The 56,639-nt window shown below is 55.8% G+C and carries 54 protein-coding genes and 1 tRNA gene (2 of these 55 cut by a window edge); 27 read left to right on the forward strand and 28 right to left on the reverse strand.

Annotated elements, in window-relative coordinates; all coding sequences use genetic code 11:
- The 3 genes from gatB to H1D41_RS06780 form a co-directional block, all read left to right on the forward strand.
- Positions 1 to 1,163, forward strand: partial view of an Asp-tRNA(Asn)/Glu-tRNA(Gln) amidotransferase subunit GatB gene (gene gatB, locus H1D41_RS06770; RefSeq protein WP_228848181.1) — the 3' portion only. 349 nt of this gene lie to the left of the window's left edge; the window shows 1,163 of its 1,512 coding nt (coding positions 350-1,512); its start codon lies off the left edge, out of view; it ends in the stop codon at positions 1,161 to 1,163.
- Between the two features lie 211 nt (positions 1,164 to 1,374).
- The gene (locus H1D41_RS06775; RefSeq protein WP_228848182.1) at positions 1,375 to 3,150 is read left to right on the forward strand and encodes a LuxR C-terminal-related transcriptional regulator; all 1,776 of its coding nucleotides are present in this window, start codon (positions 1,375 to 1,377) and stop codon (positions 3,148 to 3,150) included.
- A gap of 643 nt (positions 3,151 to 3,793) precedes the next feature.
- Positions 3,794 to 4,228 carry a DUF4177 domain-containing protein gene (locus H1D41_RS06780; RefSeq protein WP_228848183.1) on the forward strand — a complete coding sequence of 145 codons (435 nt, stop codon included), beginning with the start codon at positions 3,794 to 3,796 and terminating at the stop codon, positions 4,226 to 4,228.
- A gap of 54 nt (positions 4,229 to 4,282) precedes the next feature.
- On the opposite strand, the gene H1D41_RS06785 is transcribed toward H1D41_RS06780, so the two are convergent.
- Positions 4,283 to 4,543: a BolA family protein gene (locus H1D41_RS06785; protein ID WP_228848184.1), complete on the reverse strand. Its 261-nt coding sequence runs from the start codon at positions 4,541 to 4,543 to the stop codon at positions 4,283 to 4,285.
- A gap of 110 nt (positions 4,544 to 4,653) precedes the next feature.
- Here H1D41_RS06785 and H1D41_RS06790 point away from each other — a divergent pair, with 110 nt between their 5' ends.
- Entirely contained in the window at positions 4,654 to 5,292 is a 639-nt protein-coding gene (locus H1D41_RS06790; RefSeq protein ID WP_107497682.1) for a J domain-containing protein, read from the forward strand.
- Positions 5,293 to 5,327: 35 nt separating this feature from the next.
- Here the strand turns inward: H1D41_RS06790 and H1D41_RS06795 are convergent, their stop codons facing one another.
- Complete coding sequence (locus tag H1D41_RS06795; protein ID WP_228848185.1) at positions 5,328 to 6,029, reverse strand: SIMPL domain-containing protein; 702 nt, start codon at positions 6,027 to 6,029, stop codon at positions 5,328 to 5,330.
- A gap of 147 nt (positions 6,030 to 6,176) precedes the next feature.
- On the opposite strand from H1D41_RS06795, the gene H1D41_RS06800 reads away from it, so the two are divergent.
- The 3 genes from H1D41_RS06800 to cobT all read left to right on the forward strand — a co-directional run bounded on the left by H1D41_RS06800 (position 6,177) and on the right by cobT (position 11,467).
- On the forward strand, positions 6,177 to 8,198 hold the full coding sequence (locus tag H1D41_RS06800; protein WP_228848186.1) for a hypothetical protein: 2,022 nt from the start codon (positions 6,177 to 6,179) through the stop codon (positions 8,196 to 8,198).
- Positions 8,199 to 8,459: 261 nt separating this feature from the next.
- Complete coding sequence (cobS, locus tag H1D41_RS06805) at positions 8,460 to 9,431, forward strand: cobaltochelatase subunit CobS (RefSeq protein WP_107497681.1); 972 nt, start codon at positions 8,460 to 8,462, stop codon at positions 9,429 to 9,431.
- Positions 9,432 to 9,592: 161 nt separating this feature from the next.
- Entirely contained in the window at positions 9,593 to 11,467 is a 1,875-nt protein-coding gene (gene cobT, locus H1D41_RS06810; RefSeq protein WP_228848187.1) for a cobaltochelatase subunit CobT, read from the forward strand.
- 39 nt (positions 11,468 to 11,506) lie between these two features.
- On the opposite strand, the gene H1D41_RS06815 is transcribed toward cobT, so the two are convergent.
- From H1D41_RS06815 to H1D41_RS06825, 3 genes are all read right to left on the reverse strand, one after another.
- Positions 11,507 to 12,517, reverse strand: coding sequence for a hypothetical protein (locus H1D41_RS06815; RefSeq protein WP_228848188.1), 1,011 nt, complete (start codon positions 12,515 to 12,517; stop codon positions 11,507 to 11,509).
- A gap of 175 nt (positions 12,518 to 12,692) precedes the next feature.
- Entirely contained in the window at positions 12,693 to 13,262 is a 570-nt protein-coding gene (locus H1D41_RS06820; protein WP_228848189.1) for a hypothetical protein, read from the reverse strand.
- Positions 13,263 to 13,608: 346 nt separating this feature from the next.
- A complete protein-coding gene (locus H1D41_RS06825) occupies positions 13,609 to 14,976 on the reverse strand; it encodes an FAD-binding oxidoreductase (protein ID WP_228848190.1) in 1,368 nt (455 codons plus the stop codon).
- Positions 14,977 to 15,097: 121 nt separating this feature from the next.
- On the opposite strand from H1D41_RS06825, the gene H1D41_RS06830 reads away from it, so the two are divergent.
- The 4 genes from H1D41_RS06830 (at position 15,098) to H1D41_RS06845 (ending at position 19,276) form a co-directional block, all read left to right on the forward strand.
- The gene (locus H1D41_RS06830; RefSeq protein ID WP_228848368.1) at positions 15,098 to 16,774 is read left to right on the forward strand and encodes a chloride channel protein; all 1,677 of its coding nucleotides are present in this window, start codon (positions 15,098 to 15,100) and stop codon (positions 16,772 to 16,774) included.
- A 232-nt stretch (positions 16,775 to 17,006) separates the two neighbouring features.
- Entirely contained in the window at positions 17,007 to 17,303 is a 297-nt protein-coding gene (locus H1D41_RS06835) for a hypothetical protein (RefSeq protein ID WP_228848191.1), read from the forward strand.
- 101 nt (positions 17,304 to 17,404) lie between these two features.
- Positions 17,405 to 18,742, forward strand: coding sequence for a proline--tRNA ligase (gene proS / locus H1D41_RS06840; protein ID WP_107497561.1), 1,338 nt, complete (start codon positions 17,405 to 17,407; stop codon positions 18,740 to 18,742).
- A 48-nt stretch (positions 18,743 to 18,790) separates the two neighbouring features.
- Complete coding sequence (locus H1D41_RS06845) at positions 18,791 to 19,276, forward strand: DUF2937 family protein (protein ID WP_228848192.1); 486 nt, start codon at positions 18,791 to 18,793, stop codon at positions 19,274 to 19,276.
- An 18-nt stretch (positions 19,277 to 19,294) separates the two neighbouring features.
- Here the strand turns inward: H1D41_RS06845 and H1D41_RS06850 are convergent, their stop codons facing one another.
- On the reverse strand, positions 19,295 to 19,717 hold the full coding sequence (locus H1D41_RS06850) for a hypothetical protein (protein ID WP_228848193.1): 423 nt from the start codon (positions 19,715 to 19,717) through the stop codon (positions 19,295 to 19,297).
- Between the two features lie 173 nt (positions 19,718 to 19,890).
- On the opposite strand from H1D41_RS06850, the gene H1D41_RS06855 reads away from it, so the two are divergent.
- The 5 genes from H1D41_RS06855 to H1D41_RS06875 all read left to right on the forward strand — a co-directional run bounded on the left by H1D41_RS06855 (position 19,891) and on the right by H1D41_RS06875 (position 25,511).
- On the forward strand, positions 19,891 to 21,180 hold the full coding sequence (locus tag H1D41_RS06855; protein WP_228848194.1) for a lipoprotein-releasing ABC transporter permease subunit: 1,290 nt from the start codon (positions 19,891 to 19,893) through the stop codon (positions 21,178 to 21,180).
- Positions 21,173 to 21,871, forward strand: coding sequence for an ABC transporter ATP-binding protein (locus H1D41_RS06860; RefSeq protein WP_228848195.1), 699 nt, complete (start codon positions 21,173 to 21,175; stop codon positions 21,869 to 21,871). The genes H1D41_RS06855 and H1D41_RS06860 overlap by 8 nt, the downstream gene beginning before the upstream one ends.
- A 167-nt stretch (positions 21,872 to 22,038) precedes the next feature.
- Positions 22,039 to 23,841: an aminopeptidase P family protein gene (locus H1D41_RS06865; protein ID WP_228848196.1), complete on the forward strand. Its 1,803-nt coding sequence runs from the start codon at positions 22,039 to 22,041 to the stop codon at positions 23,839 to 23,841.
- 72 nt (positions 23,842 to 23,913) lie between these two features.
- Positions 23,914 to 24,258 carry a DUF427 domain-containing protein gene (locus H1D41_RS06870; RefSeq protein ID WP_228848197.1) on the forward strand — a complete coding sequence of 115 codons (345 nt, stop codon included), beginning with the start codon at positions 23,914 to 23,916 and terminating at the stop codon, positions 24,256 to 24,258.
- A 176-nt stretch (positions 24,259 to 24,434) separates the two neighbouring features.
- The gene (locus H1D41_RS06875; RefSeq protein WP_228848198.1) at positions 24,435 to 25,511 is read left to right on the forward strand and encodes an NAD(P)/FAD-dependent oxidoreductase; all 1,077 of its coding nucleotides are present in this window, start codon (positions 24,435 to 24,437) and stop codon (positions 25,509 to 25,511) included.
- Here the strand turns inward: H1D41_RS06875 and H1D41_RS06880 are convergent.
- Positions 25,483 to 25,947 (reverse strand): NUDIX hydrolase, encoded by a 465-nt coding sequence (locus H1D41_RS06880; protein WP_228848199.1) that lies wholly within the window; start codon positions 25,945 to 25,947, stop codon positions 25,483 to 25,485. The genes H1D41_RS06875 and H1D41_RS06880 overlap by 29 nt on opposite strands.
- 129 nt (positions 25,948 to 26,076) lie before the next feature.
- Between H1D41_RS06880 and H1D41_RS06885 the strand changes: the two genes are divergently transcribed.
- The gene (locus H1D41_RS06885; protein ID WP_228848200.1) at positions 26,077 to 26,550 is read left to right on the forward strand and encodes a hypothetical protein; all 474 of its coding nucleotides are present in this window, start codon (positions 26,077 to 26,079) and stop codon (positions 26,548 to 26,550) included.
- Between the two features lie 62 nt (positions 26,551 to 26,612).
- Here the strand turns inward: H1D41_RS06885 and H1D41_RS06890 are convergent, their stop codons facing one another.
- The 3 genes from H1D41_RS06890 to H1D41_RS06900 all read right to left on the reverse strand — a co-directional run bounded on the left by H1D41_RS06890 (position 26,613) and on the right by H1D41_RS06900 (position 31,295).
- Positions 26,613 to 26,828, reverse strand: a complete 216-nt coding sequence (locus tag H1D41_RS06890; protein WP_228848201.1) for a hypothetical protein — start codon at positions 26,826 to 26,828, stop codon at positions 26,613 to 26,615.
- Between the two features lie 172 nt (positions 26,829 to 27,000).
- Positions 27,001 to 29,508, reverse strand: a complete 2,508-nt coding sequence (locus H1D41_RS06895) for a GcvT family protein (protein WP_228848202.1) — start codon at positions 29,506 to 29,508, stop codon at positions 27,001 to 27,003.
- Positions 29,509 to 30,380: 872 nt separating this feature from the next.
- Positions 30,381 to 31,295: a LysR family transcriptional regulator gene (locus tag H1D41_RS06900; protein ID WP_228848203.1), complete on the reverse strand. Its 915-nt coding sequence runs from the start codon at positions 31,293 to 31,295 to the stop codon at positions 30,381 to 30,383.
- Positions 31,296 to 31,391: 96 nt separating this feature from the next.
- Between H1D41_RS06900 and H1D41_RS06905 the strand changes: the two genes are divergently transcribed.
- A complete protein-coding gene (locus H1D41_RS06905) occupies positions 31,392 to 32,258 on the forward strand; it encodes a methylenetetrahydrofolate reductase (RefSeq protein ID WP_228848204.1) in 867 nt (288 codons plus the stop codon).
- A 37-nt stretch (positions 32,259 to 32,295) separates the two neighbouring features.
- Here H1D41_RS06905 and H1D41_RS06910 read toward each other — a convergent pair whose 3' ends face one another.
- Entirely contained in the window at positions 32,296 to 32,958 is a 663-nt protein-coding gene (locus H1D41_RS06910; RefSeq protein WP_228848205.1) for a phytanoyl-CoA dioxygenase family protein, read from the reverse strand.
- Between the two features lie 181 nt (positions 32,959 to 33,139).
- Here H1D41_RS06910 and H1D41_RS06915 point away from each other — a divergent pair, with 181 nt between their 5' ends.
- On the forward strand, positions 33,140 to 33,622 hold the full coding sequence (locus H1D41_RS06915) for a PaaI family thioesterase (RefSeq protein ID WP_228848206.1): 483 nt from the start codon (positions 33,140 to 33,142) through the stop codon (positions 33,620 to 33,622).
- Between the two features lie 2 nt (positions 33,623 to 33,624).
- On the opposite strand, the gene H1D41_RS06920 is transcribed toward H1D41_RS06915, so the two are convergent.
- Complete coding sequence (locus H1D41_RS06920; protein ID WP_394355394.1) at positions 33,625 to 34,812, reverse strand: DUF2235 domain-containing protein; 1,188 nt, start codon at positions 34,810 to 34,812, stop codon at positions 33,625 to 33,627.
- Between the two features lie 242 nt (positions 34,813 to 35,054).
- Here H1D41_RS06920 and H1D41_RS06925 point away from each other — a divergent pair, with 242 nt between their 5' ends.
- Positions 35,055 to 38,153: a valine--tRNA ligase gene (locus H1D41_RS06925; protein WP_228848207.1), complete on the forward strand. Its 3,099-nt coding sequence runs from the start codon at positions 35,055 to 35,057 to the stop codon at positions 38,151 to 38,153.
- 48 nt (positions 38,154 to 38,201) lie between these two features.
- Here H1D41_RS06925 and H1D41_RS06930 read toward each other — a convergent pair whose 3' ends face one another.
- Positions 38,202 to 38,363: a twin-arginine translocation signal domain-containing protein gene (locus tag H1D41_RS06930; RefSeq protein WP_228848208.1), complete on the reverse strand. Its 162-nt coding sequence runs from the start codon at positions 38,361 to 38,363 to the stop codon at positions 38,202 to 38,204.
- A 98-nt stretch (positions 38,364 to 38,461) separates the two neighbouring features.
- On the opposite strand from H1D41_RS06930, the gene H1D41_RS06935 reads away from it, so the two are divergent.
- A complete protein-coding gene (locus H1D41_RS06935) occupies positions 38,462 to 39,577 on the forward strand; it encodes a pyridoxal phosphate-dependent aminotransferase (protein WP_228848209.1) in 1,116 nt (371 codons plus the stop codon).
- On the opposite strand, the gene H1D41_RS06940 is transcribed toward H1D41_RS06935, so the two are convergent.
- Both H1D41_RS06940 and H1D41_RS06945 read right to left on the reverse strand, forming a co-directional pair.
- On the reverse strand, positions 39,574 to 40,557 hold the full coding sequence (locus H1D41_RS06940; protein ID WP_228848210.1) for an NADPH:quinone reductase: 984 nt from the start codon (positions 40,555 to 40,557) through the stop codon (positions 39,574 to 39,576). The two genes, H1D41_RS06935 and H1D41_RS06940, sit on opposite strands and share 4 nt — an antisense overlap.
- 54 nt (positions 40,558 to 40,611) lie before the next feature.
- Entirely contained in the window at positions 40,612 to 41,418 is an 807-nt protein-coding gene (locus H1D41_RS06945; RefSeq protein WP_228848211.1) for a ChaN family lipoprotein, read from the reverse strand.
- A 126-nt stretch (positions 41,419 to 41,544) separates the two neighbouring features.
- Here H1D41_RS06945 and H1D41_RS06950 point away from each other — a divergent pair, with 126 nt between their 5' ends.
- Positions 41,545 to 42,009, forward strand: a complete 465-nt coding sequence (locus H1D41_RS06950; RefSeq protein ID WP_228848212.1) for a DUF6188 family protein — start codon at positions 41,545 to 41,547, stop codon at positions 42,007 to 42,009.
- Positions 42,010 to 42,038: 29 nt separating this feature from the next.
- Here the strand turns inward: H1D41_RS06950 and H1D41_RS06955 are convergent, their stop codons facing one another.
- Positions 42,039 to 43,253, reverse strand: a complete 1,215-nt coding sequence (locus H1D41_RS06955; RefSeq protein WP_228848213.1) for a pyridoxal-phosphate-dependent aminotransferase family protein — start codon at positions 43,251 to 43,253, stop codon at positions 42,039 to 42,041.
- Between the two features lie 142 nt (positions 43,254 to 43,395).
- Between H1D41_RS06955 and H1D41_RS06960 the strand changes: the two genes are divergently transcribed.
- Positions 43,396 to 45,195, forward strand: coding sequence for an ABC transporter ATP-binding protein (locus tag H1D41_RS06960; protein ID WP_324250267.1), 1,800 nt, complete (start codon positions 43,396 to 43,398; stop codon positions 45,193 to 45,195).
- An 85-nt stretch (positions 45,196 to 45,280) separates the two neighbouring features.
- On the opposite strand, the gene H1D41_RS06965 is transcribed toward H1D41_RS06960, so the two are convergent.
- Positions 45,281 to 45,958 carry a TIGR04283 family arsenosugar biosynthesis glycosyltransferase gene (locus H1D41_RS06965; protein ID WP_228848214.1) on the reverse strand — a complete coding sequence of 226 codons (678 nt, stop codon included), beginning with the start codon at positions 45,956 to 45,958 and terminating at the stop codon, positions 45,281 to 45,283.
- 66 nt (positions 45,959 to 46,024) lie between these two features.
- Between H1D41_RS06965 and ygfZ the strand changes: the two genes are divergently transcribed.
- A complete protein-coding gene (gene ygfZ, locus H1D41_RS06970) occupies positions 46,025 to 46,756 on the forward strand; it encodes a CAF17-like 4Fe-4S cluster assembly/insertion protein YgfZ (protein WP_228848371.1) in 732 nt (243 codons plus the stop codon).
- Positions 46,757 to 46,781: 25 nt separating this feature from the next.
- On the opposite strand, the gene H1D41_RS06975 is transcribed toward ygfZ, so the two are convergent.
- The 3 genes from H1D41_RS06975 to efp form a co-directional block, all read right to left on the reverse strand.
- Positions 46,782 to 47,048: a DUF6161 domain-containing protein gene (locus tag H1D41_RS06975; protein ID WP_228848372.1), complete on the reverse strand. Its 267-nt coding sequence runs from the start codon at positions 47,046 to 47,048 to the stop codon at positions 46,782 to 46,784.
- A gap of 23 nt (positions 47,049 to 47,071) precedes the next feature.
- Positions 47,072 to 48,097: a hypothetical protein gene (locus H1D41_RS06980; RefSeq protein WP_228848215.1), complete on the reverse strand. Its 1,026-nt coding sequence runs from the start codon at positions 48,095 to 48,097 to the stop codon at positions 47,072 to 47,074.
- Positions 48,098 to 48,202: 105 nt separating this feature from the next.
- The gene (efp, locus tag H1D41_RS06985; RefSeq protein WP_107497539.1) at positions 48,203 to 48,766 is read right to left on the reverse strand and encodes an elongation factor P; all 564 of its coding nucleotides are present in this window, start codon (positions 48,764 to 48,766) and stop codon (positions 48,203 to 48,205) included.
- A gap of 232 nt (positions 48,767 to 48,998) precedes the next feature.
- Here efp and H1D41_RS06990 point away from each other — a divergent pair, with 232 nt between their 5' ends.
- Positions 48,999 to 49,313 carry a DUF6280 family protein gene (locus tag H1D41_RS06990; protein WP_107497538.1) on the forward strand — a complete coding sequence of 105 codons (315 nt, stop codon included), beginning with the start codon at positions 48,999 to 49,001 and terminating at the stop codon, positions 49,311 to 49,313.
- Between the two features lie 80 nt (positions 49,314 to 49,393).
- Here H1D41_RS06990 and H1D41_RS06995 read toward each other — a convergent pair whose 3' ends face one another.
- The 4 genes from H1D41_RS06995 to H1D41_RS07010 all read right to left on the reverse strand — a co-directional run bounded on the left by H1D41_RS06995 (position 49,394) and on the right by H1D41_RS07010 (position 53,895).
- On the reverse strand, positions 49,394 to 49,960 hold the full coding sequence (locus tag H1D41_RS06995) for a cobalamin biosynthesis protein CobQ (protein ID WP_228848216.1): 567 nt from the start codon (positions 49,958 to 49,960) through the stop codon (positions 49,394 to 49,396).
- A gap of 89 nt (positions 49,961 to 50,049) precedes the next feature.
- Positions 50,050 to 51,600: a hypothetical protein gene (locus H1D41_RS07000; RefSeq protein ID WP_228848217.1), complete on the reverse strand. Its 1,551-nt coding sequence runs from the start codon at positions 51,598 to 51,600 to the stop codon at positions 50,050 to 50,052.
- A 145-nt stretch (positions 51,601 to 51,745) separates the two neighbouring features.
- The gene (locus H1D41_RS07005; protein WP_228848218.1) at positions 51,746 to 53,134 is read right to left on the reverse strand and encodes a TolC family outer membrane protein; all 1,389 of its coding nucleotides are present in this window, start codon (positions 53,132 to 53,134) and stop codon (positions 51,746 to 51,748) included.
- A 107-nt stretch (positions 53,135 to 53,241) separates the two neighbouring features.
- Positions 53,242 to 53,895 carry a protein-L-isoaspartate O-methyltransferase family protein gene (locus H1D41_RS07010; protein ID WP_228848219.1) on the reverse strand — a complete coding sequence of 218 codons (654 nt, stop codon included), beginning with the start codon at positions 53,893 to 53,895 and terminating at the stop codon, positions 53,242 to 53,244.
- A gap of 111 nt (positions 53,896 to 54,006) precedes the next feature.
- On the opposite strand from H1D41_RS07010, the gene H1D41_RS07015 reads away from it, so the two are divergent.
- Positions 54,007 to 54,147: a hypothetical protein gene (locus H1D41_RS07015; protein ID WP_228848220.1), complete on the forward strand. Its 141-nt coding sequence runs from the start codon at positions 54,007 to 54,009 to the stop codon at positions 54,145 to 54,147.
- A gap of 10 nt (positions 54,148 to 54,157) precedes the next feature.
- Here the strand turns inward: H1D41_RS07015 and H1D41_RS07020 are convergent, their stop codons facing one another.
- Together H1D41_RS07020 and H1D41_RS07025 are read right to left on the reverse strand one after the other, a co-directional pair.
- Positions 54,158 to 54,658 carry a SecDF P1 head subdomain-containing protein gene (locus tag H1D41_RS07020; RefSeq protein ID WP_228848221.1) on the reverse strand — a complete coding sequence of 167 codons (501 nt, stop codon included), beginning with the start codon at positions 54,656 to 54,658 and terminating at the stop codon, positions 54,158 to 54,160.
- A gap of 207 nt (positions 54,659 to 54,865) precedes the next feature.
- Positions 54,866 to 54,942: transfer RNA gene (locus tag H1D41_RS07025), tRNA-His, on the reverse strand.
- 176 nt (positions 54,943 to 55,118) lie between these two features.
- On the opposite strand from H1D41_RS07025, the gene H1D41_RS07030 reads away from it, so the two are divergent.
- Positions 55,119 to 55,310: a DUF6324 family protein gene (locus H1D41_RS07030; RefSeq protein WP_107497532.1), complete on the forward strand. Its 192-nt coding sequence runs from the start codon at positions 55,119 to 55,121 to the stop codon at positions 55,308 to 55,310.
- Positions 55,311 to 55,313: 3 nt separating this feature from the next.
- Here H1D41_RS07030 and H1D41_RS07035 read toward each other — a convergent pair whose 3' ends face one another.
- Both H1D41_RS07035 and H1D41_RS07040 read right to left on the reverse strand, forming a co-directional pair.
- On the reverse strand, positions 55,314 to 55,766 hold the full coding sequence (locus H1D41_RS07035; protein ID WP_228848222.1) for an MmcB family DNA repair protein: 453 nt from the start codon (positions 55,764 to 55,766) through the stop codon (positions 55,314 to 55,316).
- A 37-nt stretch (positions 55,767 to 55,803) separates the two neighbouring features.
- On the reverse strand, positions 55,804 to 56,639 hold the 3' portion of the coding sequence (locus H1D41_RS07040) for a zinc ABC transporter substrate-binding protein (RefSeq protein ID WP_228848223.1). The gene runs 199 nt beyond the window's last position; the window shows 836 of its 1,035 coding nt (coding positions 200-1,035); its start codon lies off the right edge, out of view; it ends in the stop codon at positions 55,804 to 55,806.

Raw genomic sequence — 56,639 nt, forward strand, 5'->3', positions numbered from 1 at the left:
TTGTCGGTGAAGGCGAAGTCCTGGTGGAACTGGAAGAAGGTGTCGCGCGCAATGTCCGCATTGAACGTATCCACATGGAACAGGATGCCGGTAAATCCATCCACGACATGGATCCCACCATGTCATTTGTGGATTTGAACCGCACAGGCGTTGCCCTGATGGAAATCGTGTCCCGCCCGGATATCCGCAGCCCTGAAGAAGCCGCTGCATTTGTTGGCAAACTGCGCCAGATCCTGCGTTACCTTGACACCTGTGATGGCAACATGCAGAACGGCAACATGCGCGCAGACGTGAACGTGTCCGTCTGCAAACCCGGGCAGTACGAGAAGTTCGCAGAAACCGGTGATTTTGGCCATCTCGGCACCCGCTGTGAAATCAAGAACATGAACTCTATGCGGTTCATTCAGGCGGCGATCATGGTCGAAGCCAACCGTCAGATTGCGATTATCGAAGACGGTGGCAAGATCGATCAGGAAACCCGCCTGTATGATCCGGACAAGAACGAAACCCGTTCCATGCGCTCCAAAGAAGAAGCGCATGACTACCGGTATTTTCCTTGTCCAGACCTTCTGCCTTTGGAAATTGAACAGGGCTGGGTTGACGATATCGCGGCGACTTTGCCTGAGCTGCCAGACGCTAAAAAAACCCGTTTCATGGGTGATTTTGGCCTGTCTGACTATGACGCATCCGTTCTGACCGCTGAAGTTGAAAACGCGGACTTCTTTGAAGAAGTCGCCAAAGCCGGCGACGGCAAACTGGCGGCGAACTGGGTGATCAACGAACTGTTTGGCCGCCTGAAGAAAGACGACAAAACCATCCAGGACAGCCCGGTCAACCCGGGGCAGCTTGGCGGCATCATCGCGCTGATCAAAAAGGGCGATATTTCAGGCAAAATCGCAAAGGATCTGTTTGAAATCGTCTATACCGAAGGTGGCGATCCGGCAGAGATCGTTGAAGCCCGCGGCATGAAGCAGGTGACAGACACTGGCGCGATTGAAGCTGCTGTGGATGAAATCATCGCGGCCAACCCCGCCCAGGTTGAAAAAGCACAGGCGAACCCAAAACTCGCGGGCTGGTTTGTCGGTCAGGTGATGAAAGCAACCGGTGGCAAAGCGAATCCGGCGGTGGTGAACCAACTGGTCAGCAAAAAACTGGCGCTGTAAGCCTTCCAAAGAGTATCAACACCAAGAGCTGGCAATCACAGGTTGCCAGCTCTTCTTTTTTGCACAGACTCTTATGGTTCTCTGACAACAGTGAACCGCATTGTTCAGAGTTTAACTTTCGGCAAAATTATTTCCCTGATAAACACAAAAAATGCAGCGTGGCAGGACAGGCCCGCAGCAAATTTCGATGCTTATCGGAAGTGTGGACATAGTGAGTAAGACAAAAAACGGCACAGCCGCTCCGCCTGAAGGCGGTCGCGATGTGCTGATCGATCGATTGTATGAAGTGGCCATGGACCCCGGGCGCGCTTCTGAAATGCTTGAGCAATGGAATACATTGGTCAATCCATTGCGTGCGACTGCAGATCAGCAGAAAATCGTGCTGTTGAATGACAGTGCGATGGAAGAACATATTGCCCGTGCTGACCGGTTTCTCGAACGCTATGCCAATACTCTGGAACCTCCGAATGAACGCCAGACCCTGATCGAATATTTCGACATGGCAGCGGCTTTCCTGATCGAAAGCGATCTGACGGTCAGCACCGCAAATTCCGGGGCACAAGCGTCACTTGGCGTCACTGAAGGTGCACCGGCTGCCGCTTTACCAGTAGATCAGGATGACCTGCCCAACCTTCTGAAACAAATGCGGAATATGCTGGCCGGACGCGGTTCAAACATATCACTCTTCCGCGTGCGATCTTCAGATCTCGGGCATTTCATCGTGTTCCACATCCGGCGTCGCACACTACAGGATGGCGCCCAGTGCCTTGTTGTTGCGACCTCAGAACTGGCATGGCCCCCTGCGTTTGATGGCATCCTGACAGAAGCATTCAACTTCACCCAAACCGAAGTTGAAATCGTACGTATGCTGATTGAATGCTGTTCAATCAAAGATATTGCGGAACAGCGCGGGCGATCTGTCGATACCATTCGCGCCCAGATCAAATCCATCCTGGCAAAAACAGAAACGCGATCTCAGGTGGAACTGATCCGCCTTATTCTTTCCATGATGGATATGACCGGCTTTGCTGTGACGGGCCAGCAGACAACAGAGGCCTGGAGCCGGGGTTACACGGGTAATCCGGACGCTTCCGGTGCCGCAAAACTGCATACAATCAACACCCCGGACGGGAGACGGCTGGATTATCTGACCTGGGGCGACCCAAGTGGCACCCCTGTCATTCACCTTCATGTTGAAATTGGCATGTCCCGCTGGCCCAAATCCGGTGAACAGGCCGCCCGGAAGGCCGGGATTCGCATCATCACCCCCATTCGGGCGGGTTATGGCAACAGCAGCCCGCTGCCTGACAAAACCGATTTCACCCGCGGCGTTGTGGATGACATCGTGCATGTTCTGAAGGCCGAAAGCATCGAAAAATGCCATGTGGTCTCGCTGTGCGCTGATGTGCGTTTCGCCGCCCATATCGAAAAGTATTACCCGGGCGTCATGCAAAGCCTGATTGCGGTTGCAGGTACGCCGCCCCCTGATTCCCCAGGCGAATATGACCACATGGATCTCTGGCAGCGTTTCCTTCTGGTTTGCGCACGCTACACACCACATCTGCTGACCTTCACAGTCAAAACCGGCTTTCTCATGGCGCGCAAATACGGGCAACGTAAATTCCTGGAACATGTCTACCATCGTTCACCGGCGGATAAGGAACAGTTCAACGATCCGGAAATCTGGGAAGCTGTGACAACAGGCATTCAGATCTGCCTGTCGGACACACATTCCGCCCACAAGGCTTTCACACGGACAATTTCCGAGGAAATAAAGGGCTGGCATGCCGAATTCTGCGCCCTGGAAGGTAAGCTACCCGTACATTTCATCAATGGCACACTGGACGGCCAGGCCACGATGGAGATCATTGAACCCTTCTTCCGGGATCATCCCTGGGTCAGCTATGAACTTATTGAAGGTGCTGGACAGCTGCTGATTTACAGCCACTGGGACAAAGTGCTGAAAAAGATTGGCCAGTTCAGATAAAACCCGCACCTTTACCCCATATGGGGTACGCGCCGGAAAGCCGAGTCATGGCAATATCAAGGGGCAGTAGCGGTGAGTGTTAACAGTGCTGTGTTTATGAGTAATATCGTCTTTTCTGTGGCCGTGCCCGTTTTTCGGGCACGGCCACAATTACTTTGGCATGCTGCTCAGGCTGGAACAGTCCGGGATCAAAACAGACCTGTTCTCTGTCGTCGGACAAACGCCCCTTCCGGATGGCGACCATAATTAGCGAATTATAAACCTTTTACCCAATCTGGGGTATGCGCCGGCACATAGCGCTATGGCATAAAGATTCTACAGTAGCGGTGAGTGTTATCAGTACTGTGTTTACGAGTTAAGTCATCACATTCGTGGTTGCGCCTTTTTGTTTGGGCGCAACCACATTCGTATGGTTTGACGCTGAAGGCCCTGTCCTGGCCGAAGCAACTTCAGAAATCCGGATTTCCCACACATCTTGATTCTGAAGTTGCGTCAGCGCTCCCGGATTGTTTCCCTTTCCCTGCCTCAGGATGCGTTCTCACCGCAACAAATCAGATTTCGCAAACATTTTGCTGTCGTTTCCTTAGACAGTTCCCTTTGTCATGTGATAGCCCGGCGAAGCTGCACACTGCCGGAGAAATCAATGTCTGCTTTTGAATATAAAGTCGTCCCAGCCCCAACCAAAGGAATCAAGGCCAAAGGTGTCCGCGGCACCGATGCGCGATTCGCCTCTGCCCTGATGGACGTGATGAACGAACTGGGTGCTGAAGGCTGGCAATATCAGCGCAGCGATACCCTGCCCTGCGACAGCCGCAGTGCGATGGGTAAGAAATCCACCCAATATATGAATATGCTGGTCTTTGCCCGCGAGATCGCGGACGAATCTGCACCCGCCGCTGCGGAAAGCGAAGCCGACCTGCCAGACACACCGGTCCTGCGCCGTGTTCAGGCCCCGGTTCCGGCGGAAACCACGACAAAAGAGGACGCGCCCTCAGCAGAAGCCCTGGCTGACGAAGCCATGGAATTGGCCAAAAGCGACGAAAGCCCTGTTGAGAATAAGAAGACAGACGCAGAATAGTCACTGCGCAGATCACATTCGAAAGCCACCTGACATCGCCAGGTGGCTTTTTGTTTATGGCGCAGAAATATCCAACGCCAATGCATGAATACGCCCGATCAGGTCTGGCCCCATCGCAGCATGAACAGCCCGGTGACGCGCGATACGTGTCTTCCCGGCAAAATCGGCTGCAACGATCACCACGCGGAAGTGGCTTTCGCCCGATCCGTCATCCCCCGCATGTCCTGCATGCAAATGGCTTTCGTTCACAACCTCAAGCTTTTCAGGTGTAAACGTCTCTGAAAGACGTTGATGAATTTCACTGGCAACAGTCATTTTTTTCGCGCGCCCCCTTCTATCCGGCTGAGTTTGGTCTAAACTCTTGCGTCTGAGTCGGAAAGGTGCCGTCTGCAACAGGACCGATGGCGCAAGAAGGAATACGGATCATGAAGAAAGATGACCCATTCGGGTTCGATATGTCGGTGAGCTCGGCAAAAAAGAAAAACCCGCGCGGCAAGCGCGGCATGTCCGGCGCGTTCGAAACCTCCAAACGGGTATGTGAACATCCGGGTTGTGAAGAAGCAGGCCAGTATCGCGCGCCCCGCTCGCCAGATCATCTGGATGAATACCTCTGGTTCTGTAAGGACCATGTGAAAGAATTTAACCTGAAGTGGAACTTCTTTGACGGGGCCACTGAAGAAGAAATCGACGAACAGATTCAATCTGATCGCGTCGGCGGCCGTCCGACCAAACCTATTCGCAAATCCGATGAACAGCGCGCCTGGGAACGGCTTGGCGTTGATGACCCGCATCAGGTTCTGGGTGAAAACGCGACCCGCAACCCGGGCAAATCCATAACCGGCAGCACCCGTAAATTGCCACCATCGGAACGCAAAGCGATTGAGGTTCTGGAAGCAAAAGATCACTGGGCCAAAGCTGAGATCCGCAAGGCTTATAAGAAACTGATCAAGATTCTGCACCCGGATCTGAACGGCGGCGATCGTTCTGATGAAGAACGCCTGCAGGAAGTTGTCTGGGCCTGGGATACAATCAAGGCCAGCCGGAATTTCAAAGACAAAGCATAAATGAAAGGGCGCCCCAGAGGCGCCCTTTTCTTTTGTCAGTCAGCGATTTCAATCACAAGGTTGATACTGGCTGCGATATTCTGTTCACCCGCAGCCATCGGAACCCCGGCAGACGCCGCCATTTCCATGCGAGCCATCGGGTAGACACCGCCGCCACCACTTTGTGGTTCTTCAATGCGCAGCACATTCCCAGTTTCCGCACCGGCCGCCTGGGCATACAGCGCGGCCTTGGCCAGGGCATCTGCTACCGCCAGCTGGCGCGCCTCATCCAGATGAGGTTTTGGATCCTGCACAGTGAACTGCACCCCATGCAGCTGGTTCGCCCCGGCAGAGACAAGCTGATCCAGGATCTGCGGCGCGCTGTCCAGATCCCGCAGGCGGATGGTCAGCATATTGGTTGCGATATAGCCCATCACCTGTGGCGGCTGACCATTGTTCGTATGGCGCAGATCGGTGCGCAGGTTCAGGTTGCTGGTCTGTTGATCGCGCGCCTCGACCCCAGCTTCTGTGGCCACGGCCATCAGCGCTGCCATTTTGTCTGATGTGCCTGCCATAGCCTCTGCCGCATTGGCGGCGCGGGTTTCAACCCCGATGCTCACCTGCGCCATGTCCGGTACAACAGAAACCTGCCCCTGCCCCTGCACAGTGATCACCCGGGGTGCGGCATTTTCGGCCACCGCCATTACTGTGCTGCCCGCCAGGCAAATTGCCGCCGTCATCATCGTCAGAAAACGCATCTTAATTCCTTTCGTCATAGCTTTCATGTTCTTATGACGCATGCCGGGGGCAGTTTCCTGGCATTTTTTTCCGGCTGTCTTTTACCTGGCGGTTTTCTGCGGTAGGACAGTCGCAACATTATAGACGACCACAGGACGGGACGTTCCATGAAACCCGGATTTGCGCTGAACCTGACCCATAGCGGCATTCTTATGCTGCACCGCGTTTCCGGGGGCTGGCAGGTCATCGCGGAAGCACAACCAGAAAGCTCTGAGTTCGCGCAGCAGCTTTCAGACATGCGTGACAAAGCCGCCGCACTTGAACCCGGGGCCGTGATCTGCAAGCTGATCATTCCTGACACACAGATACTCTATACCTCTGCGACCAGCCCGGACCCGCTGAACAGCCGCAGCGAAGAACGCAGATTTGTTGAAACCTCCCTTGAAGGTCTGACGCCTTATGACATTCAGGATCTCGCGCTGGACTGGCAGCGGGATGGCGACACGCTGCATATTGCCGCGATTGCCCGGGAAACCCTGACAGAAGCCGAATCTTTCGCCACGGAACACCGTTTTAACCCGGTGTCTTTTGCTGCTGTGCCAGAAAACGGATCCGGCTTTACACGCGAACTTTTCTTTGGCGAAACCTCCTGTGCTGCGGGCTTTATGCTGGATGAAGATTATATTGAGCGTGAAGACCAGCCCCTTGTTATTGTCACACCAGAAATGGACGCGGCATCAACGCCTGTGAAAACACCTGCCCCCATTCCGGCAGAAGTAATCGTATCGGACGCCCCCCCCGCCACTGAGACTGAGACTGAGACTGAGACTGAGACTGAGACTGAGACTGAGACTGAGACTGAGACTGAGAAACCAGATCATGCGCATGAGGAAAAACAAGAGGCCATCGCGCTTGCCGGTGTGCAATCTTTGCAGCCAGAACCAGAAAAATCCAGGCCAGGCATGGGTAAAATTGCCCTGCTGGGCGGTGGTGCCATCGCAGCCGGTGTATTGGCGGCCCTGTGGCTCAGTCAATCTGTGCCACCAACGCCCACACCTGTAGCTGTAGAAGTCGCCACAACTGACGCAGAGACCGAAACGGCAACGGAAACGCCGGTTCAGGCCGCTGAAACAGAACAACCTGCCCCGGTTATCCCGACACAGGAAGATGCAGAAGATTTCTACGCAGAGAATGAAATCTGGATTCTGCCGCCGGATGTAGGGCAAACTGAAAACGCCAGAGGCCGCGTGGATGTTTCAACCGCAGCAGCAGGCACCCGAGGGGTTGGAAATCTTTACATCCCCTCCCATGACCCGGCCACGCCGTCCTTTGATGCTCTGGCTCTGCCCATCCTGAATACGGGCACCGCCGGCGGGCCGATGCCACAGATTAACAACCCTGCCACCCCCGGCACGGTTTTTGCTGTAAATGAACTGGGGCTGGTCGTTCCAACCCCGGAAGGGACAGAAAACGCCGAAGGTATCCGGATCTTTGCCGGACGGCCGGATTATCTGATCCCCCCACGTCCAACGGATGAGCCAACGACAACGGAAACCGATGCAGAAGCTGCAACGGAAGAAGCCGAAGAACAGCCCGACTTTGCTGGCTTTAAGCCACGTCTGCGTCCAACTGATCTGATCCAGAACCATGAACGCAACATCTACGGCGGGCTGACCCGCGCGGAACTGGCGCAGCGCAAACCTGAACTGCGCCCCGAATCCGCCCAGAGTGCACCGGATGTGGATCTGGCCCCAACTGAATTTGCTGTGGCGACGTCCATCATCCCTTCCACACGCCCGAATGATTTTGCCGCTGTCGTTGCAGCGGCACAAGCGGCCCGCGATGCGGCCCAAACCCAAAGCAGTAACAGCGGCGGCAGCACGTCCACCGCCTCTGCCAGCAGTTCCTCTTCCGGTGCGCGTTCTTCCAGCCCCAGCATCCCAAGCAGCGCATCCGTCGCCCGCCAGGCCACGATCCGCAACGCGATCCGGCTGAACCGTCTTTCCCTTGTCGGCATCTACAACACCGGCGGTACAAGACGTGCATTGATGCGCACCCGCAATGGCCGCTATCGCCGTGTGGAAGTGGGGGATCGCATTGATGGCGGACGTATTCAGGCCATCGGACAGAACAGTCTGCAATATGTCAAAGGCAGCCGGAACACCACGATGGAACTGCCTGGGAACTGACCCGCACTAACCTGACGTAAACGACCCGGCGCAAAGACGCATTCAGACGCGCGCACCGTGAAAATACGGCTATGAGAAATAAGCTGCTCTGCTCCCCTTGCGAAAGCCCGGAAATTCGGGCACCAAAGCGGGAAAGCGCCCCTGTTACAGGTGTGCAAGCCAACAAAACAGGCCCTTATGGCCAGAATTCACCCCCGGGCGCGTCAATCTGGCCGCACGGAGACAGCCACAGACCAGACCCTTCTGGAGACGGATACGATTATGACGACTGATGTAAAACCAACCGAAGAAATTTCCGTACGCGACGTTTTTGGCATCGACACGGATATGGTCGTTAAAGGCTTTGCTGAGCGTTCCGATCGTGTGCCTGAAATCGACCCGACTTATAAGTTTGATCCGGACACCACCCTCGCGATTCTTGCCGGTTTTGCTTATAACCGCCGCGTTATGATCCAGGGCTACCACGGCACCGGTAAATCCACCCACATCGAACAGGTTGCAGCCCGCCTGAACTGGCCCGCTGTGCGTGTGAACCTTGACAGCCACATTTCCCGGATTGATCTGATCGGTAAAGACGCGATCAAACTGGTGGATGGCAAGCAGGTCACTGAATTCCACGAAGGCATCCTGCCATGGGCGCTGCGCAACAATGTCGCGATCATCTTTGATGAATATGATGCGGGCCGTGCAGATGTGATGTTCGTGATTCAGCGAGTTCTGGAAACTGATGGCAAGCTGACCCTCCTGGATCAGAACGAAATCATCACACCAAACCCGAATTTCCGCCTGTTTGCGACTGCGAACACTGTGGGTCTGGGTGACACAACTGGTCTTTACCACGGCACACAGCAGATCAACCAGGCGCAGATGGACCGCTGGTCCCTTGTTGCGACCCTGAACTATCTGTCACACGACGCCGAAGCCAATATCGTTGTAGCGAAGAACCCAGTCTACAACACCGAAAGCGGTCGCAAGACCGTGTCACAAATGGTGACTGTGGCTGACCTGACCCGCACGGCCTTCATGAACGGCGATCTGTCCACCGTGATGAGCCCGCGTACCGTGATCAACTGGGCCCAGAACGCTCAGATTTTCCGCAACGTCGGCTATGCGTTCCGCCTGTCCTTCCTCAACAAATGTGATGAACTGGAACGTCAGACTGTGGCTGAATTCTATCAGCGTTGCTTTGACGAGGAACTGCCCGAAAGCGCAGCTTCCGCTGCGATGGGCTAAGCGCCCAGGTGATTTGTCCTGCCCGGCTTGCCCGGGCAGTGCCCGACCCTCCCGTTTTGCGATAAGCAAACTTTCAGTTTGACGGGAGAGCGCTTCGCACCCACCCGGGGTCAGGCGCCGCCCTATTGCAGGGGCACTTTGAAAACCGTTAGGCTGGCACTATGAGCAAACCGAACAACAACCCCGCTGATCCGTTCAAAAAGGCCCTGGCTGAGGCCACCAAAACTATGGCCAATGACACGGACCTGAACGTGACCTACACGGTTGATCCGGCGGGTAAGACGGCAGATACCATCCGCCTGCCCCAGGTCACCCGCCGTATGACACGGGATGAGGTTCTGATGGCGCGGGGCACGGCTGATGCCCTGGCCATGCGCCACCGTCACCATAATGCCACAACCCACAACCGCTATCTGCCCCAGGGCCAGATGGCGCGTGATCTGTACACCGCCATGGAAGACGCCCGCTGCGAAGCCATGGGCGCACGCGAAATGCCCGGTGCTCTCTCCAACATCGACGTAAAGCTGGAAGCAGAGGCCAAATCAAAAGGCTACGGCGAAATCACCGACCGCGCCCAGGCGCCTCTGGCCACGGCTGCGGGGTATCTGGTGCGTGAACTTGCCACCGGGCGGGACCTGCCTGAATCGGCGGCAAATGTGAAAACTCTCTGGCAGGATTACATTGAAGGTATGACCGGCGGCACGCTGGAAAGCCTGCAGGACGCGCTGAAAGATCAGGCCAGCTTTGCCAAATTCGCCCGCCAGATGATCGAAGACCTGGGCTATGGTGATCAGTTGGGCGATGACCCGGATTCGGAAGATGACGAGTCTGATGACGAAGCCCAGGAAGACGGCGAAGAAGAACAGGAGCAGGACAGTCAGGGCGACCAGGAGAACCAGGAAGAAGCCGAAGCCCAGCCGGAACAAAGCCAGGACGATAGCATGGACGCAACTGAGGCCCAGGTCTCGATTGATGACATGGCCGATCAGGAAGAAGGCGATGAAGCTGAGCTGCCCGAAGGCGACGCCCCGATGGAACCGCCAGCCCCTGCCCCGGCCTCTGAAGCTGATCCGGATTACAATGTTTTTGAGACAGAGTTTGACGAAGAAGTCCGCGCCGAAGATCTGGCCGAACAACAGGAACTTGAACGTCTGCGCGCCTATCTGGATCAGCAGCTTGAACCGCTGAAAGGGGCTGTCTCCCGGCTGGCCAACAAATTGCTGCGCCGCCTGCAGGCGCAACAGAACCGGTCCTGGGAATTTGACCTGGAAGAAGGTGTTCTCGATGCTGGTCGTCTGGCCCGTGTGGTGGTTTCGCCAACCACGCCCCTGTCGTTTAAGATGGAACAGGACACCGAATTTAAAGACACGGTTGTGACCCTTCTGCTCGATAACTCCGGCTCTATGCGCGGGCGTCCGATTTCCATTGCGGCGATCTGTGCAGATGTGCTTGCTCGTACGCTGGAACGTTGCCAGGTGAAGGTGGAAATCCTTGGTTTCACCACCCGCGCCTGGAAAGGCGGGCAATCGCGCGAAAAATGGCTGGCAGAGGGCCGCCCGGAACAGCCCGGCCGTCTGAATGATCTGCGCCATATCATCTATAAATCAGCCGACGCGCCGATGCGCCGGTCCCGCCCGAACCTGGGCCTGATGATGAAAGAAGGCCTGCTGAAAGAGAACATCGACGGTGAGGCACTGGAATGGGCCCACCGCCGTATGGTGGCCCGTCCTGAGGCGCGCAAGATCCTGATGGTGATTTCTGATGGCGCACCGGTGGATGACAGTACCCTGTCCGTGAACCCGGCGAACTATCTGGAAAAACACCTGCGCGATGTGATCGCCATGGTTGAGAAACGCCGTGCTGTCGAACTTCTGGCGATTGGTATCGGCCATGATGTGACCCGCTATTATGACCGCGCGGTAACAATCACCGATGTGGAACAGCTGGCCGGGGCCATGACCGAACAGCTTGCCGCCCTGTTTGACGCCGATCCACGCGCCCGCGCGCGTATCATGGGCATCAAAAAAGCAAGGTGATCTCAGGGGCCATACGGCCCCTGACTGCTTTTTCAGGTCTCACGTCAGAATATCCCGGCAGCGTTTCAACGCCTCAGCAATGGCCGGTTCGCTCCAGGGCAATTCTCTGTAAAATTGTGGATTTCGAACAAACAGGCGTACCATACACCGGATCAATCTGCGCTGATTGTCATTCGGCGCCGTTCTTACGTGATCCAGCCAGCGCGCAAAAGCCTCCTGCCCGTCGGCATATTCATACCAGCCATCATTCAGCGCAGGTTCCACAAAAGCCCGAAAGATCTCCGTCGCCCCGTCAATCAGCGCCTGGTCCGGCTCAGGATTCCGTAGTTCCGACAACAAATCCCCCATTCGTGCGGCCTGCAACGCCAATAGCTCGTTACCGACAGTGTTTCGGAACCCCTCCCGCAACAACCATGCTTTTATCTCGGGATTATCAGGCCATCTGATCTTGCGCACAATCGCAACACGCCCCTGCCCCTGATGTTTCTGAGCCAGGATCCACAACGCCATGTCGGGATCATTCGCGTGTTCTTTCAGAAGTGACCCCGCCGCTTTTGCAAAAATCTCATGCTGCCCCAGAAAACCGGCGATTTCTTCGATCTCCGGATCACGACAAAGACTTAGCCAGGAAAGAGCCCATTTCACCGGATATCTGTCAGGGGCATTGAAAACAAGGAACTTTGCGAGTGCCGTCAAAGGTCCCGGCGCGATCCCGGGGTGGTCGCTAATTTCAAAAGCGGCGATTTCTTTTTCATACATGAACCCAGGCTGCAACAGGAGCTCGTATAGGCGATACATCTGCGGTCGTGCCGGCGTTCTGAGCACGTTTGCAATGGCACGGGTAAGGGCGGCATAAGATATCATCCCCGGATCAGGCTGCCCTGAGCAATCAAGGGCGTTACCAGCCTCCTCATCAATATCCGGCAAAGGCAGGTTTTCAAGCGGTCCCCGCGCATAGCGCAGCGTGGACCAGACAGATGGGCGGGACAGATCCCAGACGCGCGGAAAATCTGCGCGCTTACGGGGCTTACGGTGATTTTTGGAAGACATAGAATGCGCAGGCAGACCTGCGTAAGTTTCATGATGCGTATTTATAACAATAGTGTCGAAGCTTTAACAAATGCTTTTGACGCACAAAGGCAATCTGGTCTGCTGAAATGGAAAACGCCGCAGAACTGCCGCGTTTTGCCTGTGTGGAAGCCAACTACATGATTGTTGATTACCGCTACAGAAGAACAACATCATCTACAGTGATCCCGGTCTGGCCCTCAATTGCCAGTGCCCCACTTACAATCGCGTTTGTCTCCACGTTGAGAAAGGAAAAGTTCACTTTGAAATAATACATCGTCTCTCCGTCACGCTCATAATCATGCTCTGTCACAGAAACGTCATCAAGGTACATGCGGCACCCATTTCCTTCGCCTCCTGCCAGTTTTACATTCAGAGTGTCTTCTCCAGGCACGAATTCTGAAATAATTGCAAAGACACCCTCATCGCTGTCGTCTTCTCCTGCATAGGCGTAGAGATTCATATTGCACTCATCCTTGCCCTCGCCGCCCGTCAATGTGGGGTCAGGCATATCTGTCGAATAATCCGCCAGTAACTGGTTCAGAACAATGCGGTCGTCGCCGTCGCCCCCATCAACAACGCTGAGGCCGCCGTCATAGGGTTGAAGATTATCGAGTGTGAGCTGATCGTCACCCGTCCCGCCATATAAGCTGCCAGGCATTTTTGTAGACAACACATCATCACCCGCATTACCATATACGTCCCAGGATCCGGTGCCGCCAATCACATCATCTCCATCACCACCATGGATGGCGCCGCCAAATGTGTCGAAGTCAGCTACATCATCCCCGCCAAGCAGATTGAAGTTGTCGGTACAGAAACATCCGGGTCCTGACCGTCAGTCGTGAGAGTGTCAGCCCCTTCTGTCCCAGTCAGCGTATCACTGCCATCATATTGCAGTCATTCACCTTCCGGCAGCTTATCATTGTCATTTGAAAATAGATCCATCAGCCCGGCAAAACCGACACCGATCAGAAGAGACATAAAAACTGGTCCCATAATTAACCGTTTACCCGTAAAAACAATCTAATGCTCTGTCAGCTTAAACCAGGTCATTGCAGCAACACGAAGGATTAGCTGAACATTTTGCCCGGGTTCATGATCCTTTTTGGGTCCAGCGCTTGTTTCATTGCCCGCATCACATCAACGCCTGCGCCATGTTCCTGCACCAGAAGATCCATCTTCCCCATGCCAATCCCATGTTCGCCGGTCGCCGTGCCGCCCATAGACAGGGCCTGTTCCACCATCTGATGCGACACAGCTTTGGCACGGGTCAGTTCTTCCGCATTCTCCGGATCAATCAACAGGATCGCGTGGAAATTCCCATCCCCCACATGCCCCAGGATCGGGGCGGTCAGGCCGGCCGCGTCAATTGCTTCGCGCGTATAAGTCACGGCTTCGGCCAGCCGCGACACGGGTACACAGACATCTGTGACCACCGCCGTCTTCCCCGGACGCAACCCCAGACAGGCGTAATAGGCCCGGTGACGCATCGCCCAGAGACGCGAGCGATCTTCAGGTTTTGCCGACCAGTCAAACCCGCTGGCCCCGAAATCTTCGATCACCTCACCAAAGCGTTCTGCCTGTTCCGCAACCCCCGCCTCTGATCCGTGAAATTCCACCAGCAGATGCGGCTGCACCGGCAGCCCCATGTCAGCATCTTTGTTCACGGCTTCCACGGCGAGGCTGTCGAGAAATTCGATCCGCGCCATGGGGATTGCGCATTGCACCGTCATGATCACCGCATTCACCGCCGCGTCCATATCGGGGAAAGCGCATACGGCAGCGGCTGTTGCCTCTGGCTGACCATGCAGGCGTAGGGTCAGCTCAGTGATCAGGCCCAGCGTCCCTTCAGCCCCGCAAAACAGGGCCGTCAGATCATAGCCAGACGCGGATTTACGCGCGCCTGTGCCCGTGCGGATGACACGCCCGTCGGCCAGGACAACCTCCATCGCCAGAACATTGTCCCGCATGGTGCCATAGCGCACCGCTGTTGTGCCACTGGCACGCGTCGAAGCCATCCCCCCGAGTGACGCATTTGCCCCCGGATCAACAGGAAACATCAGCCCGGTTGCGCGTAGTTCCCGGTTCAGGTCTTCGCGTGTAATGCCCGGCTGTACGCGCACAGAGAGATCCTGATCACTCACCTGCAACACGTTGTTCATGCGTGAGAAATCCACACAGACCCCACCCTTCACCGCAGATGTATGCCCCTCAAGCGATGTCCCTGCGCCGTAACCAATCACCGGCAGACCATGGGCGGCACAGATTTTCACAATCTCAGCCACTTCATCCGTTGTTTCCGGATAAACCACCGCGTCAGGCGGCGCAGGCGCAAACCAGGTTTCACTGCCGCCGTGGTTGCTGCGATCCGCTTCAGATGTGCTGATGCGTTCAGATAACACGGATTTCAACGCGGAAATGGCGGTTTTGGCTTTCATTTTACACCTCAGACATGGCAGGCAGGGAAGGACAGGAAGAAATGGTTAAGACCTCTGCGCTATGGTTTTACGCCCATGGGCGCGAGAACCCCAGAGGCAAAAGGGCGCAATACGGCAGATGATGTCAGCTTATGTGAAATCACTGATCCGCAAAAATATGCAGGATCTGGACAAGGCCTGGAATGTTCTGAAGGAAAAGGGCCCGGGCGAAGTCCAGTTCTGGTTTATCGCGCTGGCCGTCGGGATCGGGGCCGGTTTTGCCGCCCTTGGCTTTCGCAACGCAATTGAATGGCTGCAAACCGCTGTTTACGGCGCGGATGACAGCCGGACCCTGCATTCCTACCTCAGCGCATTGGCCTGGTATTGGATCGTCACAATTCCGGTGGTCGGAGGTCTGATCACCGGTTGTATCCTGCATTGGTTGACGCCAGACGGACGGGCACGGTCTGTTGCCGATGTGATCGAAGGCTCTGCGCTTCACAAAGGCCGTGTGGAACAACGCGCCGGGATCGGATCGGCGCTGGCATCCATCGTGACGCTTTCTACAGGTGGATCCTCCGGGCGCGAAGGCCCTGTTGTGCATCTTGCCGGTGTGATTTCAACCTGGGTTTCAAACCGCATCAATGCCTCTGGCATCACCGGGCGCGATCTGTTGGGCTGTGCCGTGGCTGGGGCCGTTTCTGCCAGTTTCAACGCCCCGATTGCCGGCGCGCTGTTCGCGCTTGAAGTCGTGCTGCGCCATTTCGCCGTGCATGCTTTTGCGCCGATTGTAATTGCCTCTGTCGCAGGCACGGTGGTCAGCCGCCTCCAATTTGGCAATGTGACCGAATTCGTTCTGAAACAGAACAATGAGATGCAGTTTTATATTGAGCTGCCCGCATTCCTGATCCTTGGGATCATCTCCGGCCTTGTCGCCGCGATCTTCATGCGTTCGGTTTTCTTCGCCGAGAAAGCAGGCAATCAGCTGCAGGCCCGCTGGAACATACCCGGCTGGTTGCGCCCAGGTATTTCCGGGTTGCTGCTGGGCATTCTCGCTGTCTGGTTCCCGCATATCATCGGGGTTGGCTATGAAACCACATCCGCCGCACTGACGGGACAGCTGCTGTTTCTGCAGGCGATCCTCTTTGTCGTCCTGAAATGTATTGCGGTTGCGATTACCTTTGGCGGGCGCATGGGCGGCGGGATTTTCTCACCTTCGCTGATGATCGGCGCAATGACGGGCCTTGCGTTCGGCATGGTTGCGACCAGCATCTTTCCTTCCGTGTCCGGTGAAGAAACCCTTTATGCGCTTGCGGGGATGGGCGCTGTTGCCGCCGCCGTTCTGGGCGCACCGATTTCCACCACGCTGATCGTGTTTGAACTGACCGGTGACTGGCAGACCGGCCTTGCCGTGATGGTGGCTGTGTCCCTGTCCACAGCACTTGCCAGCCGCCTGGTTGATCGCAGCTTCTTCCTCACACAGCTGGAACACCGCAATATCCACCTGGCCGCAGGTCCCCAGGCCTGGCTGCTTGCGACCTTTTCAGTGGCCGATGTGATGCGCACAGATAAACATCCACATGCCGCACGCGAGGAAGCCTGCTGGGAGCTTGTGGAACAAGGCATTTATGTCGACGGCAATGCAACCCTTGAAGCTGCCATGCCGATCTTTGACAATTCCGGCGCGGATTTCATCCCGGTTGTGACCCTTGGTGGCGAAGATCAGCCCCCGGAACTTTGGGGTGCGCTCTTTGAGGTCGACGCCCTGCATGCCTTCAACGATGCCCTGGCAGAAACCGCAGCGGAAGAGCATAGCTGACATCGTCAGCCATCAGGATATGGCTGATAATATACCCGGGCTTTCTGGTCCGGGTTCCTCAACTGGCCCTTGCACCTGATGCATGGCGGTTATGCAGTCAACGCAGGCACACGTGTTTGTGCATTCCCGCAGGGTGGAAACTGTGATGATGAAGCCCAGATAGAATGTAACAGAATTGAGACGACTCAAAGGGATCGGGTAAATTGTCCCTTCAGGTGAATGAGGTGTGCAGATGAAGATGGTTATGCGAAAAGTTGCGATGATGGCGGTCCTGACCCTGGGCGTATCCGGGGCGAATGCGTCGGCTGATCCTTCTGTCGACGGGCAGCGGGCATTCCCCCCTGTTCGCACTGATGTGCATGAAGACATGCCATCCGCCCCCCTCAATGTTCCCGGCCACAGCCCCCGCGCCCAGGAAATCTTTGACCAGCTTGCTGCCGAAGAAAAAGGCGCTTCCCCCCGCCCATCCCTACAGGGGGTTGTGATCTTTTCGTCAAAACCAGCGGTGGATTATCCCGAAGGGCGGTGAAACGCCGGATGAAGGAAATCCTGCGCGTGTCAGTCCTCTCTCTTGCCCGCATCACCGCAATGCCATAAAGCAGGGGAAACCTTACAAGACAGAGAGAGACCATGCGCCTCAGCCGTTATTTCCTGCCCGTTCTCAAAGAAAACCCGGCTGAAGCCGCGATTGTCAGCCACCGCTATATGCTGCGTGCCGGCATGATCAAACAGGCAAGCGCCGGAATCTATTCCTGGCTGCCGCTGGGCTTTAAGATTCTGCGCAAGCTTGAAAACATTGTGCATGAGGAACAGCAGAAGGCAGGTCACATGCCGATGCTGATGCCAACCGTTCAGTCCGCTGACCTCTGGCGTGAATCCGGTCGTTATGATGATTACGGCGATGAAATGCTGCGTCTGACCGATCGTCATGGCCGCGATATGCTGTATGGCCCGACCAATGAAGAGCAGATCACAGATACATTCCGGTCCCATGTGAACAGCTATAAAGATCTGCCGCTGACCATGTATCAGATCCAATGGAAGTTCCGCGATGAACGTCGTCCGCGCTTTGGTGTGATGCGGGGTCGTGAATTCCTGATGAAGGACGGCTATAACTTCGACCTGACCAAAGAAGATGCGCTGCACGCTTATAACCGCCATCTGGTGACATATCTGCGCACCTATGAACGTATGGGCCTCCAGGCGATCCCGATGCGTGCGGACGGTGGCCCGATTGGTGGCGATTACACCCATGAATTCCTGGTGCTGGCCGAAACCGGCGAATCCGAAGTGTTTTACGATTCTGAAGTGACCGACATCAAACTGGGTCAGCGCGACGTTGATTTTGACGACAAAGCGCAGTGCCAGGCGATTTTGGAAGAATTCACCACCCGTTATGCCCGCACCGACGAAACCCATGATGAGGCGATCTTTAACGAGGTGCCTGAGGAACGTCGTCGGTCCGCGCGTGGTATCGAGGTTGGCCAGATCTTCTATTTCGGCACCAAATATTCTGAAAGCATGGGCGCGAAAGTGGTCGACGAGAACCAGAACCAGGTGCCTGTGCATATGGGTTCCCACGGCATCGGTGTGTCCCGCCTGCTGGGCGCGATCATCGAAGCGTCCCATGACGATAAAGGCATCATCTGGCCCGAAGGTGTGACCCCATTCCACTGTGGCATCGTCAACCTGAAGCAAGGCGATGACGAAGCAGACGCGGCCTGTGAAGATCTGTATGCGGCATTGACCAAAGCCGGTCTTGAGCCGCTTTATGATGATCGCAAGGAACGCGCCGGTGGCAAATTCGCGACCATGGATCTGATCGGTCTGCCATGGCGCATCACGGTTGGCCCGCGCGGGTTGAAAAACGGTGTGGTCGAAGTAACCAGCCGCAAAACTGGCGAAAGCGAAGAAATGACGCCGGAAGCCGCGATCAACAAGATCATCGCGATCTACGCCAACCTGTAAATTCTGAAATGCGGTGCTTTGGCGCCGCATTTTTCTTTGGGGTTTAAGATGTTCTTACGTGTCATTGCATTTGCAGGTGGGCTGACAGGCGCGGCGGGATTTTCGCAGTTTCCCGAGTTTTCCCAACAATATCTGCAGCGCCTGGGGGGCGCTGTTGAGGCACTGGAACAAGTGGTTGCGGATTTTGATGCCTCTGCCGTGGCCGAAGGGTTAAGCCGTGAGGCAGCCCTGGATCAAATGCAAGGTACAGCGTTTCTGGAACGCCGCCGCGAAGACATGCAGGCGACCATCACACGCTTCACCGGCCTGCGTGGCGACCTGGAAGCCCTGGAAACACAATCCTCCTGGGGCCGCGCCGCAGCCGGCTGGCGTTTTGGCGATGTGGAACTGATCACCGCCACATCTAAGGCCTTTCGCCCGGGTTTACCCCTGACCATGGAAGGGGCAGGATTTGCCGGGGCTGGCTTCCTTACGGGCTGGGCTTTGCTGCTCTCACTATTCGCTTTGATCCGCTGGCCGTTCCGACGCCGCTGAACGGTCTGCTCTTCTGCGTCAGCTCAGGCAGCTGTTGATCCCGTTTTCTACAAGCTTTTCCCATTCCGGGCCAAGTTGTTGCCGCGCATCCAGAGCCTGGTGATATCCCGCATCTCCGGCATTAAACATCCGGACACGCAAGGACGCATCGTAGCTGCCGAAATCCAGGACATCTCCTGCGAAAATACTATCATCGTTACTGGGAATATAAATCATGTTGGGATCACTGTTCCGAGAACTGCCCAGAATTTCATATCTTTCAAAACCATGGCGGATTGTTTCAACGGCAGCCATTTTTGAAGCGACTGCAAATGCGCCCGCTGTCATGCAATCGGAATCAGCACTTGTTGTGATTAGGAGTTCGTTCTGGTTCAGGCGTGTTGTGCTTGTTGATGTGCAGGCGGCAAGGAGAATGGGTAAGATAATAACAAGGTGTTTCATTTGGCTTTTTGCACCTTAAGGTTGTGAGGTGGAAAAATCAATAAAGCGTCATGCCTCATGCGTCCAGAGAAAGCTGATACAAGCGGTACGCGCCTATCCGCCATGGGAGGACATAGCGCTTGATCTTTCAGGGGTTGCGGCCCATGTTCCACCCAACAAAGACAGGAGCAGTCATGGCCGGATCAACCCGCCCGTTTTCACGTTTTGAATGGATGATCGCATGGCGTTACCTGCGGGCGCGCAAGGCGGAAGGCGGGGTCAGCACCATGACCTGGATTTCCCTCATTGGCATTATGCTGGCGGTGGCTGCGCTGATTATCACGCTGGCTGTACGCACGGGTTTTCGCAACGAATTTGTCGATACAATCCTTGGCGCAAATGCCCATGTGACCGTGTATAAACAAAGCGAGGTCAATGAAAACGGACTGCTGACCAATGCTATGCCGGATTATGAGACCCGCGCAGAAGACATTCGTCAGGTGCCTGGCGTCACCCGCGTAGCCCCTCTGGTGCGCAATCAGGTTATGGCGAACAACGGCGACAATAACGCAGGTGTTGAAGTGTACGGCATCCGTGCAGAAGACATCCTGACGATCCCACGCATTGCGAATACGGAAACCTCGCGCGGGGATCTGGCACGTTTTGATGAAGGTGTGTCGGTTGGCATTCAGGTAGCCCGCGAGTTGGGGCTTCTGGTGGGGGATCGTATCAAGCTGATTTCCCCCAATGGCGTTAAAAGCCCTTTTGGCGGTACAAGCCCGCGCATCAACACTTATGAGGTCGTGCATATCTTTCAGTCAGGCCGCTATCTGATTGATAAAACACGAATTTATATGCCCTTCGCAGAAGCACAGAGCTTCTTTAACAGCGAAGGCGTGGCCGATGAGATTGAGGTTTTCGTGGAAGACCCCGAAGGCATTGACGCGCTGACCCTGCCTTTGCTGGCGGCGGGTGGCGAGGGTACGTTGCTCTGGACCTGGCGGGATTCATCTTCCGGCTTCCTCAATGCGCTGGCGATTGAAGACACGGTGATGTTTGTCCTGATGAGCGTTCTTGTTCTGATTGCCTCGCTCAACATTATTTCAGGTCTTGTGATGCTGGTGAAAAACAAGACCCGCGACATTGGTATTCTGCGCACCATGGGCCTGTCGGAAGGATCCGTCATGCGGGTGTTCTTTATCTGCGGATCGCTGGTTGGCGTGATTGGCACGGCGTTTGGGGTGATCCTGGGCTGTCTCTTTGCGACATATTTCGACAGTATCCTTGCCTTTATCAACGGCGCATCCGGCGGTCAGACCTGGGACGCATCTGTGCGTGGGATCTATCGCCTCCCTGCGGAACTGGAATGGCAGGATGTGCTGAAAGCGGTTGGTCTGTCGCTGTTCCTGTCCTTTGGCATCACTATTTTCCCGGCCCGCCGTGCGGCGCGTATGAACCCGGTGGAGGCTCTGAACAATGACTGATCCGGTACTGGAACTGCGCGGGGTTGAGAAAACCTATAACCCGGGCAAAGCGATTGAGGTTTCTGTGCTGAAAGGCGCGGATCTTACGATTGAACGTGGTGAAATTGTTGCCCTGATTGCACCTTCGGGTGCGGGGAAATCGACGCTTTTACATGTGGCGGGGCTGTTGGATCAGGCCACAACGGGCGAAGTCTGCCTGAACGGTCAGTCCCTCTCTGCCGCTTCTGACAACAAACGCACCCGCGCACGTCGCAACCAGATCGGGTTTATCTATCAGTCACACCATCTGCTGCCGGAATTTTCCGCGCTGGAAAATGTGGTTTTGCCACAACTGGCGAATGGCGCTTCTGAGAAAGCTGCAAAACAACGTGCTGAGGATCTGCTGACACAGGTTGGCATCGGTGAACGCATGCACCACCGCCCGGCGGAATTGTCTGGCGGTCAGCAACAGCGCGTGGCATTTTGCCGGGCCATGGCCAATGCACCGCAGCTTCTGCTGGCAGATGAACCGACAGGCAGCCTGGACCCTGTGACTGCGGATCAAATGTTTGACACGTTGCTGGGCATCACACGCGATACCGGTATGGCGGCGCTGATTGCGACCCACAACCATGAGCTTGCAGCAAAAATGGATCGGGTGGTGAAGCTTGAGAATGGCCTGCTGATTGAGCTGGAAAAACAAACCGTATAGGTTTTTGGACTTGCAGCGTGCTGCCTTAGGGGAAGTGTCACCAGAAATCAGAAAACCGGAAACAGACATCTGGGCATTCTGTTTAGTCGCAGGCGCAACATTTCCCCATAGACAAACCCCTTCAACTATATGAACCTCCGCACCAGATTAACCTAAATGAGGCGCGCATGTTCCAGAGCTACGAAACCCGTTCAGAACCACAAAAAGGCCCGGCCCGTCTTAAGGCGTTGCGTGCGCAGATGGTGGCGGAAGATTTGCAGGGGTTCATGGTGCCGCGGGCGGACGTCCACCAGGGCGAGTATGTGGCAGAGCGTGATGCGCGATTGGGCTGGTTAACCGGGTTTCAGGGCTCTGCCGGGTTCTGTGTGGCTTTGGAAAACAGCGCAGGCGTTTTTATTGACGGTCGCTACACAGTTCAGGTGAAAAGCCAGGTTGATCTTGCGCATTTCACCCCCGTTGCCTGGCCGAAAAACCAGGCCGGGGACTGGTTGAATGAACATGCGCCCTCAGGCGCTGTGATCGGATTTGATCCCTGGCTGCACACGGTTGCGGATGTTGAAAGAACCGATGCCCTGCTTTCGAAAACCGGGCGGTCTCTGCGCCCCTGTCAGAACCTTGTGGATGCGATCTGGGAGGATCAGCCAGAAGCGCCGCGCGTGCCTGCCTTCGTCCATCCAGTTGAATTTGCAGGTGAAAGCCATGCCGAGAAACGCGCGCGCATGGCACAGGTCCTGCGGGATGCGGGTGAAGATCATGCTGTGATTACTCTGCCGGATTCAATCTGCTGGCTGCTGAACATCCGGGGGCATGATGTCGCCCATAACCCTGTGGTCCAAAGCCTGTTGATCCTGCATGCGGATGGGCGTGTTGATCTGTTCATTGACCCGGCAAAAACCGCAGACATTTCTGACCATCTGGGTGCAGACATCACCTGCCATCCGCAAGATGACTTTGCCCGGGCCCTGACACAACTTACAGGCACTGTGCGCGTAGATCCTGTGACGGCACCTTTTGCAGTGGCCTCCATCCTTCAGGCCGCAGGCTGTGAGATCTCCCGCAATCCAGATCCCTGCATCCTGCCCAAAGCTATCAAGAATGACACGGAACTTGCAGGCATGCGCGCCGCCCATCTGCGGGATGGCGCTGCCATGGCAGAGTTCCTGTGTTGGCTGCACGAAGCGGCCCCGAAGGGTGGGTTGAGCGAAGTTGCCGCCGCCCAGAAACTTGAAGGTTTCCGCCGGGCGACCAATGCGCTGTTTGACATCAGCTTTGAAACGATTTCCGCAACCGGCCCCCATGCGCCGATTTGTCATTACCGGGTGACCGAGGATACGAACCTGCCGATTGAGCAGGGCCAGCTTTTCCTGATCGACAGTGGCGGGCAATATAAAGATGGCACCACCGACATCACCCGTACAATTGCCGTGGGTGAAGTTGGCATGGATGAAAAACAATGTTTCACCCGTGTCCTTCAGGGGATGATTGCCCTGTCGCGTGCCCGCTGGCCGCGTGGTCTGTCTGGCCGCGACCTTGACCCGATTGCGCGTTATCCGATCTGGCTGGCCGGGCATGATTTTGATCATGGCACCGGGCATGGTGTTGGCGCGTTTCTGTCGGTCCATGAAGGGCCTGCACGGATCTCAAAGGTTTCCGACATCCCGCTTGAACCCGGTATGATCCTGTCAAATGAACCGGGCTATTACCGCGAAGGTGCGTTTGGCATTCGCATTGAAAACCTCGTCGCGGTTCAGACCGCAGGTGATCTGCCTGGTGCAGACGCGCGTGATATGCTCGATTTCGAAACTCTGGCTTACACACCAATTGATCGCAATCTGATTGTCACAGAGATGCTGTCAGGGGAGGAAAAGGCATGGCTGGACGCCTACCATGCGAAAACATTCGAACTTCTGGCGGATGCAGTCTCTGAAGCGACGCAAAACTGGCTACGTCAGGCTTGCGCGCCGCTGTAACGTCACACTGGCGTGAGCAGAAACATTTCTGTTACAAGCGCCACCTATATACGCCGCAGGATGGAGACACTTATGACCACAGAAATTACGATCTCTCCCGCAGGCAGCCTCTGCACTGTGCGGGCTGGCGGGGCAATTCTCGGGGAAAGCCGCGCGGCTCTGATCCTGCAGGAAGGTAATATGGACCCGGTGATCTATTTCCCGGCCGCCGACATCGCCACAGCATTCCTTGATGACAGTGACACCACCAGCCACTGCCCACATAAGGGCGATGCGCGTTACTATTCAATCCAGACCAAAAGCACTGTGATTGAAGATGCAGCCTGGAGCTATGAAACCCCGCATGAAAATGTGGCGGAGATTGCAGGACATATCGCCTTTTTCAGCAGCGAAAAAGTAACCGTAGAGAAACTGTAAACCTGTCAGAAGACAGCAGATCACACCGCATCCGGAACATACCGGGTGCGTTTTTTGTGTATTTTGCGCCGGAGAAAACCACGGCACCTGAATTTGCAATTCTCTGCCCGTACGGAAGATAGCCACAGTCAGGAATTCCACTTGAAATCTTATCCTTGCATGTCACTCTGACACTCATGAAACAGGATATTCTCATCGTTGGTGGCGGGGTCGCCGGACTGTCTGCCGCGGCCCACCTCGCGCCCTATGCTTCAGTCACTGTACTCGAGGCCGAAAGCGCCACAGGCTATCACACCTCTGGCCGGTCTGCGGCACTGTTTGAAGAGAAATACGGGCAGGAAACCACCATCGCCCTGAACAAGGCCAGCAAGGCGTTCCTGGAAAATCACGACGGCGGCTTTCTGTCGCCGCGCGGGTTTATGTTGCTTGGGTCACGCGATGATAATGTGGCTTTTGAAAACGACCTTAAGACCATGCAGTTGTCTGAAATCAGCGCTGAAGACGCCCTCGCCCGTGTTCCCATCCTGAACACAGATCACCTGACACGCTTCGCCCATGCGGATGACGCACAAGATATCGACACCGATCTGCTGATGCAGAGTTACACAAGGTTGATGCGCGATCATGGCGGGCAGATCGTCACCAATGCGCGGGTGGAAAGCATGTCGCACGTGGATGGCCGCTGGCAGGTGATTGCCGGTGGCAAAAGTTACGCTGCCGATGTGGTGGTGAATGCCGCCGGGGCCTGGGCCAGCCAGATCGCGCAAATGGCCGGGGCGCAGGATATTCTGATACAGCCCTACCGCCGCTCTGTCGCCCGCATTCCCGCGCCGGGTGGCCTGGATGTGTCATCCTGGCCCATGCTCTTTGGTCCTGGTGAAACCTGGTATGCGAAACCCGATGCAGGCGCGCTGATTATCTCGCCCGCGGATGAAGACCCGGTTGATCCCCATGACGCCTGGGCCGATGACATGACACTTGCGGAAGGCATCGCCAGCTATCAGGAAGTCGTCACCGAAGACGTCACCCGTGTGATTTCAAACTGGGCAGGCCTGCGCAGCTTTGCCCCGGATCGCAATCTGGTTCTTGGGTTTGACCGGCAGGCGCCCGGTTTCTTCTGGTGCGCTGGCCAGGGCGGCTATGGCATGCAAAGCTCACCCGCGACAGGGCAGCTGGTGGCCGATCTGATCACCGGACGGGCACCTGAAATCGACAACACCGTCATCACCCGGATTGCCCCCACCCGCTTCTGAGATAGCCAGACAGCCCGTCAGGGAATAACGCAATTCCCCGGCTTTTCAGATCTTCCGGCGCAAACCAGCGCGCGGTGCAGATCTGACCATTATCTTCGGAAAATTCGATCACGTCCTGATCCACAAAAGCGCCAGAGGGGAACTTTACATCTGAAATGAAAAGGATTTCATGCCCGGTTTGCCCTTCGTGTTCATAGATGTTTTCCAGAACCAAAGGCCCGCTTTGGATCACAACATCCACGTCAAGCTCTTCGCGGAACTCGCGGTGCAATGTCTCTTGCCAGGTTTCGCCGAATTCAACTGTGCCACCCAGGGGCCGCACGCCTTTCAAAGCACCTGAATCATCATGCACTTCTGCTGCCAAAAGCCCGCCTGCGCGCCAATGCAGCCCAAGCGCCTTCACCCTGATGTTCTGATGTGGTCGCCAGATGGCCATGGTGGGTCTCCGTTTTTTGCTTTCCGAACCGACGTTTAACCGATGTCATTCATTCCTTACAATTCTCCATTTGCCAAACCACTCAACACTACCTAAGGTTGTTTTGAGTGGTGTAAAAAGGTGACCGTTATGAAATTTAGTATCCCTACAGCTGGCGTCATCATCGCGATGATAATGTCACCGGTTTCCGCGCAGGCCGATACGCGGCTTGAGCAGTTCGAAGCCATTTCCGAAGCTTTAGGCACAATGATCCTTCAATCCATTTCCGATCAGATGCGCGCTGACCTGCCCCTGCCCGATCTGTCCTGGGATGACGATTTTCGCCTGGCAGGTGCCTGTATTCTGGATCAATGGCAAAACATTGGCGGGCCGGAACTTGTGGATGTGATGTTGCTGGAAACCGCAGCAGTCGCAAAGGCCGGGTTCACCAGCCGTACTGATCTGATGCATGCCCAACGCCGCATCGCAGAACTGACCCTGCCTGCGAAGATGCAATATCAGATTTCGGAAGATTGCGGCATGAATGCCCTGACGGAACAACGTGTGCGTGAAAGTGGTTTCCAGGACGCCATCACCGCCGCCGCCCGGGCGCAGGATATCTGACCACTGCCCGCGCGTCACTTGCCGGTTTCATCCCCCCCGCAATCAGGCAGAGCTTCCGGGGCCTACCATTTTGCTTCAAAAATCAGGCAGGTCACGCCATCCGTCTCGTCGTCCTGGTGCCAGCTTTGCGGGTAACACAGAATATTGCCACTGAGAGAGGTAAAGCCAGGCTGATGATAAAGAGACTGCTGCGCATGCACCGCTGTGGGCAGAACCACCACTGAAAAACAAATAGCAACAATGCAGTTGCGGGAAAGGTTTGAAAAATATTCTGTCATAAGAAATCTCAGAAAAGCCTGTTCTGCACAGAATACTGTAACGAAGCAGCCTGAATAACCGATGCAATCTCTCATGCTGTGACACAAATAAAGCCCCCGCATTTCTGCAGGGGCTTTGTTATTTTGTCTTCCGAAATATCCCGGTGGTGTGGGGGCTGCCCCCCACGCCAGCTTAGCCGGTCACACGGATGGTTTCATTCTTCGGATCATATGGGCTGTCCACAGTCACCTCTGCATCCCAGAGCTGATCGAACATTTTCACCTTCAGCTTTGTACCAGGCACGGCCTGTTCCGGTTTCACGTAGCCCATGCCGATGCTCTTTTCAAAGGCCACGGAATACCCGCCGGATGTCAGGCGACCCACACGTTCGCCATCAGGTGTATACAGAACCTCACGGCCCCATGGATCCGCATCAGACGGGCCATCAATCAGCAGGGTGCAGCATTTGAAACGCACACCGGTTTCCACCATCTTATCTTTCCCGTGGAAGTCTTTTTCCAGATCAATAAAGCGCGGCAGATCTGCTTCTGCAGGGGTTGCATCCCGGCCAAGTTCGGTCCCGAACGCGCGGTAAGATTTCTCCTGACGCAGCCAGTTCTGGGCGCGGGAACCAACCAGTTTCATGCCGTGTTTCTCACCCGCTTCCACCAGCAGATCCCAGAGATAGTTCTGCATCTCGATCGGGTGGTGCAGTTCCCAGCCAAGTTCACCGGTATATGCCACACGGATCGCATTCACCGGACACATGCCCAGTTCGATCTGACGGGCAGACAGCCATGGGAAACGCTTGTTGGACAGTGCAGTTTCCGGATCGGCATCTTTGATGACTTCCTTCAGCACATCGCGGGATTTTGGCCCGGCAATCGCCAGAACACCCCATTGTGTGGTGACGTCCTGAATTTCGATGTATCCGAATTCTTCCATCTTATCTTCCGCAGCTTTGCGCAGGAAGTCGGCGTCATATTCCGTCCAGGCACCGGCAGATACGAGGTAATAGTTATCCTCGCCATTGCGCACGATGGTGTATTCGGTGCGTGTGGTGCCTGCGGATGTCAGCGCATACGTCAGGTTGATGCGGCCGATTTTTGGCAGTTTGTTACAGGTGAACCAGTCAAGGAATTGGGTCGCACCCGGGCCCTTTACAACATGCTTGGTGAAGGCCGTTGCGTCGATCAGGCCAACGCCTTCACGGATCGCTTTGGCTTCATCTACAGCATGCTGCCACCAGCCGCCACGGCGGAAAGAACGTGCTTCTTCATCAAAGTTGGAAGGTGCATCAAGTGGGCCGTAATAGTTCGGACGTTCCCAGCCGTTGACCCAACCAAATTGCGCACCTTTTGCCGCCTGGCGATCAAACGCAGGGGAGGTCCGCAGCGGGCGACAGGCCGGGCGTTCTTCATCGGGGTGGTGCAGAATGTAAACATGCTCGTAGCATTCTTCGTTCTTACGCGCCGCAAATTCGGTGGTCATCCAGTTGGAGGAATACCGCTTCGGATCAAGGCTTGCCATGTCGATTTCAGCTTCGCCATCGACCATCATCTGGGCCAGGTAATAACCCGTGCCGCCAGCAGCGGTAATACCGAAGGAGAAACCTTCCGCCAGCCACATGTTGCGCAGACCAGGCGCCGGACCCACCAGCGGGTTGCCATCAGGGGTGTAGCAGATTGGGCCGTTGAAATCGTCTTTCAGGCCGCTTTCCGCACAGGATGGCACGCGTTCCGTCATCGCCATATATTGTTCTGCGATACGGTCCAGATCCAGCGGGAACAGATCCGCGCGGAAGCTGTCAGGCACGCCATATTCAAAACGCGCCGGTGCGCCGTGCTCGTAAATCCCCAGGATCCAGCCGCCGCGTTCTTCACGGGCATAGGATTCTTTATCCGCGTCACGCACAACAGGGTGTTCAGGGTTGCCGGCCTCACGCCATTTCACCAGCTCTGGATCTTTGTCCATCACGATGAATGTGTGTTCCACAGGGATCGCCGGCATTTTGATGCCCAACTGTTTCGCGGTGCGCTGTGCATGGTTTCCGGACGCCGTCACAACATGTTCTGCAGTGATCACGACCTTCTCGTCGCTTGGCACAAGGTTACCGCCCTGTTCCACCATCTTGGTGCAGGTCACTTCCCAGTGGGTGCCGTTCCAGTGGAACTCATCCGCCTGCATCTTACGCACGATATCAACACCGCGCTGACGGGCACCTTTGGCCATCGCCTGGGTCACGTCAGCCGGGTTAATGTAACCATCCTCGGTGTGATAAATCGCACCTTTCAGGTCTTCGGTTTCGATCAGCGGCCAGCGTTCTTTGATCTGATCAGGTGTCAGCCATTCATAATCCACATCGCAGGTTTCCGCGGTGGAGGCATAGAGCATATATTCATCCATACGCTCCTGGGTCTGCGCCATACGCAGGTTGCCTACCACAGCAAAACCCGCATTCAGGCCGGTTTCTTCTTCCAGCTGCTTGTAGAAATCCACGGAATATTTGTGGATGTGTGTTGTCGCATAGGACATGTTGAACAGCGGCAGCAGGCCAGCGGCGTGCCAGGTCGAGCCGGAAGTCAGCTCATCGCGTTCAATCAGCATCACATCATCCCAGCCCGCTTTGGCAAGGTGATAGGCAATGGAAGTCCCGATGGCACCGCCACCGACAACAAGGGCTTTGACCTGTGTTTTCATGGGTACGACTCTCTCTGTCAGAATGTTAGGCTTAATCTGCCCCGAAACGAAAGATCAGGGAAAGAGCCGCGCGACCCGATATCGCGCAAATGCGACGCTGTGGTGTCGGATATGATGGGTTCGGGGGAAGACGAGCCAATCCCTCCGTCATTTTTCACAACATCGGCAGACGTGACGACCGCGGGTGGTGCGGAACGCGCCGCACGTCAAACCGCAGGTTTGCCTCCGGCAAAACGGGGCGGTCGGCGCTTGGAGGTTTTGCAAACCTCCGCAAATTCGCAAACACACTCAAGAGTTGAGTATCCCAGCTAAGAGAGTTTATAAACCACTATGTATTCCAACTATTGAGTCACCAATGAAACAAAAGCTATTATCCATCATTTTGCTCTTCACAACATCCGCATGTATTATTTCTGAGCCTATTCACTATGCCTACCGCCCAGAAACAACAAATACTCAAAAGTCGCGAGACAGTCTTATGTGTGAAACAGAGGCGACACGCGCAGTTCCCAGCAATCAACAAATCGGAACCACACCTGTGTATCGTGCACCAGTCTACACTTCTCCGGTCACTACTACCTGCTCCGGCTATACATGCACATCGACCGGAGGACAAACTACGGGAGGTCAGATCTACGGGGGACAAGTCTACAGTTACGACGCGAATGCAGGCCTTCGACACGAATACTATCAGCAATGCATGATACAAAAAGGATATAGATTTGCATTGATCAATGAATGCACGGCAAATCAAACGCCTTCCGATCTTGATGTGTCAATGACCGATCTTGTCCGAGCGCCAGGCCAAAAATCCTGCATTGTCGGTATTTCCAACCGGATCGGTGTGCCAGTTCAAATAGATTGAAACTATCTCACCCCTCCATTCCTCGTTGCAGTTTCACCGGTTCCTGACGGGCAAGGCGGATGAGGTGGGCCATGAAGGGCTGGCTGGCGTCCTCGGATCTCACAGCCGCATACAGTCGCTTTGTCACGCCGTCCTGCGTCAGGGAACGGGTGATGTAATCAGGATTATAGCGCACTTCACGCAGGACCCAGTCAGGCAGCACCGCAACACCGCGCCCAGACGCCACCAGCAGAAGCATCATCGCAGTCAGTTCCACCTGACGCACACTTCGAGGTTCGACCTTCGCGGGCGTCAAAAGCCCGGTGAAGACGTCCAGCCGCGTGCGATCAACCGGATAGGTCAGCAGTGTTTCAGAACGGAAATCCTCAGCCTCGACAAATTCCTTTGCAGCCAGCGTGTGTGTGGCCGAGGCCACCATCAGAGGTTCATAATCAAAAAGCGGTTTGAATTCGACACCGGGCAGGTTCTCTGGATCAGATGAAATCACCAGATCCACATCCTCGCGGCCCAGCGCGGGCAGCGCGTCAAAAGCCAACCCTGGGCGGATATCCACATCCACATCAGGCCAGGCTTTGCGGAATTCTTCCAGCACCGGCAGCAGCCATTCAAAACAGGCGTGGCATTCAATCGCGATATGCAGCCGCCCGTGACGCCCCGCGTGCAGCCCCATGAATTCCTCTTCCGTTGCGGCAATTTCGGGCAGGATCTTTTCCGCCAGACGCAACAGCCGGAACCCGGCAGAAGACAGGCGTAACGGTTTCGTGCGGCGAACGAAAAGCTCCACCCCGACCTGATCTTCAAGCCCTTTGATCTGATGCGACAGCGCGCTTTGGGTGATGTTCATCACGCCAGCCGCACGGGCTAGGCCCCCGGCCTCATGGATGGCTTTGATCGTGCGCAGATGGCGAAGCTCGATATGCAATTCAAGTGATCCTCATATTGATCTTTAGAATTATGAAATTGATTCACCGTAACCCGGCTGCGATGCAGGGAACAAGCCGCAACAAGGACAGATGTGATGACACGCCCGAATATTTCTTTTGAATTCTTTCCACCCAAATCCCTCGCAGCCTCTTTCCGGCTCTGGGACACGGTGCAGGCACTGGCCCCCCTCGCCCCGGGTTTTGTGTCTGTCACTTACGGCGCCGGCGGCACCACACGCCAGCTGACCCATGAAGCGGTGACAACCATCGGCAAATCAACAGGGTTGAATGTGGCGGCACATCTGACCTGCGTTGATGCCAGCCGGGACGAGACCCTGGAGATTGCGCAGACCTATGCTGCAGCCGGAGTGAAAGAAATCGTCGCACTGCGCGGGGATACGCCCGGTGCTGGTGTCTTTGAAGCGCGCCCGGACGGGTTTGGCAGTTCCGTTGAGCTGATTGAAGGCCTGACACAGGCCGGTGATTTCAACATCCGCGTCGGGGCCTATCCCGAAGCCCACCCGGAAAGCACAGACATGGCGCAGAACATCGCCTGGCTGAAACGCAAATTTGAAGCTGGTGCGACAAGCGCGATCACACAGTTTTTCTTTGAGCCTGAAACATTCTTCCGCTTCCGCGATGCCTGTCAGGCCGCAGGGATCGACGGAGATCGTATCATCCCCGGCGTTCTGCCGATTGAAAACTGGAAAGGCACACGGAAATTTGCAGAGCGGTGCGGCACCTCAATCCCCGCGGATATAGCCCAGGCTTATGACAATGCCGCACGCGACGATTGCCACGATCTTCTGGCGCTCGCACAGTGTAGCGAACTGTGTTCCGACCTGCTGGATGGTGGCGTGAATGATCTGCATTTCTACACGCTCAACACCCCGGATCTGACCCGCGATTGCTGCCGCGCCCTGGGGATTGAACCGGAACTGAAGCTGGAAAAAGTCGCCTGACCTGACCGCGCGCGCAAAAATTCTGCGACGTTTCAATTCACGCCCAGGCAAGCGGTTCCGGCAGATCAAAAGGTGCGAAATCCAGGCGCAACACCCGGCGCCGCGCCGGAATCTCTGCGGGGGATGATCCATGCAGGGTCAACATCTTCAGAACCAACACATCCCCGGCCCGCGCCTCCATCACCTGCGGTTTATGTTGCGGTGCAACAGCCTCTGCCTCCCCCGCCGGAATTTTCCCAAGGTGATGTGTGCCCGGTGCAATCTGCATCGCACCATTTTCCGCCAGATTGTCATCCAGATGCAGACGCACGAATAACATCTGCTGCAAAAGATCCTCCGGCGGCTCCACATGCCAGGTGCCGCCCTTGCGCGACCAGTTCGTATATCCCGCCATATCCGCGCGCCCCGCAACAGAAATCACCCGGTCCTGATGCCAGGGCACACCCCAGTTGGCGGCGGGTGATTTGTCAAAAGACACAAGCCGCACCAGTTGCATCCCGGGCCAGATCTGCTGCAGGTTTTCCATGACCCCGCAGGCCTGCACAGCCCGTGCCAGATCGCCATCCAGCACCTCACGCGCACCGGGCTTCCCCGCAAGCTTCGCAGCTTTGCACAGCCGCGCCACATCATCTGGCGCAACCATGCCACGCAGCATAAGCCAGCCCCTGCGATCAAACTCTGCCCTGCCCTGATCTGTCATCTCAACTTTCCTGTGACCTCGGCCACACCATGCCAGCCGCGCGCGCAGCGCGCCACCCCCAACGCTTTTATGACAGCTTTGCTGTTGTCAAAGCGTTGGGAACCACCCCTTGCGCCGCAGCGTCACACTTGCTTGCTATGTTCGCGCATGGCCTCTTCCAGACAAACAGACAGGACAGACCATGCCCCCATTCATCGCCCCATCCCCCGCTGAAATGCCAACACCTGACGATCTGATGACGCGATCCGGGCTGGCGTTCATGCAGGATATTCTCGCAGGGAAACTCTCTGGCCCACCCATCGGGCAGACCATGGGGTTTCATCTGCATGCGGTGGAAAACGGGCGAGTGGTCTTCCGTGGCACTCCGGAATTCAACGTCACCAATCCGATGTCCACAGTGCATGGCGGCTGGTATGGGACGATCCTTGACAGCTGCATGGCTTGTGCGGTGATGACGAAGGTTCCGAAAGGGTCCATCTACACCACCCTGGAATATAAGATAAATATCAACCGGGGCATCCCGCCGGGCACCGAAGTCGAAGCCATTGGCGAAGTCCAGCACGCCGGCCGTTCCACCGGAATTTCACGTGGAGAATTGCGCGGTGTTAAAGACGGCAAACTCTATGCCACGGGCTCCACCACCTGCATCATCATGAAAGCCTGAATTTATTCGCCCGGGGTCAGGGTCTTGCCATGCTCCGGCGGCAAGACATCCCGGATGCGTGGCCCGTCAGAGGTGCGCACCTCTGATGTTTCCCCCAGAATCTGCTCCGCCAGATCCGCCCTCAGAATGCGTGCGGCAGGCTTATGGCCTACAACTGTGTCATGCAGAACCTCTGACACATCCCGCCCGACCAGACGGCGACGACGGTTCAGAAACAGCATCCCCCAGCCCCGGCAAGACCCCACCGCAGGCGCATCTGCGTCACGCGGAAATCGACTACGCCAGCCCTCAGGAAACTGCAGGCCCAGCGCCTCTGCCCGGTCCAGCACCCAGATCAGCGGAATATTGGACAAGCCCCGGCTGTCTTCACGCCCGCCAAGCTGCCCGCCAATATCGCCATGCGCGCCCTTAAACCACATCTGTTCCACATTGCCCTGCCAGTCCCCCGGCGTATCCCAAAGCACCGGCGCAAAGGCCTGCCGCGTTTCATCCAGCGCCAGCGCCTGATAGCCATGCCGCACCGATGCCCCCAGCGTGTGGTTGTGGAACTCATAAGCATCCGGCACAAAACGCCAGATCAGCGGCGCCCGAAAGCCCAGCGCTTTCACTGTATCCCAGACACCAATCATCTCAATTTCAGCGGGCTTCTCATGGCAATGCAGCCGGGCAAATGTCTTTGCCATCTCAGACCCGGGCGAACATTCGTAGTGGCGATAGGCCTGGCGGATATTACGCTCTGTCGCTTCTGACGCACGCAAAAGACCAATCCGGTCAATCACGCCCGCAAGCGAACGCACAGCAAAAGCCCCGCGCGAATAGCCAAACAGAAAGATCTTGTCGCCAGGCCGGTATTTTGATGCAAGATGCCCGTAAGCCGCCCGGATCTGTCGGTTAATCCCCCGGCCCCGGATCACATCCGGCGTATCACGCCAGGATTTCCACTGCACACCCGCGCCGTAAAACAGGGTCATGTCACTGGCAGGTGCCCGTTCCTGCATCAGTTTATAAGTGATCGCAGCATTGGTATGACATTCAGGGTGCAGCGATGACATCGTGCCATCAAGGATCACCACGTGATTGACCGCGCCCCGCCTTGCAACCGCAGGCGCTTCACTGCGCCAGGCGGAAGGGCGGAACCAATCTGATATGTGGCGCAACAGGCGCATCTGCGATCCAATCATCCTTTTCATCTCAGGCCAGCATACCTTTATTATATCAGTATTGCACAGGTCATAATCCATAAACGATCCCGTGATCACGCCTGCCCCGATCTCTGGCAGCCTGCCACAACAGAGTTAACAAAAGCCACTCTCGTCTGACGCGCCGACAGGCGCGCTACAGGCCCGGCAAGGCCACCGCACCCCATTGCCCTTTGCGCGCCCCTGCTTTAGACCGGGCAAAACGGAATTCAGTGACAGCGGGATGGCCTGATATGGCGATGGAAAAGAACTTTGACGCGGGCAAACGCGAAGCAGAAATCTACGCGAAATGGGAAGCGGACGGCGCTTTCAAAGCGGGCGCAAACAAACGCGACGGTGCCGATCCTTACACCATCATGATCCCGCCACCCAATGTGACCGGTGCGCTGCACATGGGTCACGCTTTCAACAACACCTTGCAGGATATCCTGATCCGCTGGAAACGTATGCAGGGCTTTGATGTTCTCTGGCAACCCGGCACCGACCACGCGGGTATCGCAACCCAGATGGTGACAGAACGTGAAATGGCCGAGAACGGCGAACCTTCCCGCCGCGAAATGGGCCGCGAGAAGTTCCTTGATCGCGTCTGGCAGCAGAAAGTCAAATCCCGCGGAAATATCATTGGTCAGCTGAAACGCCTTGGTGCATCCGCCGACTGGTCCCGCGAAGCCTTCACCATGGGCGGCGCTAAAGGCGATCCCGACCTTGGCAAGGGCGCGCCGAATTTCCATGACGCCGTGATCAAAGTCTTTGTTGAGATGTATAACAAGGGTCTGATCTATCGTGGCAAACGTCTGGTCAACTGGGACCCGCACTTTGAGACCGCGATTTCTGACCTTGAGGTCGAGAACATCGAGACCCCCGGTCACATGTGGCACTTTAAGTACCCGCTGGCTGACGGTGTCACTTATACCTACATCGAGAAAGACGAAGACGGGAATATCACGCTGCAAGAAGAGCGCGATTACATCTCCATCGCCACCACCCGCCCGGAAACCATGCTGGGTGACGGCGCGGTTGCGGTGCATCCAAGCGATGAACGTTACGCGCCGCTGATCGGCAAACTTTGCGAAATTCCAGTTGGCCCGAAAGAACACCGCCGCCTGATCCCGATCATCACCGATGAATACCCGGATAAGGATTTTGGATCAGGTGCGGTGAAAATCACCGGCGCGCATGACTTTAACGATTTTCAGGTTGCCAAACGCGGCGGTATTCCGATGTATCGCCTGATGGACACCAAAGGTGCGATGCGCGCGGATGGTGCCCCTTACGGAGAAGAAAGCGCAAAGGCCCAGGCTTTCGCAAAGGGTGCCGAATTCACCGAAAATTCCGTGGACGCCATCAACCTTGTGCCGGAAGAGCTGCGCGGCATGGATCGTTTTGACGCGCGTAAGGCTGTGGTTGATCAGATCACGTCTGAGGGCCTTGCCGTGATGCATGAGGTCACCCGTGAAGAAAAGAATGAAGACGGTGAAAAGGTTCAGATCACTGAAACCGTCGCCTATGTCGAAAACAAACCCATCATGCAACCCTTTGGCGATCGTTCGAAAGTGGTGATTGAACCGATGTTCACCGATCAGTGGTTTGTGGACGCAAAAGAAATCGTTGGCCCGGCGCTGGATTCCGTGCGCAATGGTGACGTGAAGATCATCCCCGAAAGCGGTGAAAAAGTCTTCTACCACTGGCTGGACAATATCGAGCCATGGTGCATCTCCCGCCAACTCTGGTGGGGCCACCAAATCCCGGTTTGGTTCGGCCCCAAAGTGGATGATCATGGCAAACTTTCGCCACAAGATCGCAAAGAATTCTGTGCTTCTAACGAAAATGAAGCAATTGCTCTTGCCCAAGAATACTATCGCGGTCACTTTGGAGAGCAGGTAAAGATTTTTGCAGCTGCAGATCCCGATGACGCGATTTCGCGCCTGCAGGCAAAAGCAGGCCGGAACCCAGCGGCTTCAGGCTCTTCATGGGGCTTTGGAGATGACGGAACCATACTCGACGTCGATATCGTACGCGACCCCGACGTGCTCGACACCTGGTTCTCCTCTGGCCTCTGGCCCATTGGCACCCTTGGCTGGCCCGAAGACACCCCGGAATATAACACATATTTCCCGACCTCCACGCTGATCACCGGGCAGGATATCCTGTTCTTTTGGGTGGCGCGCATGATGATGATGCAGCAGGCTGTTGTCGGCCAGAACCCGTTTGATACGGTCTATCTGCACGGGCTTGTCCGCGATTCCAAAGGCAAGAAGATGTCGAAATCTGTCGGCAATGTCATTGATCCGCTGGAACTGATCGATGAATACGGCGCGGATGCCTTGCGCTTTGCCTCCGCTGCGATGGCCTCCCTTGGCGGCACGTTGAAGCTGGATACCGCCCGCATCCAGGGCTATCGCAACTTCGGCACGAAACTGTGGAACTCGGTCTCATTCGCGCTGACCCACGTGGAAGCCTACGCCGATTACACCCCATCTGCGACCCCGCCCAAAGCCACCGCTGCCCTGAACAAATGGATCATCGGTGAAGTCGCGAAAGTCCAGGCCGAGGTGAATGAAGCCTTTGACAGCTTCCGCTTCAACGACGCCGCCCAGGCGCTGTATGCTTTCACACGCGGGAAACTGTGCGACTGGTATATCGAATTCTCAAAGCCCCTGCTTGGCGGCGATGACGCAGCCCTGATCGCGGAAACCAAAGCAACACTGGCCTGGACCATTGATCAGGCGCTGATCATGCTGCACCCGATCATGCCGTTCATCACGGAAGAGCTGTGGGGGCTGACTGCGGAACGCGCGAAACCCGTGATCCACGCCGACTGGCCGGAACTTTCCGCAGACCTCGTGGATGCGGACGCTGACCGCGAAATGAACTGGGTGATTGCCCTGATCGACGGTATCCGTTCTGCCCGTGCGCAGATGCGTGTGCCGGCGGGCCTGAAGATCCCTGTGATCCTGCAAAGCCTTGACGATAAAGGCCGCACGGCGCTGGCGAACAATGAGGTGATGATCAAAAAGCTCGCGCGCATCGACAGCATCACTGAAATGGCTGATCTGCCGAAAGGCGCAAGCCCTGTGCCTGTAGAAGGCGGCACATTTGCCCTGCCGCTGGCGGATGTCATTGATGTGGACGCAGAAATTGCGCGCCTTGAAAAAGGTATGCAGAAACTTGCGAAGGAACTGGGCGGTCTGCGTGGCCGCCTGAAGAACCCGAAATTCGCGGACAGCGCCCCTGCCGAAGTTGTGGCCGAAACCCGCGAAAACCTGGCCCTGCGGGAAGAAGAAGAAGCGACCATCAACGCCGCCCTCACCCGCCTCAGAGAAATCGGTTAACACCCTTAAAAACGCCCGACCTCACCGCCGGGCGTTTTCATTTCTGCATCAATACACAAGACGTTCAACCGCGCGCATAGATCCCATGGCTTTGTCATAGACCAGCGTCAGAATGCGTTTACCACCTGTGCGCGCGGCGATCTGAGGCACGACTCGCGCGGTACCTGCCGCCGCTGCGGTCACCAAAAATCCACGTCTCGTTAATTTCATGCCTCACCCATTGCGTTGTTGAGAATGATTCTCATCTAATCACGATTTGCACATTTTCAACCCTTGCCCCAAATGCGCCCACAGGGTTATCTGACGATATGACTGACACAACCGATCCCCGCCTCACCCCGCTTGCCGCCACCCTGCCCGCCTCTGTGCCTTTTGTCGGCCCCGAAGCGCAGGAACGCATACGAGGCGTAGCCTTTGACGCCCGGCTGGGTGCGAATGAGCTGGGCTTTGGCCCCTCGCCCAAAGCGATTGCCGCGATGCAGGCTGAGACCGCAGAGATCTGGAAATACGCTGATCCCGAAAGCCACGATCTGCGCCAGGCCCTAGCCACACATCACGGGATCTCCCCGGACAACATCATGATCGGTGAAGGCATTGACGGGCTTTTGGGCTATCTGGTCCGGCTGTTCATAAATGCAGGTGATGCGGTCGTGACGTCAGAGGGCGCATATCCCACCTTCAACTATCATGTCGCAGGCTTTGGCGGTGTGTTGCACAAAGTGCCCTATAAGGGTGATAATGAAGACCCGCTGGCGCTGATCGAAAAGGCCCGTGAAGTCGGCGCCAAGCTGATTTACATCGCCAACCCGGACAACCCGATGGGCACATGGCATTCCGCCGCGACCATTCAGCAGATGATCGGCAATGTGCCCGAAGGCGCGCTGCTTGTACTGGACGAAGCCTATGTGGAGTTTGCACCGGAAGGCACAGCCCCTGCCATTGACACTACAGATGCGCGTGTCATCCGCTTCCGCACCTTTTCAAAAGCTTACGGTATGGCAGGCGCGCGCGTGGGCTATGGGATTTCCACCCCGGAAGTCATTTCCGCCTTCAACAAAATCCGCAATCATTTCGGTATGAACCGCGCTGCTCAGGCCGGGGCGCTGGCAGCTCTAAACGACCAGCCCCACCTGGCGCAGACCCTGAAACAGGTTGCAGAGGCCCGCACCCGTATCGGTGAAATCGCGGCAGAGAACGGGCTGACCGCCCTGCCTTCTGCCACAAATTTCGTCGCGATTGATTGTGGGCGTGACGGGGCTTTTGCCGCCCGTATTGTGTCCGAACTTGGCAAAGCAGGCATCTTCATTCGCATGCCCTTTTCCGATCCTCAGAACCGCTGCATCCGGGTTTCTGCCGGGCCTGAAACCGAACTGGATCTATTTGCCAAAGCTCTGCCCGCAGCCCTGAAAGCCGCCAGGGTTTAAATCGTCAGAACCACGGATCCCGCGCGCGCGCCACTTGTAATCAGATCATGGGCGCGGGCACAGTCTTCCAGCGGCATGACCTCTGCAATCCGCAGATCCAGCACCTTGCGATCAAGCAGATCCGTCAGGTTCGCAATCGCCGCCTGACGTTCCGTCGCGGCCAGCAGATAGACCAGCACCAGATCAATGTTCACCGCCTTGAACATTAAGGGATAAAAGGGCATCACCGGGGCCATATCAAGGGCCGACCCAAAGGCCGCGATTGTACCGCGTTCCGCGATGATCTGTGCATTGGTATCCGCGTTTTTGCCGAACTCGACCTCAACAATCCGGTCAATCAGCGCACCATTTGTCGCAGCCAGAATCTGTTCTGCCAGATCAGGCACGCTGTAATCAAACACCTCTGCCCCAAGGGCTTTCAGATCTGCATGGGCCGCCGGGCGGGCCGTGGTCAGCACCCGCGCACCGGATGCTTTTGCCGCCTGCACCGCAATCCGCCCGACTGTGCCCGCGCCACCGCTGATCAACACGGTCTTGCCCGCAACTGATCCTCCGCCCAGTACCGCATGCACCGCTGTCAGGCCCGGGATGCCCAGAATTGCGCCTTCCTCAAAGCTGACATGGTCCGGCAGTTCCACCGCCTGTTCTGCGGGCAGGGTGATATAATCCGCCGCCGTGCCAAAAGCGCGCTGCCACTGACCATTCCAGACCCAGACACGCTGACCGATACGCGCCGCATCCACACCTTCGCCCACAGCCTCAACCACGCCTGCCCCGTCGCTGTGCGGGATAATCTGTGGAAACGGCGGCTTTGTCACACCGGGGCGTCCACCGGCACGGGCACGAATGTCTGATGGGTTCACGCCAGAGGTTTTCAGACGCACCAGAACCTCGCCCGGAGCCACAGTCGGCACAGGCAGATCAGTCAGGGTCAGAACCTCAGATGCCGGTCCGAAACGATCATAAGTGATGGCGCGCATGTTATCCTCCTGCGTTTTGTCAGGAGGATAGAATGCACGGGCAGATTCGCAATCTTAATTACCTGCAAAAGCCTCACAGGGATCAGGACGGGCGACAGCCTCTGTGATCTCCCAGCTATCAAACTGCGCTTCGACCCCTTCACCTGCCTCAAGTTCGTACTGACCAAAACTATACTGTGTCACTGCGGAGTCGGCCTGCGTCAGAACATAAGGCGCGCCGTGATCCATCCGGGCATGACCATTGCCGGTGATCACCACAACCGGCCCACCAGTTTCGGTGAAGGCCTGATGGGCCGCACGGGCCAGGCTTGCATCCCGCAGACGCTGAAAATCAACCATCATGCCCATCATTTCCATCGGCATCGCATCACAATGGACCGCAAACTGCGCCTCTTCCCGGGCCTGTTGTTGCGTTTCCGGCAAAGGCTGATCCAGGCCATATTCCCTAGCATCTGGCCCAAAGACCACCGCTGCACCTTCTGACATCACGCGCGAGGCTTCTTCACGCAGAACGGCAGCCCCATAAATCCGGGCCTCTGGCGCAACCTGAAACAACAGACCATACATGGCAAAATCCGGCCAGCCTGTGTTTTCCCAATCCAGCGCAGACTCAAGCGCCGTCAGATCCAGACGCGAAGCATCCGACGCAAGCGCGGCCTGCTCAGGTGTCAGCATTTCAAAGACAATCGCTGCAGGCTGCAATACCGCCATCAGAACCACCTGACGGGCGTGGTGATGCGGATTGTCGTGAATTTCCCCCAGAAAAACCACATCCGCCCCTGCCATACCCTGCGGCAGGTCTTCAGCCCATGTTGCCGTGGCCGCGAAGGCGAGAGCAGTAGAAAGCAAAAAATGTTTCATCGCGACCTCAAATATCTGACTTTAATAATCAGATATTTTACTCACTACAGAATGTAAACAAAGTATGTTCTCTTAAAAGTCGACAAAAAATCTGTCCCTCAACAACGCAAGGACAAAGAGAAACACATGAGCCATATCCTGATCGGGGTTTCTGAAGCCACTCAGCGTCTTACTGAGATGATAACAGGTGCACATATCACCGGGTTTGAAACCGGTGATATGTGGACCTTGAAGTTGGGCAATACCTATCGCATCGCCTTCCATACAATGTCTTCTACGAAAGAAGACCTCATCAATCAGGCTCTGCGAAATGTAGATCAAGAAATGCTTGAATGTACCGACCCGGAAGAGGTCAGCTGGGCGACGCTCCTTGCTTCTGTCACACGCCAGACAGTTCTCAAAGCCTCCATTGAAAACGATGCCAGTCTGACGTTGCACTTCGAACATGGGGTGACAATCACAATCAGATCCGACACCCACGTCGTTGACTGGCAATGGTGCATCACAAAATACGCCGCCGATCCTTATGCAGAGGAAGCAGAGCTGGCGTGTTTTACCGGATCTGAAATTTCCGCCCGGAATTTTACATAGGCCCTCATCACAACCAGCAGAAAGTAAACCTACGCCTGTCCCGCACAGATGCGACTTGCGGCCGTCAGCGCGCCATCGCCATGAGGAATGCCCAGCGCTTTCAGACCGGTATCAATTGCCCCCAGCGTGCCCAGCACCATATGCGCATTCACATGCCCCATATGGCCGATGCGGAAATGCCCGTGCCATTCCGGATCATTCGGCGGTACAATGCCAAGACCAATGCCCAGGGTCACGCCCATGTTTTCGCTTAGCCAATCGCGCAGCGTCGTGCCACTGGGCGCACCAATGCTGACACCTGTCACCGCATGACCGCGGTCCACCGCATCCGGCACCTGCATTTCCACAGGCCCTCCCTGCCCCCAGACGCCACAAGCAGCCCAGACCGCACGGGCAAGGGTCTCATGACGGGCCCAGGCGTTTTCCATCCCTTCCTCATGCACAAGCATGGTCAGCGCTTCGCGCAGGCCCAAAAGGTGATGGGTCGGCGCAGTGCCGTTGAAATACTGATAAAACCCTTCCGGGTTCGCGCGCGGGACCCAGTTCCAGTAAGGCGAGACCTGCTTCAGGCTTTTCTGCCGTTCCGCCGCTTTGTCATTGAACCAGACAAGCCCCAGCCCCGGCGGTGTCATCAACCCTTTCTGGCTGGAGGAAATCGCCACATCGACCCCCCAGGCATCCATTTCAAACCGATCACAGCCCATAGAGGCAATGCAATCCGCCAACAACAGCGCATCATGCCCGACACCATCCATCACCTCACGGAGGCGCTGCAGGTCATTTTTGTAAGATGTTGAGGTGTCCACATGCGCACATAGTATCGCTTTGATCTGCCCCTGATCCACGCTAAGCCGTGCCGAAATCTTATCAAAATCCCAGGCCGCGCGTTTGCCAAAATCCATGATCTCCACATCAAGACCCAGCCCCATGGCATGGTTCGCCCAGCCCTGGCCAAACATGCCGTTCACCAGCACCAGCACTTTTTCACCGGGCGCCACTGTGTTCACCAGTGACGCTTCCCAACCGCCATGGCCGTTCGACACATAGATCGCCACGTGGTGCTTTGTCCGCGCAACCGCTTTCAGATCGGCCACAAGACCATCCATCATATCAAGCAGCGGCCCGGTGTAGATATTGGGCGCAGCCACATGCATCGCATTCAGCACCCGGTCCGGCATGACCGATGGTCCCGGAATGGCCAGATAATGACGGCCAGCGGCCAGTGATATTTCCTGATCGGACATGTTGCGCCTGCGTTTCCCTGTTTCTTTTGCCATATGGTTATGGAGAAGAAACCCGCAGGTCAATCACCGTAAAACTGCGGTGTTCTTGCGCGCGCCTGCTGGACGGGCTACATCAGAGGGAATGCACGAGACAGGAAAAACCGTGACCGATACCTCCCCCCAGTCCTCAGTAAACAACACCCCGGATACTGCGGATGACTATTCTTCCCGCACTCTCTTTGCCCGTCTCTGGCGCGATTACCTGCGCCCGCATCGTCTGTCTCTGGCGGTTGTTGCGGTGTTTATGCTGATCAATGGCGCGTCTCTGGCGATCCTTGCGAAGATGTTGGAACCGATGTTTGACAATGTTTTTGTCGGCGGGGATGCAGATGCAATCTGGTGGATTGGCGGCGTGATCATGGGGCTGTTCTGTATGCGCGGCATATCGGAAATTCTCAGCAAAACCCTGCTTGCAAAAATTTCCATGCGTTCCTCAACCGATATGCAGGTGGATCTTCTGGATCATATCCTGAAACTTGACAGCCAGTTCTTCCACAAAAACCCGCCCGGTTCCCTGATGGAACGCATTCAGGGCGACACCGTGCAAGTGCAAAGCGTCTGGCGTGTGGTCATTCAGGGCGTTGGCCGTGATTTCTTTTCACTCTTCGGTCTGTTCTTTGTCGCAATCACCACAGATCCGGTCTGGACGCTGGTTGCCGTGGTCGCAGTACCCCTGCTGATCCTGCCCACCGCTGCTCTGCAACGCTACATCCGTCGCAAGACCCGCCATCTGCGTGAAGAAGCGGGCAAACGATCCACCCGGCTGGATGAGGTCTTTCACGGTATTCAGGCGATTAAGCTGAACCAGATGGAAACCTATCAGGTCAGCCGGTTCCGCGGGATCATTGACCGGATTGTAAAAGCCGAGGTGAAAACCGCTGCAAGCCAGGCCACCATCCCATCGATGATTGATATCGTAACAGGTATTGGTTTTTTCGCGGTCCTCATAGTAGGTGGCCACGAAATCATCGCCGGTGAAAAAACCGTCGGCCAGTTCATGACGTTCTTCACCGCCATGTCCCTGACCTTCCAGCCTTTGCGTCGTCTGGGCGGGGCCACAGGCCAGTGGCAGGTTGCGGCTGCCAGCCTTGAACGTCTTTACCGTCTGTTTGACACAAAACCCTCGATCACGTCACCTGCATCCCCGGTCACGCAGACCACCGATGCAGGCACAGAAATCCGCTTTGAGAATGTCGAATTGTCCTACGGCGCCCTGCCCGCCCTGCGTGGGTTGAGCTGCGTGGCAGAGGCCGGCAAAACCACCGCCTTTGTCGGCTCCTCCGGGGCGGGCAAAAGCACCGTCTTTAATGTGCTCACCCGCATGTCAGATCCGGATGCAGGCCAGGTCACTCTGGGCGGCACCGATATTCGCGCATTGTCACTGCCAGATTTGCGCGCGCAGTTTTCCTCTGTGGCCCAGGATGCGCTTCTGTTTGATGAAACCCTGCTTGAAAACATCATGCCCGGATTTGAGAATGTGGATGAAACCACCCTCTCGCGTGCACTGGATGCCGCCAATGTGTCTGATTTTGTGAACAGCCTTCCTGAAGGCCTGAACAGCCCGGCCGGGCCACGTGGTGCAAACCTGTCTGGCGGTCAGCGCCAGCGCATCGCCATCGCACGCGCACTCTTGCGCAATGCCCCGGTGCTGCTGCTGGATGAGGCAACTTCTGCCCTTGATACAAAATCCGAAGCCCTGGTACAGGCCGCAATTGAAACCCTGTCCGAAGGCCGCACAACGCTTGTGATCGCCCACCGCCTGTCCACCATCCGCAACGCCGATAAAATCGTGGTCATGGATCAGGGCCGCGTGGCGGAAGAAGGCACGCATGAGGACCTCCTGGCACAAAACGGCATTTACGCCGGTCTCTGGGCATTGCAGTCAAAATCGCCTGAAAATTAACCGCTGCTCATCGCTCCCTGACGGGTGCTCCTCGCTTCCTTTCACCTTCTGGAAATACTCCGGGGATGCGGGGGCTGCCCCCCCTTCACTTCTGCCGGTATGCCCGCGCCAGATCCTCTGGACGCGCCCCACAGATATAACGCAACAACAGCCAGAAATTGCGTCGCCCCCGGGTAAACCACCCCTGCCGGGTATATCGTTGCGCACTGGTTGTGATCGCCCCCGGCAGCAAAGTCACCCGCGGCAAGCGCCGTACCAGCGCCACATCCTCCATCAAAGGAATATCTTCAAATCCGCCTGCCTGATCATAGGCGTCCCGCGAAATCAGCAATGCCTGATCGCCATAAGGCAGGCTAAACACACGACTGCGCAGATTGGCCCAGCCCGCCACAAAACGCGCCTGCCAGCCCGGAGCATCAAAACGCAGATGAAAGGCTGCGGGCGCAGAACTGGTGGCGATATGTCCCGCGACCTGATCACACCAGTCCGCAGGCAGCTGCGAATCCACGTGCAGGAACAAAACCCAGGACATCTCTGCAATGTCCGCCCCGCGTTTAAGCTGCCCACCACGTCCCGGCAGCCCTGTCACAAGATGCGCCCCGGACGCCCCCGCAATCTCCTGACTTTCATCCGCAGATCCCCCATCTGACACAATCACCTGGGACACGCCGTCCAGCTGCGCCAGACAACGCGCCAGATCCTCCGCCCCATTCAGCACCGGAATAATCACAGAGAGTTCAAGAGAGGTTGTTTTCTTTCCCATCAGATGACTTATATCCTCAGAACCAGAGAATGACAGCCCGGGGATCCGACCATGACCACATATTATCTGCCAGAGCGCCGCGTGATCCGTGTGACCGGGGCGGAACGGCTCAGCTTCCTTCAGGGGCTTGTGACCAACACTATCGCGGACCACGGGCTGATCTATACGGCCCTTCTGACCCCACAAGGCAAATATCTGGCAGATTTCTTTGTGAAATCCGAAACGGATCACTTGCTGATTGATGTGGCCGAAAGCTTGGCCGCCGGCCTTGTGCAACGCCTGACCATGTATCGCCTGCGCGCTGATGTGCAGTTTGAGGAAACAGATCTGGCCGTGCTATGCGGCACAGGCGAATACCCGGACGGCGCGAACACGGACCCCCGCCACACATCCCTTGGCTGGCGCAGCTTTGGTGATGCAACTGGCCTTTCCCCTGCCCCGGATCAGACTGCCCTGCGCGTAGAACATCTGATCCCCGAAACCGGGATCGAACTGACCCCCGACACCTATATTCTTGAGGCAGGCTTTGAACGCCTCAACGGGGTGGACTTCAAGAAAGGCTGTTTCATCGGTCAGGAAATCGTCGCCCGGATGAAATATAAAACCGAATTGCGCAAAGGCCTCGCACGCGTGACGGTCACAGGCGTTGCAGAACCCGGCACAGAAATCACCCTTGATGGAAAACCCGTCGGCACCCTGCACAGCCGCGCGGGGGATCAGGCGATTGCATATCTGCGTTTCGACCGTGCCAAAGACGGTATGCTTGCAGGCGCCGCAAGCGTAACACTGGCCAAGTAAACCCAGGCCCGAAGCGGCGCTTTCGTCAGTTCCGGCTGCCCAGTTGCTTTGCAAGCAGCGCCGCCGCGGAAATATCCAGAGAAGCTCCATCATCCCGGATAATACCATCCTGCGTCGGGCGAAACAGCGAAGCCAGAACAATCGCCTCATTGTCTGCCCCAACGGATTTATCTTCACGGAAAGCAAGGAAAGCCTGGGCAAAAGCTTTCTTTTCTCCGGCATCCAGGGCCAGATGACGCTCACTCAGATACACCCGATATTGCAGCCTGATCCCCCAGAGGATCAGAGACATCACCAGCAATAGCCCCGCAATGGTCAGGGGTCCTTGACAGAAAACACCTGCTCTGTGCCCTGGGTCTGATAGAAGCTGGCTGCGATATAATCCCCTGCGAAGAAAGGAACCAGGAGAGCAATAAGAACGGCAACGCATGCAAAACCAATAAATCGTTTGAATGCTTTACCAGATGCCTCGATGTGCCCCTCTTGTCGATCTCCCCACAATTTGACCGGTGCCCGATATTGCATCTGAACCAGAAACTTATCCAACAACTCTTCATATCTGGCGCCATGAGCTTCTTGCTCTAAAGCATGCTCAGACATTCTCGCCCGGAAACTCTCTTCAATCTGGATCATCTCGCCATCGAATGTACTCTTGAATTCTTTCAGGCTTAGATCGAACTCTACAGATTGCCTCTCTTCACGCACTTCAACCAACTTCTGATTTGTTTCAAAGGTTCGGCTCCAACTTTCAGCCATATGTGACATCGTTTCAGTCAGCGTTTCACGCTCACGCTCAGCACCTTCAACTTCCTCGGCCATCGCAGCAGCATGCGCTTCAGCCATTCTCGCGGCACCTGCACGTTTCTGTGACGATATCTGGTGAAACGGCAGCGCTTCAGCTGCTTTTGCCCCCGCGACCAGCGCAGCCCCCTGTTCTTTCCTACCCTTTAGGTTTCCTGGCAAAGTGTGCGCCTCTAAAGAGATAAAGCAGAGATACACCGAAACCGCATCTTTCTGATTGCCATTATTGAAGAGCCCCAGCGTAAGCTGGCCTACCAGTGTTCGGGAGGGAGGCGGCAAAAGTACATTGCTTCTCGAGAATGGAAACTGCCTGTTGAAACCAGTCGCATTTTCCAGGTTCGACAGCACGTTCCCGAAACTCCGTCCGAAATTTCTCACCTGCAAACCAACAGAGGCCAGTTTTTCATCGTTGATAAACCAAAGCAGAAATTCCCGCCAAACCGCCTCTTCTTCTTTCAGATATTTCTCGACCGACGCTCTGCTTTTGAACTCCAGATCGTCCAGTGATTTGTATTGAATACGATAGGTCTCGCCTGCCATGAAATTACCTTTGCATGAATTAAAACACAGACCACCACAACCACAGGTGTATTCCAACAAAAAAGCGCCCCGGAGGGCGCTTCATTTTCTCATATTCGCAAGGGCTTATGCGCGCTCGGAATATTCCATGGATTCTGTGTTCACCACGATGTCTTCATCCTGGCCCACAAACGGCGGCACCATGACTTTCACGCCATTGTCCAGGATCGCTGGCTTAAAGCTGTTCGCAGCAGTCTGGCCTTTCACAACGGGCTCTGTCTCAACAACCTTACAGGTCACTTTCTGCGGCACAGTCGCGTTCAGTGCTTCGGTATCATAGAATTCCACCACGATGGTCATACCGTCCTGCAGGAAGGGGCGGCGTTCGCCCAGCAGGTCAGATGGGATCTGGTTCTGCTCATAGGTTTCGGTATCCATAAAGATCAGCATACCGTCGTCTTCGTACAGGAACTGCTGGTCTTTCTGTTCCAGGCGCACACGTTCCACTTTGTCAGCAGAGCGGAACCGTTCGTTCAGCTTGGATCCGTTGCGCAGGTTCTTCATTTCCACCTGAGCAAAGGCGCCGCCCTTACCAGGTTTCACGTGATCGACCTTAACAGCGGCCCAGAGACCATCGTTATGTTCCAGCACATTGCCGGGGCGAATTTCGTTTCCGTTGATCTTGGGCATGGGTAAATTCCTGATAAATCTTGATCGGATCTGACCGGAACCTATATATAGATGACCCGAAGCTGACAAGCCGGTGTCCGGTGCGAATATTCCTGCGGTGTAAATGCCTCAATAAGCCATGCGCAACGTGCATAGCTACCATTCCGAGATAGCAACACCGAATCAGTAAGAATTACGCCATATTGGACGTCACGCTTCTAAGCACAAGAGCAAAAATATAAAGGACGGCGAGATGCTTGATTTCGTTGATGGTTCAGCGTTTAACAATGAACAGGGCAACCGCGCTAAAAAGCTGTTTGCCGCTGTGGTTCTGGCCGCGCTGGACGACGCCATTGCTGACGACAAAAAATACGGTAACGGCCCTGAGCAAATCGCGCGCTGGGCACGCTCCCGCGATGGACGCGAAGTTCTGTCCTGCGCCGGCATTGATCCGAACGAACGCGTTGTGGGCGGCCTGATGGAATTCGTGGGCAAAGGTGTCCGGACCTCCGTGGCTCTGTCCCGTGAGGAAAGTGAACGCCGCAACCAGCAGGCCGAAGCAGCTTAAGCGCTGTTTAACTGCTGAGATTGAACGTTTTGTGAAACGCGCCTGATCCGGGCGCGTTTTTCTTTTGGCCAATCCTGTGCCTACAACGCGCTGAAGATCACGGCTGGCAGGATGACACTGGCCGCGGTCAGCCCCAGGCCGATACGGGCAAGCATCCCATGATGACGCCGCCAGAGGATCCCCAGCAGCACCACGACAAGCGCAAGCTCAGCCAGGGCCACCCATCCCCCGTGATGATCCACATCCCAATAGCTGAGAGGGCTGTGAAACACCCAATCCGTCAGCGGCCAGAACTGCGCCCGGGCATCATCATTGTGGAAGGGGAAATCAAAACAAAGGTGCAGAAACCCTGCCCCGGCAAAAGCCCGCAACCAAAGCGGCCCGCGCCAGAATGCCAGGATCAGAAGCCCGCCCCAGAGGATAAAACTGTTATCCACCTGAAACACAGCCTGCCAGGCATCTGAGAAATAATATTCATCAAACACAATCTGTGGCGAAATCCCGCGCCACCAGATGGCATGAATGGACAGCAGATACAGGGACAGATCTGGCATCAGCCCCCCGACGACCGCCGCAAGGTTTACACGCGGGGCATGGGCTTTGCCGCAGACCGCAAGACCGATCAGCAGATGTGTGGGTGTGTTCATCCCCGCCCTTCTCTGTACAAAAGAAAAAACCCCGTCAGGATATCCTGATCGGGGCTCTCTGAAATGTAAACGATTTTACGCGACAGTCATCAGCTTTCGAAATCGCGTGAAGACACTGTGCGGTAGATCTCGCGACGAACCATCTTGCGCATATTCCGCGTGATCCGTTCCCCAAGTGCCCCGCGCAATTCCTGGCGCACCACATCCGCAACCAGATCACGCAGCTTATCTTCATCCATTGCCGAAATGATCGCCTCACCCCGATCAGTTTCCTCATCAGCGGCGATAGGCCCCGCACTGGTTTCTGTTACGTCCTCAGTGACAGACAGGTCTTCAACACGGTCCTCATGCGCCGGTGCTGTGAATTCCGGGGCGGATTCCGCATTTTCCTGCTGTTCCACCTGGGCTTCTGTGTGTGTTACAACAAATTCCTCAGTCGCACTGCTTTCCGACACAGGCTGTTCCTCCGCAACCGGAGACACCTCAATGTCGTCAGGAACGGACAGTTCGTCAGAACCTTCAGCCAGATCCGCGATCTCCGTCACCTCGGAAATTGCGACTTCAGGCGAATCTGATGGCATAGCCGCCAGCAATGCTTCCGAAAGTTCGTCCTCAACCTCTTCGGCAGAAGGCAGATCAACCACCTGCGTCTCATCAACATCCGCAGCGTGTTCTTGATTGTCCACGTCTTGCACATCGGGGATCTCACGATCCACGAAAGCGGCGATATCGGCAGCAACCTGTTCTTCAGTCCCGACGTCTTTCGGATTAAATTCATCCTGGGTTTCAGGGCTTTGCACAACTGCGGGTGCGGTGTTTGTATCAGCAGACAGCTCTGCCGGGGTGATGGAGCCGGCCCCCAGTACAATATCTTCCCGCGCGACAAGGGCAGCTGTCGTCAGCAGAAATGGTGCCGGAACGACTTCCTCAGTTGCCGTGACCTCTTCCTGCAAAAGAAGCGGCGCAACAGTAACCGCTTCGTGTTGTCCCAAGACATAAATATCTGCGGTCTCAGCCTTCGGGGTAACGTTGAAATCAGAAAACTTCTCAACAGCCAGATCCGCAAGCTCTGTCCCATCGGTTTCCCAATCATCATCCTGGTCGGAAATCGCGGTTTCCATATGCGCAGCTTTGTCTTCCAGGCGCTTGAAAGCAGCCACAACAGCTGTCGCATCTGTGGTCGCAAATTCCGCCAATGGGGCTTCGGCAAGGGCCTCAAAATCGACAGCAGGACCTTCATCCAATGCGTCATCTCCGGCAGAGATGGCAGCGCCTTCGGTCAAATCCGTCTCAAACCCGGTCGACTCCAGCTCTTCAACCTGAACTGATTCTACCTCAGCCACAGATGCAATCCCTGCGTGCATATCAGCAGCCTGACTTTCTTCAACAACCTGATCCTCAGCAACCACAAATCCGCTGTTCCAGGACACATCCGCTGTGCTTTCCGCCACATCGGGAACCAGAACACCCTGGCCCACAGACGCATTTTCCTCATGATTTACAGAAACTTCGGGCGTAATCAGCACGGGCGTCACAGGCGCCGGGGCAACCACTTCAACCGAAGTGCTGTCATCAGAAACAAGTTTACGGATAGACGATAAAACATCTTCAACTTCGGCCTTGGAAACGGGTTCTGACATTGACTGATCCTATGGTTACGACATCCGGAAAACAAAAGATGGTGAGGGGTAATATACGCCCTGCACCATCTTCACACAACAGACAGGTAAAATTCTAACCGCGAAAGCGGGATCATCTGTTTATATCTTTTTCACGATCACCAGATCAGTTGTTCCCACCCCCGGCAATCGAACGCAACAGATTGTCCAGACGTTCGCCCTGTTCGCTGGTCACAGGACGGATTGGCGCACCGGAAACGGCATCATAATAATCCGTCGGATCGTAAGTCTGTACACCAAGGTTCAGATGTTCAGCCGTCAAAAGCCCCATGCTTGACAAAAGCGTATAGGCTGCAATCTGCGCATCCGCCTGCGCAGAGGCAAGATTGGTGCGCGCATCAAGCAGGTTTTGTTCAGCATCAAGGACATCCAGTGTTGTTCGTGCACCAAGACGGGCCTCTTCACGCACCCCCTCCCAGGCTGCCCGGGACGCGGTAATCGCCCGGTTGCTCGCCGTAATCTGCGCCTGAGAGACGCGGAGCTGTGACCATGCGTTTGCAACATTCTGTTCAATGCGCTGACCGGTGACCAAAAGATTGGCGCGGGATGCATCCCGTTGAGCCATAGACTGGCGCTGCAGTGATTTCAGCTGCCCACCCTGATAGATCGGCCCTGTAACGCTGACACCGATATTCCCGGTCAGATCGCGATCATTTTCAACCACACCGGTTCGCGCAGTCAGATTAACGCTTGGCAGCATCTGGCGTTCCGTTGACATCAGGGACAATTCACTGATTGTGACCTGACGCTGCGCCCCCTTAAGATCGGGATGGTTCTGCCGCGCGATGTTAACCGCGGCACGCATATCCGCAGCCGCAGAAGGCGCGCGCGGTGCACGTGCCAGAGAAGACGGATACCGGCCAACAACGGCCCGATATTCTTCGCGAGAAACCGCGAGACTGCCTTCACGTGCGGCCAGGTTTGCCCGCGCCAGCGCAAGACTGGCTTCCGCCTGAGACACATCTGTACGCGTAATTTCACCAACATCAAATCGATCTCGCGCAGCGCGCAGTTCTTCTGAAATCAGACGGACCTGATTGTTGCTAAGATCCACAGACTGCAAATCACGACGCACATTCATATAGGCTGACACCGCACGCAGCAGCACCTGCTGTTCTACGCCTGTCAGCGCATCACGGGTTGCCAGAACGGTTTCTTTCTGCACCTCAACAGCAAGATTTCCCCGACCAAACTGATAGATGGGCAGACTGAAATCAATGGTCGCGCTTTCTGTGAAACGGCCAGAGATGTCACCGTTGCTGTAATTCCGCTGGCTTGCAATGGTATAACTTACAACCGGACGCAGACGCGCAACAGCCTGTGCCACACCTTCATCGGCTGCACGCAAAGTTGCGCGTTGCTGCTCCAGCAGGCCTGAACTTTCATAAGCAGATACAAGCGCATCCGCGAGGGTTTCTGCCTTTGCCGGCAATGCGGCAAGAACCGAAACTGCTGCCAATGCTGAAATGCTCAGCCTGCGAAATGCGATGCCCATGCCCTGTCTCCTGTTACACCAATGATCTGCATATGTAGTGATACGCAGATCTGGGATTTTCTGTCGTCCGGGTAAAGCTGCGCTGATGCACATCCCGTTTTGCGTTTTTACAGCGTAAAGCCAACGTTCGCTTCAAAGCCCGGCAGAACCGGGGCGGTCGCGTTGAACATATCGCGCCAGTCAATGGTTCCGTCAATTTTCTGACCGATCCGCATGGTGCCCAGCACGCCGTCCATAAAGATCGCGCCGATACGGCCACCTTCAGCCAGCTGATCCGCGATTGTCGCAGGGATCTGCGCCACGCCGCCTTCGATCAGGATCACGTCATATGGCCCGTGCTTTGCTGCGCCTTCCGCCAGCGGACCTTCCATGATCGCCGCATTGTCTGCGCCCGCTGCACTCAGCATGCTCTGCGCTTCATCCGCCATACCATCCAGATCTTCCACGGCCACAACCGCATCAGAAAGACGTGCCAGAATTGCTGCGGAATACCCAAGACCACAGCCCAGGTTCAGCACCAGTTCATCCGGCTGAATGTTCAGCGCGTCCAGCATTTTGGCAAAAGTGCGCGGTTCCGTCACAACACGGCCCGGTGCCAAAACCACTTCACGGTCGGCATAAGCGGCATCACGCTGCCCTTCGGGAACGTAGTTTTCACGTTCAACCTTCAGCATCGCATCAATGATTGGAAATTTGGTGACATCAGACGGGCGCACCTGCGTGTCGACCATCATTGTACGGCGGGTGGCATAATCTGACATAACTAAACTCATTCGTCTGGTTTCGTTATGATCCTCTTGCCACAGAAGCCACGCCGGGGCAATAGATCCATCGTATTACGCCCCCCGTCAAAACACCCTGTGAGAGGTATCATGTTTTTCCTGCTTCTGCGCCTGCTGATCAACAAATGGGTGGTGCTTCTGCTGCTTGGCACAAGCTTTTACTATTTCCCCGAAGAAACCAGCGCTAACCTCGGACGGCTGATCCAATGGGGCGCCTCGCTGATATTCTGAAAACAGAATTTCAGTCCTGCAAATCTGCACCGGATTTAATTTCCGCAGCAATAAATGCAGCCTCTTCCCTGGTAAAGCTGCCGGTGATCAAAGCCACACTGCTGATAATTTCGGACATAATCCGGGGCGCTGTAAAAACCTCACCGTCAAAAATAATGGCGACAGTTTTCCCGACATTATCAGCCGTATACAGGGCAAATACAGCGGAAGCTCCCGGCGTAAATTCCACGGTTATACCCGGGGCGCCATTTTGATCCAGGCTGGCATAAGCATCTGCAAAAGCGCCCTGCGGCAAAATAGTTTCAACCCGCACAATATAAATGTCGTGGGCGTCGTCCCTTCCCGGCACAAGCATCTGTCCATCCGGCACCTCTTCTGTCATGTCGATTGTCCGGCCCGTCACCTCGTGAAAACTCAGCCCATCAGATACAGCCGGCCAAACAGAAAACAGCAGGACGATTACAGCCATGAAAGCCGACTTTACCCAAGTTTGAATGGACTCTGATGTCATCGCTTGTCACCACCTTTACCTAAACTGCCCAAATTGCCCGGCAGAAAGAAACAATCAAACTGTTTTGACAGCTTGCAGAACAGCGTTACGCCAATCGGCCAGCTGATCAGGAACATGTGCAGCCAAACACAGTAAACTCACAGAGTAAATCTGCCCTACGAATTGAGACATTCGATAAGAAAGCCAAATAACCTTGGTATATGGAAGTGGTACCACCTCCCCGGCTCGAACGGGGGACCTCCTGATCCACAATCAGGCGCTCTAACCTACTGAGCTAAGGCGGCACTGGCGCTGATTTAGCCGAGCAGTCTGGGGATTGCAAGGGCCGGAATGCGGAAAAATGCATCTCTTTTGCCCGACATCCCGCCCAGGTCTTCCTCTACCCCAAATCCCGCATTCCCTTGTCATCCGCTGCCACACAGGATAGTCCCAACACAACAAATTAAGGAGCAATCGCGCCATGGGCATCAATACACCAAGTGAAATTACCGCAAATCTTCAGATCGGCCCGACCGATGAAGGCATGGTACGGATCTATATTGAAGGCGACGGGATTGAACTGCCAATGGATTTTGATCCCGAAGAAGCGCGTGAGATTGCGGAAGAGATTCTGGCCGCTGCCGCCGGTGTTGAACAACAGACCGGCAAATAAGCTTTAACCTTCCAGATGTCTGACATCCGGATCGCGATATCTGCGATCCCTGCGCGCGGCAACACGTGCGAAATCTAAGGTCACTGCCCTCCGTCTTGCGGCGGGCAGTTTTACCTCCGGGGCTTCGCGGATGATTTCACCGCCATAGGCATCTGCAATGATCAGCCCCATGCCATCCGGCAGAACATCCACCGGAAAATCCGCATCCACAGCCCAGTAGAACCGGTCACACCAGGGCAGATAGCCCTGCCATTTCTGATCCGCGCGGAAATCCTCAATCCCGGATTTACACTCCACAATCGCAATCTCGCCCTTTGGGCCAAGGGCGATCACATCCACCCGCAATCCACGCGTTGGCACATATTCCAGCAGCGTTTCCCAGCCCAGAGACGCAAACGCACGGCAAATGCCGCGCGCAAGCCTCTGTCCCGGTTGATTGGGCAGATGTTCCGACATACCTACAACATGAACATATCAGGAACAGTATGCAAGTTTACTTTGTACAGCGCGCCAGTGCTGCGCCCAGATCCTTCAGCAGGGCAGGATACAATCCGGCACCTGGTTCATGTTCTGCCCCCAGAGGATCCGCAACCACGATTTCATAGGCACGTCCTTCAAACACCGCGGCCAGCAGACCCGGGTTATAGGCTGGTTCTACGATAACGCAGGCCACATCATGTTCCGCCACCAGCTCCTGGATCTCACGGATATGGGCCGCACCTGGCTCTGCCGCATGGGAATCGGTCACGGCACCAACCGAACGCTGACCAAAGCGGGTTTCGAAATAGGCGTAGGCATCATGGGTGACGATGTGTGCGCCCGTCGCACCGGACAACTGGCCTTCGAATTCTGCGCTTAAAGCATCCATATCTGCGGCGAACGCTTCGGCATTCTGCATATAAAGCGCCGCATTCTCTGCATCCATTTCCCCAAGCTGCACAGCAATCGCACGGGCCACAACAGAGGCATTGTCCGGATTCAGCCAGACATGTGGGTCATCGCTGTGATCCCCATGCCCTGCATGATCATCGTGACCTTCTTCGTCATCATGATCGTCATGCCCGTGCTCATCATGGGTTTCCTCATCGTGGGTATCATCTGCATGATCGTCGTGATGGTCATCATGATCATCCGCATGCGCATCATGTGCATCCTCATGTTCATGCGCTTCGCCTTCGCCATGCGCGCCGGTGATTTCAATCAGGGTCACGCCGGGCAATTCCGCCCAGATCATTTCCACCGCATCCGGTGACAGATCTTCAGTCACACCTTCCAGCCAGGGGGTCAGCCCGGCGCCGACACTCAGAACCACATCCGCATCCTGCAGCA

The organism is Halocynthiibacter styelae, assembly GCF_016123485.1.
Lineage (GTDB): Bacteria > Pseudomonadota > Alphaproteobacteria > Rhodobacterales > Rhodobacteraceae > Halocynthiibacter > Halocynthiibacter styelae.

Excerpts from the sequence above, each read along its gene's own strand:
- H1D41_RS06780 (WP_228848183.1), top strand. The coding sequence starts at position 3,794 with ATGTCTGCTTTTGAATATAAAGTCGTCCCAGCCCCAACCAAAGGAATC.
- H1D41_RS06965 (WP_228848214.1), bottom strand. The coding sequence starts at position 45,958 with ATGGGAAAGAAAACAACCTCTCTTGAACTCTCTGTGATTATTCCGGTG.
- H1D41_RS06890 (WP_228848201.1), bottom strand. The coding sequence starts at position 26,828 with ATGACAGAATATTTTTCAAACCTTTCCCGCAACTGCATTGTTGCTATT.
- H1D41_RS07000 (WP_228848217.1), bottom strand. The coding sequence starts at position 51,600 with ATGTCAGAACCCGTTTCCAAGGCCGAAGTTGAAGATGTTTTATCGTCT.
- H1D41_RS06785 (WP_228848184.1), bottom strand. The coding sequence starts at position 4,543 with ATGACTGTTGCCAGTGAAATTCATCAACGTCTTTCAGAGACGTTTACA.
- H1D41_RS06905 (WP_228848204.1), top strand. The coding sequence starts at position 31,392 with ATGACACGCCCGAATATTTCTTTTGAATTCTTTCCACCCAAATCCCTC.
- H1D41_RS07015 (WP_228848220.1), top strand. The coding sequence starts at position 54,007 with ATGTTTTTCCTGCTTCTGCGCCTGCTGATCAACAAATGGGTGGTGCTT.
- H1D41_RS06980 (WP_228848215.1), bottom strand. The coding sequence starts at position 48,097 with ATGGCAGGCGAGACCTATCGTATTCAATACAAATCACTGGACGATCTG.
- H1D41_RS06950 (WP_228848212.1), top strand. The coding sequence starts at position 41,545 with ATGAGCCATATCCTGATCGGGGTTTCTGAAGCCACTCAGCGTCTTACT.
- H1D41_RS06830 (WP_228848368.1), top strand. The coding sequence starts at position 15,098 with ATGTCAGCTTATGTGAAATCACTGATCCGCAAAAATATGCAGGATCTG.
- H1D41_RS06790 (WP_107497682.1), top strand. The coding sequence starts at position 4,654 with ATGAAGAAAGATGACCCATTCGGGTTCGATATGTCGGTGAGCTCGGCA.
- H1D41_RS07020 (WP_228848221.1), bottom strand. The coding sequence starts at position 54,658 with ATGACATCAGAGTCCATTCAAACTTGGGTAAAGTCGGCTTTCATGGCT.
- H1D41_RS06835 (WP_228848191.1), top strand. The coding sequence starts at position 17,007 with ATGAAGATGGTTATGCGAAAAGTTGCGATGATGGCGGTCCTGACCCTG.
- H1D41_RS07010 (WP_228848219.1), bottom strand. The coding sequence starts at position 53,895 with ATGTCAGATTATGCCACCCGCCGTACAATGATGGTCGACACGCAGGTG.
- H1D41_RS06940 (WP_228848210.1), bottom strand. The coding sequence starts at position 40,557 with ATGCGCGCCATCACTTATGATCGTTTCGGACCGGCATCTGAGGTTCTG.
- H1D41_RS06865 (WP_228848196.1), top strand. The coding sequence starts at position 22,039 with ATGTTCCAGAGCTACGAAACCCGTTCAGAACCACAAAAAGGCCCGGCC.
- H1D41_RS06930 (WP_228848208.1), bottom strand. The coding sequence starts at position 38,363 with ATGAAATTAACGAGACGTGGATTTTTGGTGACCGCAGCGGCGGCAGGT.
- H1D41_RS06990 (WP_107497538.1), top strand. The coding sequence starts at position 48,999 with ATGCTTGATTTCGTTGATGGTTCAGCGTTTAACAATGAACAGGGCAAC.
- H1D41_RS06910 (WP_228848205.1), bottom strand. The coding sequence starts at position 32,958 with ATGACAGATCAGGGCAGGGCAGAGTTTGATCGCAGGGGCTGGCTTATG.
- H1D41_RS06870 (WP_228848197.1), top strand. The coding sequence starts at position 23,914 with ATGACCACAGAAATTACGATCTCTCCCGCAGGCAGCCTCTGCACTGTG.
- H1D41_RS06855 (WP_228848194.1), top strand. The coding sequence starts at position 19,891 with ATGGCCGGATCAACCCGCCCGTTTTCACGTTTTGAATGGATGATCGCA.
- H1D41_RS06845 (WP_228848192.1), top strand. The coding sequence starts at position 18,791 with ATGTTCTTACGTGTCATTGCATTTGCAGGTGGGCTGACAGGCGCGGCG.
- H1D41_RS06825 (WP_228848190.1), bottom strand. The coding sequence starts at position 14,976 with ATGAAAGCCAAAACCGCCATTTCCGCGTTGAAATCCGTGTTATCTGAA.
- H1D41_RS06815 (WP_228848188.1), bottom strand. The coding sequence starts at position 12,517 with ATGTCTTCCAAAAATCACCGTAAGCCCCGTAAGCGCGCAGATTTTCCG.
- H1D41_RS06795 (WP_228848185.1), bottom strand. The coding sequence starts at position 6,029 with ATGCGTTTTCTGACGATGATGACGGCGGCAATTTGCCTGGCGGGCAGC.
- efp (WP_107497539.1), bottom strand. The coding sequence starts at position 48,766 with ATGCCCAAGATCAACGGAAACGAAATTCGCCCCGGCAATGTGCTGGAA.
- H1D41_RS06800 (WP_228848186.1), top strand. The coding sequence starts at position 6,177 with ATGAAACCCGGATTTGCGCTGAACCTGACCCATAGCGGCATTCTTATG.
- H1D41_RS06920 (WP_394355394.1), bottom strand. The coding sequence starts at position 34,812 with ATGAAAAGGATGATTGGATCGCAGATGCGCCTGTTGCGCCACATATCA.
- cobT (WP_228848187.1), top strand. The coding sequence starts at position 9,593 with ATGAGCAAACCGAACAACAACCCCGCTGATCCGTTCAAAAAGGCCCTG.
- H1D41_RS07005 (WP_228848218.1), bottom strand. The coding sequence starts at position 53,134 with ATGGGCATCGCATTTCGCAGGCTGAGCATTTCAGCATTGGCAGCAGTT.
- H1D41_RS06995 (WP_228848216.1), bottom strand. The coding sequence starts at position 49,960 with ATGAACACACCCACACATCTGCTGATCGGTCTTGCGGTCTGCGGCAAA.
- H1D41_RS06975 (WP_228848372.1), bottom strand. The coding sequence starts at position 47,048 with ATGTCTCTGATCCTCTGGGGGATCAGGCTGCAATATCGGGTGTATCTG.
- H1D41_RS06915 (WP_228848206.1), top strand. The coding sequence starts at position 33,140 with ATGCCCCCATTCATCGCCCCATCCCCCGCTGAAATGCCAACACCTGAC.
- H1D41_RS06895 (WP_228848202.1), bottom strand. The coding sequence starts at position 29,508 with ATGAAAACACAGGTCAAAGCCCTTGTTGTCGGTGGCGGTGCCATCGGG.
- H1D41_RS06925 (WP_228848207.1), top strand. The coding sequence starts at position 35,055 with ATGGCGATGGAAAAGAACTTTGACGCGGGCAAACGCGAAGCAGAAATC.
- H1D41_RS07030 (WP_107497532.1), top strand. The coding sequence starts at position 55,119 with ATGGGCATCAATACACCAAGTGAAATTACCGCAAATCTTCAGATCGGC.
- H1D41_RS06935 (WP_228848209.1), top strand. The coding sequence starts at position 38,462 with ATGACTGACACAACCGATCCCCGCCTCACCCCGCTTGCCGCCACCCTG.
- H1D41_RS06955 (WP_228848213.1), bottom strand. The coding sequence starts at position 43,253 with ATGTCCGATCAGGAAATATCACTGGCCGCTGGCCGTCATTATCTGGCC.
- H1D41_RS06860 (WP_228848195.1), top strand. The coding sequence starts at position 21,173 with ATGACTGATCCGGTACTGGAACTGCGCGGGGTTGAGAAAACCTATAAC.
- H1D41_RS06850 (WP_228848193.1), bottom strand. The coding sequence starts at position 19,717 with ATGAAACACCTTGTTATTATCTTACCCATTCTCCTTGCCGCCTGCACA.
- H1D41_RS06945 (WP_228848211.1), bottom strand. The coding sequence starts at position 41,418 with ATGAAACATTTTTTGCTTTCTACTGCTCTCGCCTTCGCGGCCACGGCA.
- cobS (WP_107497681.1), top strand. The coding sequence starts at position 8,460 with ATGACGACTGATGTAAAACCAACCGAAGAAATTTCCGTACGCGACGTT.
- H1D41_RS06880 (WP_228848199.1), bottom strand. The coding sequence starts at position 25,947 with ATGGCCATCTGGCGACCACATCAGAACATCAGGGTGAAGGCGCTTGGG.
- H1D41_RS06875 (WP_228848198.1), top strand. The coding sequence starts at position 24,435 with ATGAAACAGGATATTCTCATCGTTGGTGGCGGGGTCGCCGGACTGTCT.
- H1D41_RS07035 (WP_228848222.1), bottom strand. The coding sequence starts at position 55,766 with ATGTCGGAACATCTGCCCAATCAACCGGGACAGAGGCTTGCGCGCGGC.
- proS (WP_107497561.1), top strand. The coding sequence starts at position 17,405 with ATGCGCCTCAGCCGTTATTTCCTGCCCGTTCTCAAAGAAAACCCGGCT.
- H1D41_RS06885 (WP_228848200.1), top strand. The coding sequence starts at position 26,077 with ATGAAATTTAGTATCCCTACAGCTGGCGTCATCATCGCGATGATAATG.